Here is a 57,671-nt window from a genome sequence, read left to right on the forward strand (position 1 = left end):
TTCAATCAGTTTGATCGAAAATAATACAGGTTTAGGATTTTTAAACGATCTTATTATTTTTGCTCAATAAAAAATAAAGTGTTGTTTAAGATTGGTCGGATAATTTGCATTGCTTAATACAACCATGGCACAGCAAAATGCTTGCATAGATACTGTTTGAGCTATTTTTTGATCTACAATTCAACAGAAATAAAACATAAATGCACTAAAATGGTGCTATGTTTTGCAGTTTTAAATCAAATCAAATGAACAGTGTTTGAATATGGTGCAAATCGTATTTCTGACAGTATAATAGAGACAAAGTAATTTTTTTAAATGATGTATTCTCATACGGAATTCATGGTTTTAGCTTTGCTTTTAAAAGTTGGTACGCTAATTGCTTAATAACTGCCAACTACTAACACGCACTTTCGGGTGCAACAAAAAACATCGGAGCAAAATGAGCATGGCGAACAAGGTCCTTCAACTCATCCAAGAAAGTGGTGCAAAATGGGTCGATTTCCGCTTTACAGATACTAAGGGTAAAGAGCAGCACGTAACTTATCCTGCAGACAGTATCGATGAAGATACCTTTGAAGACGGTAAAATGTTTGATGGTTCTTCAATTGAAGGCTGGAAAGGAATCGAAGCATCAGACATGATCTTACGCCCAGATGCCAACACAGGTTTTATTGACCCGTTCTTTGCAGAACCAACAGTGGTTGTAACGTGTGATGTTATCGAACCATCGACAGGTCAAGGCTATGACCGCGATCCACGCTCTATTGCTCGCCGTGCTGAAGAATATTTAAAATCGACAGGTATTGGTGATACTGCTTTCTTTGGCCCAGAACCAGAATTCTTTGTATTTGACGAAGTAAAATGGGACATCGATATGTCTGGCGCGCGCCACACATTAATCGCTGAAGAAGCTGCATGGTCTACAGGTAAAGACTACGAAGCTGGTAACTCAGGTCACCGTCCACGTGTGAAAGGCGGTTATTTCCCAGTACCACCAGTAGATTCTTCTCAAGATATGCGTGCAGATATGTGTGCAAAAATTGAAGAAATCATGGGGCCTGGTCGTGTAGAAGTACATCACCATGAAGTTGCATCTTGCCAGTTAGAAATTGGTGTGAGCTTCAATACTATGGTGCGTAAGGCTGACGAAGTGCAACAGTTCAAATATGCAGTTTGGAACGTTGCGCATCAATATGCAAAAACTGCAACCTTTATGCCTAAACCAATGGTAGGCGATAACGGTTCAGGTATGCACGTACACATGTCTATCTCTAAAGATGGCAAAAACTTATTCGCAGGCGATGAATACGCAGGTTTGTCAGAAATGGCGTTGTACTTCATTGGCGGTATTATCAAACATGCCCGCTCTTTGAACGCGTTGACTAACCCATCGACCAACTCATATAAGCGTTTAGTACCGCACTTTGAAGCACCAATTATGTTGGCTTACTCAGCGCGTAACCGTTCTGCATCTATTCGTATTCCTTACGTGTCTAGCCCGAAAGGCAAACGTATTGAAGCGCGTTTCCCTGATCCAATGATGAACCCGTACTTAGGTTTTGCGGCATTGTTGATGGCGGGTCTTGACGGTATTCAAAACAAGATTCACCCAGGTGAAGCTGCAGATAAAAACTTGTATGACCTTCCGCCTGAAGAAGAAGCGAAAATCCCAACTGTGGCACACAACCTAGAAATGGCGCTTGATGCTTTGAAAGAAGATCACGACTATTTATTAAAAGGTGGTGTATTCACCAAAGACATGCTTGATGCTTATATCGAATTGAAAACTGAAGATGTACGTCGTTTGAACACGACGACTCACCCAGTTGAATTTGATATGTACTACAGCTTGTAAGACATCGAAAATCTCAAATTTGAAAAACCCGCTTCGGCGGGTTTTTTGTTTTAGATTGGGTAATCATGGTTTTAAGTTGGCATGGATTTTATCAAAATATAAGAATTCGCTTAATTTTTTTTGGATAATTGCAGGGAATTGCGCCATCGGTCACAAAACTTTGCCTAAATTTGGGCTACACTAGGCTATCTTGTTAAGGTGGCGGAACATGCGAACACAGCCTATTTTTCCCAAGCAGGAAAATCTGCCTTCTGAATTAAAAACATGGCTATATGCAGCAGGTTCTTTGACCCAACAACTGACTCAGCTCGCAGGCGGACAATTTAAAGTTGAACCACTGCAGCAATCTTTTCAGCGTTTAAATTTACAAGATGCCCAGTGGATGCAAATGCCACATTGGCACACTTCATGGGTGCGTGAAAGCTATTTATATGGGTGTGATGAACAGCCATGGGTCAAAGCCAAAAGTATTTTTCCGATTCTAAGTTTGCAAAGCAAAGCCCGTTTATTTCAGCATATTGGCAATAAACCCATTGGCTGGTTTTTATTTCAGCGTACCAATCCGTTGTGTCAAAGGCGTGTGGTTTTGCTCGATGAAGGCTGGACACGACAGAGTTGCTATACTTGGCATGGCTGTAAATTTATTGTGCAAGAAACTTTTTTACCGCGTTTTGAGCAATTTATTCAACAACATTAAGATACGAGATTGGTATGGCATTGGCACAGCAGATCACGTGGCGTGAGCGTTTAGAAGCATATTATTATTTGTGTCGTTTCGATAAACCGATTGGCACAGAACTGGTGTTTTGGCCAACCATGTGGGCCTTGTGGATTGCTAATCAGGGCATGCCGTCTATCGGGATATTAATCCCTATGATTCTGGGCACAATTTTTATGCGCGCTGCAGGCTGTGCCATTAATGACTTTGCTGACCGTAAGGTGGATGGTCATGTGGAGCGTACCAAAACACGTCCTTTAGCCACGGGTGTGATTAGTGCCAAAGAAGCCATTTATGTATTCTTGGGTTTGGTTGCACTTAGCGCAGCCATGTTGTTGTTCTTACCGATTGAAACTTTTTATTGGTCATTTGGGGCATTATTTTTAGCGTTTATTTATCCGTTTATGAAACGCTACACTCATTTGCCGCAAGTGTTCTTGGGAGCTGCATTTTCATGGTCTATCCCGATGGCTTATACCGCTGTAGGTGCAACGCCTGATCTTACTTGTTGGTTATTGTATTTTGGCAATTTGGCGTGGACTGTGGCTTATGACACCCAATATGCAATTACTGACCGTGAATATGATTTGAAAATTGGGGTGAAATCTACCGCAATTTTATTTGGTCGCTATGACATTCAGATTATTTCATTGTTGCAAGCGGGCAGTGTGCTTTTGATTGGTACGGCATTGTGGTTAGAAAATTTATTGATTCCGTTTGGTTTAGCGGCGTTATTGGTGGTGGTTGCAGACTTTATATATCAATGGAGTAAAACTAAAGATAAAGATCCGCAACGCTGTTTTTGGGCATTTCGTCATAACCGTTGGGTAGGGCTGATTATTTTTTCAGGAATCGTATTGGCTTTAATGTAAATATTTCTGTGCGATAAAAAACTGAGCAAAGCATCTGATGGTAGTTTGGTCAGGTGCTTTTTTATTCGATCGCTGATCAATTTTTGCTGTTAAAAATTAAACTGAGCATTAGAACGTGCGTACTTATGCACAAAGCACAATCAGCATTATTCTGATATATTGAGCCTCATTTTGAAGTTTGAATTAGGAATAGATGATGTCACAGTCTGAACAGCAAGCACCTGCAAAAAAGCCAAGCCTAAAAAAGATGATTTTCTTGGCAAGCTTAGGTTTGTTGATTCCTATTTTCTTGGTTAGCATGGCATTTTTAGCAGTTAATAGTGATGCTAAAAATCAGGAAAAATATAAACAACAACAGGCAGAAATTATTGCGCGTATTGAAGCGCGTGAAGCTGCAGAACAACAAGCGAAGCAGGCCAGTCAGATACAAGCCGCTTCAGAAGCTACACCTTAATATCGAGTTGATGATTTCAGCTCAAATCTGATTGCAATTGTCTGATACTCGGAATTTCGGTGTATCGGACAACGCGATAACCTGCCTCGTGAAACATTGCATCCCGTTCTGCATCTTCCTGTTCTTTGCCAATATGTGAGGGGTCATCTAACTCTATAATTGCAATGACCTGCATTTCTGCATTTAAGATCACAAAATCAGTCACTTTACGATTAAACAGCGCACGAATTTTATAGTGGTTGTTGGTGATTAATGCGCTAAACGCCACTTGTGCCAAGATGTGATGCTCAGGAAAAGCTTGTTTTAAACGCATAAACATTCTGCGTTCAAAAGCAGTCATCATCGGTTTAGGATAAAAGTTTTTCTTGGGGAAAAATAATTGCTTAAAAATTAAGATAAACAGGGCAAGGCTAGCCAAGCTGCCAATAAGCAAGAAAGTCGATTGACTGGATTCAAACATAGATGATGCGGTGTCGTTAGACCCTAAACAGCAGGAATAAAAAACCCACGTCATAATGCGTGGGTTTTTTAAGAATTTTGGCTCTCCCACCTGGGCTCGAACCAGGGACCTGCGGATTAACAGTCCGTCGCTCTACCGACTGAGCTATGGGAGAATCTGACACGCATTCTATGTGGGTATCTGTTTTTGGTCAAGCTGGAATTGAAAAAAAACCGTAATTATAGATTAACTGCTTTAAAAATAATCATCTAGCTTTGTTTCAACGCAGTTTTTAGAGTGCTTGAATGGCTTTTATATAATCTTCGCGTGTCTGTGGTGGGTTGGTTTTACGACATAAGTTAATTAATTGCAGCATCTCTTGCTGAGTCATTTCTGTTTTCACTTGGCTTTGAATTTGTTTTAAGGTGGCTTGTTGTTGTGCGTTCAGATCACGACTGCATTGATACAGACGTTCATACATGAGTGTCGCAGCAGTTTTATTGCTTTCAGATTTTTGCGTACATTGAAAAATTGCAAAAATCACCACAATCAGAATTGTCCAAAAAATCAGGGATTTTAACCAAGGCGCTTGCATGGGCTTTCAAGTTTTATTGTTGTTGATGAACCTAAGTTAGCGAAAAAATAGAGTCATCACAAGAGGGGATAGCCCGATCTTCACTGTATGGTTTTAATTTTGATTTAAGGGGAGAGTGAGGCCTGTTCCATTCGTTTAGAACATCATATCCACTATAAAAACAATAAAAATTGCAAAAAAAAATCCCACGTCATACTGCGTGGGATTTTTAGAATCTTGGCTCTCCCACCTGGGCTCGAACCAGGGACCTGCGGATTAACAGTCCGTCGCTCTACCGACTGAGCTATGGGAGAATAGATTGGCTCTCCAACCTGGGCTCGAACCAGGGACCTGCGGATTAACAGTCCGTCGCTCTACCGACTGAGCTATTGGAGAATCTGTGGGGCATTTTAGGGATGAAAGTTTAAGTCGTCAACACGTTCATCATCAGAAATGTATTGTTTGCTTTATAAATATTCATTTCATCTGTAAAAATAAAAAAACTGCCCATAAAGAGCAGTTTTTCTACAGAAAAATAGAAATTATTTTTCTACACCTGCATCTTGACCTGCGTATTTCGCATTTGCGTAATCCCAGTTTACCAGGCTTTCTAAGAAAGTTTTGATGTAAACAGGACGTGCGTTACGGAAGTCGATGTAGTAAGCGTGTTCCCAAACGTCAATCGTCAATACTGCAACTTTGCCGTGTGCCATTGGTGTGTCAGCATTTGAAGTTTTCATAATAGAAAGTTTGCCATTCACTTCGTCAGCTACTAACCAAGCCCAACCTGAACCGAATTGAGTTGTTGCAGCAGCAGCAAATTCTTCAGCAAATTTTTCGTAAGAACCGAAAGCTTCATCAATTTTAGCAGCCAAAGCACCAGTAGCTTTACCACCACCGTTTTTCGCCATACAGTTCCAATAGAACGTGTGGTTCCAAACTTGCGCTGCGTTGTTGAATACACCAGCTTTAGCTGCATCGCCTGCAGTTGCTTTGATGATTTCGTCTAAAGTTTTACCTTCAAGCTCCGTACCCGCGATCAAGTTGTTCAGGTTCACAACATAAGTGTTGTGGTGTTTGTCGTGGTGGAATTCTAAAGTTTCTTTGCTGATGTGTGGAGCAAGATCTTCGTAACCGTATGGTAAAGCCGGTAAAGTAATGGTTGTCATGTTTTCAATTCCTTGCATTTTGCTGGGTTTTAACATTAAGTGGCTCTATTGTAATAGATTTCGAGATCAAATTGCGCATTAGGTATAAATAACCATACAGAATAAGACTCGAATGTATACATCTAAAGACTATGTTAAACACAGATGTCATTTGAGTGAAATCGTTGGGTGAAACGGTGTATTAAATTGGGTTATTTAATTCAAAATAACTATACTCAATATTAAACTGTTCTGAAATAGCTTTTGCGAGTCGTTGTACACCATAGCGCTCAGTCGCGTGATGTCCGCAGGCATAATAATGCACGCCTAGTTCTTTGGCTTCATAATAGGTGCGTTCACTGACTTCGCCCGAAATAAAGGCATCACAACCTTGTTCTGCCGCTTTGCCAATAAAATCTTGTGCTGCACCCGTGCAGAACCCTACTTTTTGAATCTGACTTTTTTCGGCAGGAAGATGAATGGTTTTAAAGCCTAAACGCGCTGTGAGATAGTCACGAAATTCGGTTGCGCTCATGGCTTGCTTTAAAAAACCAATATTACCAATAGGATGACGTTCACTCGGGTCTAGGGCTTGCAAATTTTCTAATGCCAAACATTCAGCAATGGCAGCATTATTGCCTAGACTTGGGTGTGAATCGAGCGGTAAGTGATAACCCACCAAAGAAATATCATGCTGGATTAAACTTTTGATGCGTTTACCGCGCATGCCTGTAATTGGGTAAGGTTCGCCTTTCCAAAAATAGCCATGATGTACCAACAGTAAGTCTGCATTTTGGGCAACAGCAGCATCAATAGCCTCTTGAGAGGCAGTCACTGCACATAAAATTTTTTGAACTTCAGACTTACCTTCAATTTGTAAACCGTTGGGCGCGTAATCTTTAAATTCATGTGTATTTAAAGTTTGATCACACCATTGAATAATTTCTTTTAGCTGCGCCATAACTTTCTCAAATTGCTCATATTTAGCCAATATCAAAACATATTTTGTATTGTAACTAAAGCAAGACAAAACTCTTGGGCTTTTTTATGTTTCTATTTGTGTTTCGTTTTACAATAGCTCATTCAATGACTTAATCATCAAAAAAATTTACTTAGAGGTACAAAACGTGCGCCGGACCTTTACCTGGTTACCTTGGGTGTTACTCATTCTGGTTATTATTGGCTTTGTGACTTGGCAACAACTGCAAAAACCGAAAGCGCCTGTGGCTGCCGATGGGGTCAAAATGCCTGCCGAGAAAGTTGAACCATTAATTGATACAACACGGACAGGTGGGGTGGTGTCGTATAGCGCTGCGGTTAAAGTGGCAGCGCCTGCGGTGGTAAATATTTTTACCACACAAAAAGTGAAACAAATGGATCATCCATTGTTAAATGACCCTGCATTTCGTGAATTTTTTGGCAATCAGTTACCCGATCAATTTAAGCAAGGCCCAAATGAAAACAGTTTGGGGTCTGGGGTCATTGTTCGTCCAGATGGTTATATTTTAACGAATAATCATGTGATCGCGCAGGCTGAACAAATTGTCGTGGCTTTGCACGATGGACGCCGTGCGGTTGCAAAAGTTGTTGGAACTGACCCAGACACAGACTTAGCGGTCATTAAAATTGATCTAGAAAAACTGCCTGTATTGCCATTTAAACTGAGTGGCAATGAAGTGGGCGATGTCGTACTTGCGATTGGTAACCCATTTGGTGTGGGACAAACCGTGACTCAAGGGATTATTTCTGCGACAGGACGTTCTGACTTGGGTATTAATACCTATGAAGATTTCATTCAAACCGATGCAGCAATTAATCCAGGTAACTCAGGTGGTGCATTGATTGATGTGGCAGGGAATTTGATTGGGGTAAATACGGCAATTTTCTCGCAATCAGGTGGTTCATTGGGCATCGGCTTTGCAATTCCTGCACAAGTCTGTCAGCAGGTTTTAAACTCGATTTTAAAAGATGGACGTGTGGTTCGTGGTTGGTTAGGTATTAGTTTGTTGCCTGTGCAACAAGACAACATTTTAGAACCTGCACAAGGCGGTGTAGTGGTTGCTGATGTACTGCGCGGTGGCCCTGCAGCAGAAGCAGGTTTAAAACGTGGTGACAAAATTTTAAAAGTGAATGATGAAGCGATTACTTCAACCTCGCATTTAATTAATTATGTTGCTGCACAAGCACCGCATACGACGGTGACTGTTTCAGTTGAACGTGGTGAAGAAGCCTTAGATTTGGAAGTCGCAGTCGGTGAGCGCAAAGTTCAAAATACCGATAAGCAATTTATTCCATTGCCTGAATAATAGATTTAACAGTAACAATTTAGCCTTGCCCGTTTGCAGGGCTTTTTTGTTGGCTAAGTAAATGGAGATCGACTGGAAATAACCAAAGTGATACGGATAACGTGATTTGATTTATCTCTGGGTAGATACAAAGAGAAGGTGGGCTAAATAAACTGTATTGATGAATGATGATACTTTTTGATAGATCTAATCAATCGAGGGTTTGGTTTTGTGTGGCAAGTGTGGATGTATTCGGTGTTGATGTCTTAGAAGATTTAAACGTGCTGTTTAAACATGATGGGTCTCAACTTAGATAAAGAAAGGCATAAAAAACAGCAACCGAAGTCGCTGTTTTTCTAGATCCATTGAAATTATTGCTCTTGCTGAATACCTGCCACTAACCAGTCTTGATTAGAGCCTGCAGGTTTTACAAAGTGCCAAATTTCTGTAAATGGTTGCGGTAAGCTGTTCAGGTCTTCGCTGACTGTACCTGTAAAGCGTACACTTATGACATATTGACCATTTTCAGTTGCAGAATCGACCACCATGGCATTCAAGTTAGAAAACTCTGCTACATCTTGGTCTTGGTTTGCCATAATGTCCTGATACATCGACTGATATAAATCAGGAGTTAAATAACGCTGAATTTCTGCGATATTACTGGCTGTGTTCATAGACTGAATATGGTTAAAACGCTGACGCGCTACACGTAAAAAGGTTGCAGGCTCTGAACCATCAGGCAATTGATTGCCACTGTTGGTATAAGCTGCACCAAATGGCGCGTTATTATTGGCAGCTTGACCAAAAGGCGCTTGGGTAGAAGCGGCAGAACCCCCAACAGATTGACCAAAAATATTGGTATTGTCGTTACGTGGCGCTACAGCAGGTGGTGTTTGCGCAAACGGTGCCTGATTGGCACCGCTATTTGGCGCATACGGATTAGGCGTTAGTTTTTTTTTTGCGCCCATCTTACGGAAAATGAAGAAGGCAACAGCAGCAGCGAGTAAAATCCAAATCCAGCTTGGAATACCGCCTTTTTCCTCTTGCGCTTCGGCAGCACTTGCAGCTTGATCATCGGCCAAGGCATTGGCAGCAACCGCACCAATTGCCGCACCTGCAACACCTGCAGCAACCATACCACCTACGCCTGGACCAGATTTTTGCTGTGCTGGTGCAGTTGTTGGTTGTTGTGCTGGCGTTGTTTGACGAGGTTGTTGGTAAGACTGAGTTGGAGCAGCCGAACGACTCATGCCATGGCTTTTACCGCCACCTGCACGTTTTGCTTCTGCTGCTAACGGAGCTACCAATAAAGTCGCTGTGAGCATTGCTGCGATCAAACCACGCTGTCGAACTTCCATCAAATTTTCCTATATTAAAATAAAGTTAAGCTGTGTATTTATGCAGGCATTTGCTGCGAATTTCAATATAAATATGATATTTTTTCTTGAAACTGAAAAAATATCATCCAAGGATTTAACCTAAGTTTTCACTTAAATTCATGGCTTCAGTTAAGGCTTCATGCAAACGCGCCACCGCAATAATTTGCACACCTGCAATGGCTTTTTGTGGGGCATTGCCACGCGGCACAATAATATATTTAAATCCGTGTTTAATAGCTTCTTTTAAGCGTTCCTGACCATTTGGTACTGGGCGGATTTCACCCGATAAACCGACCTCACCAAATACTGCCAATTGTTGTGGCAGGGCTTTGCCACGCAAGCTAGAAGCACAGGCAAGTAGTACAGCAAGGTCTGAACCTGTTTCGGTAATTTTTAAGCCGCCGACCACATTCACATACACATCTTGCCCTGAAGTTTGTACGCCGCCATGCCGATGCATCACCGCCAATAGCATATTCAGACGGTTTTGTTCCAGACCTAAAGCCACACGTCTAGGCTGACCATGTGCATCATCCACCAAAGCTTGTACTTCAACTAAAAGTGGTCGCGTTCCTTCGCGGCTAATCATGACAATAGAACCTGGAATTGCCTCATCATAACGGCTCAAAAATATCGCAGATGGATTGGCAACCTCGCGTAAGCCTTTATCGGTCATGCCAAAAACGCCCAGTTCATTCACTGCACCGAAACGGTTTTTGACTGCTCGAATCATACGGTAGCGTGAGTCTGACTGTCCTTCAAAATACAAGACGCAATCGACCATGTGTTCAAGGACGCGCGGCCCCGCTAAAGCCCCTTCTTTGGTCACATGACCGACAATAAACAGCGCAGTGCCACTATTTTTAGCAAAACGAGTCAGCAAGGCAGCTGATTCACGAATTTGTGAAACACCACCTGGAGCAGACTGCAACGTTTCGGTATATAAAGTTTGAATCGAGTCCAGAATGGCTACCGCAGGGCGTTCATGCGCCAAAACTTCACAAATCCGTTCGACACAGGTTTCTGCCATGACTTTCAGTTGATCGGTGGGTAAGTCTAAGCGTTGAGCGCGTAACGCCACTTGCGAAAGAGATTCCTCACCTGTGATATATAAAGCGGTGTTACTGGCAGCCGCCATGTGAGTCGCAGTTTGTAGCAAAATGGTCGATTTCCCGATACCAGGATCTCCACCAATCAGTACCACAGAGCCCGTAACCAAACCGCCACCCAAAACACGGTCAAATTCCCCAATGCCTGTTGTTAAACGGGTTTCGTGCGATACAGACACTTTATTAAGCGTGGTAATGGCGGCCGCTTGTCCTGCATAGCCACCGCCCATTTTAGGTTGGGCACGATGCGTCACCGCAGGGGCAATACTGACCTCATGAAGTGAGTTCCATTCCCCACATTCTGAACATTGACCTGCCCATTTAGGATGATCTGCACCACATTGTTCACAGCGATAGACACTTTTTACTTTTGCCATAACCCAGTCATTGCATCAATTAAAAACTGACTACAGCATACAGAGGAATGTTCGCGAAATGAATGTTATCTGGATTTTTCATGGAAAATCATACAACCACGTGGGTGATTGTATGATTTGAACGGAATAATTCAATGAATTGGGCTTATTTAATACAACTCGCCAGATTTGCGCTTCGCAATAAAGTCTTTAGATTCTTTGGCAATCACACCAGACAGTAACAACAAGGCAATTAAGTTTGGTACAGCCATTAAACCATTAAAGGTATCGGCAAATAACCAGACTAAATCTAGGGTGGCGATGGTGCCAATGAACACTGAAGCAATATAAATTAAGCGGTAAATCAACACGTATTTTTCGCCGAATAAATAAGTACAGCATTTTTCACCATAATAGCTCCAACCGAGAATGGTGGAATAGGCGAAGAAGATGATCCCGAAAGTGACGACCCAACCACCAAAGCCTGGCAATAACTGGTCAAAAACCTGTGTGGTGAGTACAGCACCTGTTGCACCACCAAAGCTATTACCTGCCATAATGAAGCCCATTACCAAAACAATCCCCGTGATGCTACAGACAATAATGGTATCAATGAAGGTACCTGTCATAGACACTAAACCTTGACGCGCAGGGTGGTCGGTTTTTGCAGCCGCAGCAGCAATTGGGGCAGAACCCATCCCTGCTTCGTTGGAGAATACGCCACGTGCAACCCCGTAACGAATTACTGCACCAATTGCACCGCCCGCAACTGCTTCACCAGTAAAGGCATCACGGAAAATTAGCTCAAATGCAGGCACGACAAGGTGTAAATTATTCAGGATAATAATTAAACCGCCTGTAACATACAGAATGGCCATAATCGGAACAATCACCGAAGATGCTTTGGAAATCGAGCTAATTCCGCCCAAAATCACCAATGCAGAAAATACGGTAATTACCACGCCAGTAATCCAAGTTTCTACACCTAAGCTATTTTCAACTGCTAAAGCTACGGTGTTGGATTGTACTGAACTACCAATTCCAAACGAGGCGACTGTGCCAAAAAAGGCAAAGATAATCGCGAGCCATTTCCATTTTAGTCCGCGTTCAATGTAGTACATTGGGCCGCCTGACATTTGCCCTTTTTCATTTTTAATACGGTATTTAACCGCCAAAACACCTTCACCATATTTGGTCGCCATACCAAACAGGGCAGTCATCCACATCCAAAACACTGCACCCGGGCCACCGAGGACGCAAGCCGTTGCAACACCTGCAATATTTCCCGTACCAATGGTGGCAGAGAGTGCAGTCATCAGTGATGCGAAATGTGAAATATCGCCTGGTTCTTTTTGCGCTTTGTCGTGTTTGCAAAAGACTTGTTTAAAAGCCAGTGGCAGCATGCGGAATTGCCAGAACAATAAGCGGAAGGTGAGGAAGACGCCCGTTCCCACAATGAGAACCAGCATGTATGGACCCCAGACCCAACCGCTTAGGGTTTCCATCATCGATTGTAAATTTTGCATAAATTTCTTCTTATAAACGCAGTGTATAAATGCTTAGTTTGTGACTGTAGTTGAACAGTTGTAAAAATTAAGCAAGTGATATGCCAGTCTTTAAAACTTCCTGTTAAAAGAACTTGGTTTTAAGCACGTTATATTTTTTGCATAGTTTTTAGATTTTGACAATTGATGCCTTGAAATAAAATTGACTTTATCTGTGTCAGAAGTCGCAATTTTTCAGACCTGATAAGGTCAATCTATGCCAGCAGAATAGTAAGTAAGCTAGAATTTTTACTAAGCTCAATATAATCTCTCTGCATTAGCACTTTGGTCGCGGCAGTGATCGCGTTATACTTCATCGAAAATATTTTATAGGTGGTCAGATGCGTACCGTCATTTGCTGCATGAGTGTTTTGCTTACAACAGTGGTTTTGGTCGGTTGTGGTCAGTCAGGTACATTACAGTTACCCAATGACCCAAATTACGACAAACGCGCAAAATATTTGTTATATCCAGATGCTGCGCCTAAACGTGCAACGCAATCGGCAACATCGTCAGACACAGCCGTACCTGTGCAACAGCAGTTTGCTGCACCTGCTGCATCTACATCGACTACACCTTAACGCTTTCTAGATAAAGGATACATTCATGAGTTTTACCCGCATTCAAGGGGTTTTGCACGCCGAGCAATGTTCGCTACAACAACTCGCACAGCAATTTGGCACACCACTCTATGTTTATTCAAAAGCGACTTTTGAAAAGCATTATTTAGATATGGATCGTGCTTTCCACTTTATCGATCATCAAATTTGTTTTGCGGTAAAGTCAAACTCGAATCTTGCGGTATTGAATGTATTGGCTAAGTTGGGTGCAGGTTTTGATATTGTGACAGGCGGTGAATTGGCGCGTGTTCTCAAAGCAGGTGGTGATGCATCGAAAATTGTTTTTTCAGGTTTAGGTAAAACTGAAGCCGATATTCAAAAAGCGTTGGAAGTTGGGATTGCCTGCTTTAACGTAGAATCGCATGCAGAATTAGACCGTATTCAAAAAGTTGCGGCAAGCATGAATGTCAAAGCACCAATTTCATTACGGGTTAACCCAGATGTCGATGCCAAAACCCATCCTTATATTTCTACAGGCTTAAAAGAAAACAAGTTCGGGATTCCGTCTGATTCGGTATATAGCACTTATGAATATGCGGCTTCTTTAGCAAACTTAGATATCGTTGGAATTGACTGTCACATCGGTTCACAATTGACCGAAACACAACCGTTTGTCGATGCTTTAGATCGCGTGATTGTGATGATTGATACCTTAAAAGAAATGGGTATTCAGCTCAAACACATTGATATTGGCGGTGGTTTAGGGGTGACTTATAAAGATGAAACTCCACCAACGGTTGAAGAATATGCCAATGCTTTACGTCCCGCTTTAGAAAAGTTAGGTCTTAAAGTGTATATGGAACCGGGTCGTAGTATCTCTGCCAATGCGGGCGTGCTGCTAACAAAAGTTGATTTACTCAAACCGACCAATCATCGTAACTTTGCGATTATTGACGCTGCCATGAATGACTTAATCCGTCCTGCGTTATATGAAGCATGGATGGACATTCAGCCCGTAACCCCACGTACTGATGTTGAAACGCTAGAGTGGGATGTGGTTGGTGCAATTTGTGAAACAGGTGATTTCTTGGGTAAAGAACGTCAGCTTGCGATCAAAGAAAATGATGTTTTAGCTGTAATGGGTGCGGGCGCATACGGTTTTGTGATGAGTTCTAACTACAACAGCCGTGGTCGTGCAGCTGAAGTCATGGTCGATGCAGATCAAGCACATTTAATTCGTGAACGTGAAAGCATTGAATCGCTGTGGGAAAGAGAGCGTTTATTGCCATAAGGGGAATTCGAGATGTTATTAGAATTTACCAAAATGCATGGTCTGGGCAATGACTTCATGGTGGTTGATCTCATCAGCCAGCGTGCGTATTTGGATGCGCTGACTATTCAACGCCTTGCAGACCGCCACTTCGGGATTGGCTTTGACCAACTCCTGATTGTGGAACCGCCCGATTTACCAAATGTCGATTTTAAATATCGCATTTTCAATGCCGATGGTTCTGAAGTGGAGCAGTGCGGCAATGGTGTGCGTTGTTTTGCACGTTTTGTGCATGAACGTCAGCTTACGACCAAAACCAAAATCAAGGTGCAAACCAAGGCAGGCATTGTAGAGCCTGAATTGGGGCAAAACGGTTGGGTGCGGGTGAATATGGGCTATCCAAAATTCTTGCCGCATGAGATTCCATTCATTGCCGATGAGCCTGATAACTTATATGACATTGCGCTGAAAGATGGTGCTGCATTGACCATTGATGTGGTGAACATAGGCAATCCTCATGCTGTGACCATTGTGCCTGATGTATTGACTGCCGATGTTGCAGGTATTGGCCCACAAGTGGAATCACACGAGCGTTTTCCACAGCGCGTCAATGCAGGTTTTATGCAAATCATTGACGAAAAACATGCGCGTTTGCGTGTGTTTGAACGTGGCGTAGGTGAAACCTTGGCTTGTGGTACAGGTGCATGTGCTGCAGCCGTTTCGGGTATGCGCCGTGGCTTATTGTCTAATTCAGTTGAAATTGAACTGGCAGGTGGTAAGTTGCAAATCGAATGGCGTGAAGGCGATGTGGTGTGGATGACAGGGCCAACTGCTAATGTCTATCACGGTCGTTTGGATTTAAATTATTTTCAGGGCTGATGTTTCGTTCTAACATGAACAGCTCTTATCTTACTTAAAAGCACTTTTCAAAACGAATGGTGCTTTTTTGTATCTTGCAGCACGGATTAGGTATGCTGTACTGAATGTCACTCTAAAAACTTCTACTCATTATGCCGCAACTGATTTTTTTACCTGGCGCTTCAGGCAATACCGCATTTTTTCATCCGCTAATCGAAAAAATTGAAAAATTGCCGTGGCAGAATGCTGTAAAAATTGTGGCTTATCCTGAATTTAATCATCAACCTGCACATTCACAGGTACATGATTTTGCAAGTTTGCAGGCTTATGTGTTGGCGAATATCCCAGATGATTGCATTATCATTGCACAGTCGATGGGTGGTATTTTTGCAGTTGCTGCCGCGTTGCAATATCCAGAAAAAGTCAAAGGATTAGTATTGGTTGCAACATCTGGTGGCATGGATTTAAGCAGTTTTCAGGTGCAAGATTGGCGACAAGACTATCAAGCAAGTGATTTAAATTATCCTGACTGGTTTGTAGAGGCAAAGGCCGATTACACGGTAGACTTTGCTAAAATCAACATGCCTATTTTGTTGTTATGGGGTGATCAAGACCCGATAAGTCCACTGGCGGTAGGTGAGTTTTTACAACAACAATTTCCACAAGCCGTATTAAAAATTGTGCATGATGGTGATCATTTGTTTTTAGAAACACATGCAGATCAGGCGGCTGAACACATTGCTGCTTATTTATCTCAGTTTGCCGCAGTTCAGCAATCGGAGCGTGACTAATGTACGATCCGCAGCAACTATTAAAGATGTGGCTCAAAGAACGAGAAATACAACAGCAGTCACCGCATACGTTAAAAGCCTACGCACGCGATTTAAACGATTTTTTTAGCTTTTGTGAGCAACAACAACTTGCCTTATATGATGTAGAGGCTGCAGATTTGCGCCATTATTTAGCGCAAAAAGTAGAACAGCAACAGTTAAATAGCAGCAGTTTACAGCGCATGTTGTCAGCGATTCGTCAGTTTATGAAATGGGCCGAGCAAGGGCAGTATTTACAATTTAATCCAATTGATAATTTTCAGCTAAAACGTCAGCCACGACCTTTGCCGGGTTTGATTGATATTGAAACGATTCATCAAATTTTGGATCAGCCTGAACCTGAAACTGAAGTACAACAACAAATGTGGCGACGCGATAAAGCGATTTTAGAATTGCTCTATTCGAGTGGTTTGCGCCTAGCAGAGGTACAAAGTTTACGTATCCGCGATTTAGATTTTAACCGTCAATTGCTGCGCATTACGGGTAAAGGCAATAAAACCCGTATAGTGCCTTTTGGTCGCAAAGCCAAAGATGCGGTGATGCAATGGCTGCAGATTTACCATTTATGGCAGGGCGATTTTGTACCCGATGCAGCATTGTTTATTACTCAAAAAGGTGAACCTTTAAAAGCACGCCAAATTGAAAATCGGGTGAAGTTTCAGGCGCAGCGTGCGGGCGTTAATGTCGATTTGCATCCGCACTTATTGCGACATTGTTTTGCAAGTCACATGCTGTCGAATAGTGGGGATATACGTGCAGTCCAAGAAATGCTTGGGCATAGCAATTTAAGCACCACGCAAATTTATACCCATGTCGATTTTGATCAGTTAGCGCGAGTTTATGATCAGGCACATCCACGTGCGAGTAAAAAGTAAAGCTTTACCTAAAGTCGGCATTATTTTTGCAAGTTAAAATATAGCTATTTCATACTGCAAATATTTTTCTCACAGTCAGTTGTAAAGCCTTTGTGCTGTACTTAATACTTTAAGTAAAAGCGCTTTCACCAAGATGTCATTGCAACTATTGTAGAATAATAAAAAAGTGCGTTATGCAGTATAAAGAAGCAGAAAGAGTGGGTCACACGAATAATAGACATGGATGACATTATTTTTTGTTCCACTGCATAACACTTTGGATATCAAATGATAGGCAAAACCATGATTTCGAATCTTCAAGAAAAATATGAACAATTAAGCCCAAGCCAAAAAGAAATTTTTGCAGGTTATGGCTTGCGTCAAGTGAAACATTTTGTCGAAATAAGCTTGCCGATGATCGAGCAAGAACTACCTGCCGATTGTTTGGTGCAGGGTATTAATGCTGAAGGTAAAATGCAGGCGATTCATCCGCAAACGCAACAAAGCTATTTATGGATTTCAGATCAGCAGTGGCAAGCACGCCCAAATGCAAGCAGTAAAATAGATGTAAAAGAAGATTTTATTGCAGTTTGGGAAATTTTTAATTTACAGGCCTATGAATTGATAGATTTAAGTCATATCCACCGTGACTTTTTAGAAACTCAGCAAGTTTAAGCTGAGTTTTTTTATGTCCTTTATCTGGGAGGTGGCGTGGTGAAAGCGCATAAATATCCATCAAAATAAAACAGATTGTTTATTTCATACCCAATAAACTGCTGAATACAGTTTTGTGAACCAGCAGTCACATTTTAAAAGAGCATTTATATCTGAAAAAATACTGCAAAAAATAAAGTTTTCTATCTTTAATGACAGTCAGATTATGGGGTTTTATGTAAGGAACTTTGCTTAAATTGTAGGCGGAACTCAATTTGAATTGCATTTCAATCAATCTTGTTGATGAGGGAAATAAATAAAAAACATAATATAAATCAAAGCTTAAAATTGCTTATATAATCGTCGCTTGGTTTGTTAATTTTTAGAAATAAAAAAGTATGAACGCATCGTTCAGTTAATTTTCGGCATTTTTAGCCTTGTTTAGACAATTCTGACTTGACCGAAATGCCGATCACATAGCAAGATAGGACACCTAAAAAATTTAAAGCGAAGAGTTATTATTAACTTTTCTCAATATTTACTTTTGCTAAAACAGCCGAGGATTACATGAAGGCTCTTGTTGCTGTAAAACGTGTGGTAGATGCCAACGTTAAAGTTCGCGTTAAGCCGGATAATAGTGGAGTTGACCTAACTAACGTTAAGATGTCAATTAACCCATTCTGTGAAATCGCAGTGGAAGAAGCGGTTCGTTTAAAAGAAAAAGGAACTGTTTCAGAAATCGTAGTGGTATCCATTGGTCCTAAAGAAGCGCAGGAACAAATTCGTTCTGCAATGGCGCTTGGTGCAGACCGTGGTATTTTGGTTGAAACAGCCGATGAGATTGGTGCACTTGAAGTGGCTAAAATCTTAAAAGGTGTTGTTGAACAAGAACAACCACAACTTATTTTATTGGGTAAGCAAGCTATTGATGACGACTCTAACCAAGTTGGTCAAATGCTAGGCGCTTTACTTGGTGCAGGTCAGGGTACTTTTGCTTCAGAAGTAAAAGTAGATGGCGACAAAGTTCAGGTAACACGTGAAATTGACGGTGGTTTACAAACTGTTGAGCTTGCACTTCCTGCAATCATCACCACTGACTTACGTTTGAATGAGCCACGTTATGCGGCACTTCCAAACATCATGAAAGCACGTAAAAAACCGCTAGACACCAAATCTCCTGCAGATTATGGCGTTGCAACAGGTACTAAGCTGAAAACTGTAAAAGTTGAAGCACCTGCTGAGCGTAAAGCGGGCGTACAAGTGAAATCTGTAGATGAGCTTGTAGAAAAATTGAAAAACGAAGCGAAAGTGATCTAATACAGAAGGATAAAAATCATGAGTATTTTAGTTATCGCTGAGCACGACAATAAAGCACTAAATGGTGCAACATTAAACGTTGTTGCTGCAGCTCAAAAAATCGGTGGTGATATCACTGTATTGGTTGCGGGTTCTGGTGCACAAGCAGTTGCAGACCAAGCAGCTAAAGTTGCAGGCGTAAGCAAAGTATTACTTGCTGACGATGCGGCTTATGCAAACCAATTGGCTGAAAACGTAGCAAAACTTGTTGCAGAATTAGGCAAAGGTTATAGCCATATCCTTGCTGCTTCTACAACAACAGGTAAAAACATTTTGCCGCGTGCGGCTGCACTTCTTGATGTTAGCATGATCACAGACATCGTCGCTGTAGATTCTGCAAAGACATTCAAACGTCCAATTTATGCAGGTAACGCGATTGCAACTGTAGAATCTTCAGAAGCGATTGTGGTAGGTACTGTACGTGGTACAGCATTTGACCCAGTGGCTGCAGAAGGTGGTTCGGCTGCGGTTGAAGCTGCGAGTGTGACAGGTGATGCTGGTATTTCTAAGTTCGTGTCTGAAGAAATTGTGAAATCAGAGCGTCCAGAATTAACTGCAGCACGTATTGTAGTTTCTGGTGGTCGTGGTGTAGGTTCTGGTGAGAACTATCACAAAGTACTTGATCCATTAGCAGACAAACTTGGTGCAGCACAAGGTGCTTCACGTGCAGCGGTTGACGCGGGCTTCGTACCAAACGACATGCAAGTTGGTCAAACAGGTAAAATCGTTGCACCTGATTTGTATATCGCTGTAGGTATCTCTGGTGCGATTCAGCACTTGGCAGGTATGAAAGACTCTAAAGTGATCGTTGCGATCAACAAAGACGAAGAAGCGCCAATCAACGCAGTAGCTGACTACTGGTTAGTGGGCGACTTGAATACTGTTGTTCCAGAGTTAGTATCTAAAATCTAATTACTAAACACAGTCAAAAACGCCTCTATGTGAATAGCATAGGGGCGTTTTTTATTGTCTTTTTTTAATTAAGATGCAGTGATTGGTTTTAAGTACATTATGTGAACTTAGCGTATATGTGGGTACATATCGAGCAAGTATATGTTGAAGATATTTTGACGTGACTCTTAAAAATATGAAGCACTTTTGTTTCTTGGGTGTGAATATTTTTTGCCTAAAAAATCACCGTTAAATTTAAGTAAATTAACAAGATTAAGATCATCTCTAAAGCACAAAAACACAGGCGTATATGCTATAATTTTTCGCTAGTTTTTATTTTTAGCCTGCATTTCAGGCTAATCATTTGCAAGTTTTACGACATATAAAATGCAAGCAAAATTTGTTTGCAGAATAAGGAGTATGCATGAGCGTATCGGAAATTAGACCGATTGCCATTGAGGATGAACTCAAGCACTCGTATTTAGACTATGCGATGAGCGTGATTGTGTCACGTGCGCTGCCAGATGTACGAGATGGTCTAAAACCTGTGCATCGTCGTGTGCTATTCGCAATGCACGAATTGGGCAATGACTACAACAAAGCTTACAAAAAGTCTGCCCGTGTAGTCGGTGACGTCATCGGTAAATATCACCCTCACGGTGATTATGCAGTTTACGAAACAATTGTTCGTATGGCGCAAGATTTCAGTTTGCGTTATCAATTGGTCGATGGTCAGGGTAACTTCGGTTCGATTGATGGCGATAGTGCCGCAGCCATGCGTTATACCGAAGTCCGTATGCGCAAACTTACTCATGAACTGTTGGCCGATTTAGAAAAGGACACTGTCGATTGGGAAGATAACTACGACGGCTCTGAGCGTATTCCTCAAGTGATGCCTACTCGTATTCCAAACCTATTGGTCAATGGTGCTGCAGGTATTGCTGTAGGTATGGCGACCAATATGGCACCGCACAACATGACTGAAGTGGTGCATGCATGTTTGGCTTATGCAGACAACCCAAATATTTCAATTGAAGGGTTGATGGAACATATCACAGGTCCAGACTTCCCTACAGGCGGTATTATTTACGGTAAATCAGGCATTGTTGATGCTTACCGTACAGGTAAAGGCCGTTTGCATATTCGTGGTAAGTACCATTTTGAAGAAGATCAAAAATCTGGTCGTACCACCATCGTCTTTACTGAAATCCCTTATCAGGTCAACAAAGCCAAAACCATTGAGCGTATTGCTGAACTGGTGAAAGAGAAGAAACTCGAAGGTATTTCAGAATTACGTGATGAGTCTGATAAAGAAGGGATGCGTATTGCAATTGATCTGAAGCGTGGTGAAAACGCTGAAGTGATTGTGAATAACCTGTTCTTAAATACGCAGTTAGAAAACTCATTCAGCATCAACATGGTCTGCCTAGACAATGGTCAGCCAAAATTGATGAACCTGAAAGATATTATTGCGGCATTTATTCGTCACCGCCAAGAAGTAGTGACCCGCCGTACCATGTTCGAGTTGCGTAAAGCGCGTGAACGTGGACACATCTTAGAAGGCTTAACCGTTGCGTTGGCCAATATTGATGCCATCATCGAAACGATTAAATCTTCTGCCAACCCAGCCGAAGCGCGTGAGCGTTTACAGGCAGGCGAGTGGGCAGCAGGTGGTGTAGTTGCGTTATTGGAAAAAGCAGGTTCAGTTTCTGTACGTCCAGATGAAATTGAAGGCGAAGACCCTAACCGCCCGTTTGGTTTAGATGGTCAGGTCTATCGTTTATCACCTGCGCAAGTGACCGCAATTTTAGAATTACGTTTGCATCGTTTAACAGGTCTAGAACAAGACAAGTTACATGCAGAATATTCTGAAATTTTGGCACAAATTGCTGAATTAACTGCAATTTTGAATGACTTTAATTTGTTGATGGGCGTGATTCGTGAAGAGTTGGCGCAAGTTTTACAGCAATATGGCGATGCACGTCGTACTGAAATTGTAGAATCTCGCATTGATTTCTCGCGTGAAGATTTAATCCCAGAAGAACAAGTGGTACTGACAGTATCACAAACAGGTTATGCAAAAACTCAACCATTGTCAGATTACGCAGCGCAGCGTCGTGGTGGTCGTGGTAAATCTGCAACGTCGATGAAAGAAGATGATTATGTGCAGCATTTAATCGTGACATCTAACCATGCAACGGTGCTGTGCTTTACCGATGTGGGTAAAGTGTACCGTCTGAAAGTGTTTGAAGTGCCACAGGCATCGCGTGGTGCGAAAGGTCGTCCAATGGTGAACTTATTGCCATTAGATGCCAATGAAACCATCACCGCGATTTTACCTGTCATTGATGCACCGAAGAAATTTACCGAGCGTTTGGCAGACTTCCGTAGCTATGTAAAAGCCAATGCTACACATATACAAACCAACGCAATCATTGCTGCACATTATGCAGAATTAGAAGCTGCCTTTGCTGAATTAGCAGATGGTGATGATTTATCTGATGCATTGCGTGTGCAATTGAAACAATTGGGTGTAGAGCTTTCTGCAACCGATTTAGACGATGAGATCATTGCAGAATTTGCATCACAAGCAGAAGCCTTGCGTAAAAACTTTTATGTCTTTATGGCAACGGCATCAGGTACAGTGAAACGTGTTGAATTGGAACAATTCAGTAACGTACGTTCGAATGGTTTACGTGCCATTGAATTGAATGAAGAAGACACTTTAATTGGTGTTGCAATTACCGATGGCGAACAGCAAATTATGTTGTTCTCCAATGAAGGTAAAGCGATTCGTTTTGCTGAAACCGATGTACGTTCAATGGGTCGTGCGGCCAAAGGCGTACGTGGTATGCGTGTCAGCTTCGGTTCAGCACAAGTTGAAGATGTCGAAGATGTAGAAGTCGATGGCGATGATGAAGACAGTTCAGATTCAGCACTCATCAGCCGTATCGTATCGCTAGTCGTAGTACCAGAAACAGGCGAAGTTTTGTGTGCTTCGGCGAATGGTTATGGTAAGCGTACACCTGTAGACGACTTCCCAACCAAAAAACGTGGTGGTAAAGGTGTGATTGCCATTAAGACCTCTGAACGTAATGGTGAATTGGTCGGTGCAGTTGCTATTGATGAAAGCAAAGAACTGATGCTGATTTCTGATGGCGGTACATTAGTGCGTACTCGCGCTTCTGAAGTGGCGCAAACAGGTCGTAATGCACAAGGTGTACGTTTAATCCGCTTGGGTGAAAACGAAACACTGGTGGGTGTAGAAGCGATTGAAGCTGTTGAAGAAGACGAGTTTGTTGAAGCGATTGAAGGTGCAGAATCTTTAGTGGCTGAAACGGATGCAGTTGCTGAAACTGAGCAAGTGGAAAAAGACGGTGAAAATTCAGTAGAAGAATAAGTTTTTTACTGATAAAAAGGGCGCTTCGGCGTCCTTTTTTATAAACGTTGACTGCATAAGAGTAAGCGATGAAAACCAAATTAATGTTGTTGGCAGCAGCGGTTGCATTGAGTGGCTGTAATTCAATGGACAATATTCCAGATCCGAGTCCTGAACAGGAAAAGGCGGCACAGCTAGCCTATGAGGATTTGCGTGATGGGAAGTATGACGAGTTTTTGGATCAGTTAGAGCCGCAGTTGCAAACCCAGTTTAAGGACAATGAAAAGCTGATGAAACGCTTTTCACGTTCAATTCCTCAAGGTGAATACAAGTCTAAGACTTTAATGACCAAAGAGATTGAAGAAGCAACCAATCAGCTTGGGCAATATAAGGTCAGCTATGAAATTGCCTATCCGGAAAATCTGGTTCAGTATGATGTTAGTTTTGACAAGCCGAATGGTAGCAACAAGATTCGTAATTTCAATATTCAAGTCTTTGGCGAATCGGGTAAATAAGTGGAATAGGAGCATTGCTATAATGCTCTATCTGCTTTGATGACCAGAAATTAAACGTCGATAAGCCAAAAAAAAGCACAAGCTACCGATCATTCCAAGATAGAGCAATTTAGGCAAGATCAGTGTTGTAGGCACACCCATCTGATTGAGTTGAATAAACATCTGCACAATTTGGGTAGAGGGCAGGATTTCGCCAACGACTTGCATCCAGGTGGGCATGGCAGCATGCGGCCAGGCCGCACCAGATAAAAAGAACAGTGGAATAGAAGTGAATACAATGACATGCCCCGCACGTTCCGGCAGATCCAGAAAACTAGCAAATAAGCAGGTCATGCCAATTATCGTGTAGATAAAAACCGCAACAGCCAGCAGCATCCCGAGCAGGTTGCCACCGCGCGGATAATCAAATAGCCAGAAGCTAAAGCCGAATAAATAGAAACATCCCAGACAACCAATGGTGAAGACCGCTAAACACATCCCAATCAATGCATTTGTGTTTAATTCTATTTTTCTTTCCCGATATACCAAAATCAGCATACTCAAACCCAAAAGAATGGTTTGGTGGATAATTAAAGGTGCAACCGCAGGAAAGACATAGCTGCCATAGCCGGACAGCGGATTAAATAAAGGAATTTGATGCACAGAAAGGGCAGGTGAAAAATCCGAGACCTTGCCAAAGCGTTCAGTATAATCTGCCAAAGTTTGCTCAACTGATGTGGCTAAGCCCAGACCAATTTGTTTGGTTACTAAAAAGTTGGCTGTACTTAAATACAGGCCAATGCCACCTGTTTCACCATGCCTTAAGCTTTGCGATAAATTGTCCGGCAGAAGTAAAATACCATCGGCTTTTTGTGATTCCACCCATTGTTTGGCCTCGGAAAAATTGCTGGTAATCGCCTCAATCTCCACATTGGGGCTTTGTGCCACTTGACCAATAATACGGGTGCTTAAGTTACTTTGTTCTTCATCGACAATAATAATCGGTAAGGCTTCAGCCTGCTGTGCCTGATAAGCGGTTGGATAAAAAAAGCTGTAAAACAAGACGGATAGAATAAGCGTGGTAAAGATCGTGCCGTGACTGACAATATCCTTAAAGCTTTGCAGATAGTAAAACCAGAGGGATTTCATTGGACTGCTCCTTTAACTATTTTTTTAAGAAACAGATAAGCCAGCAGAGCGTAAACTAGGGCATAGATCAGCAGCATGAATCCAGCTTGAAGTGAAATATGCAATGGACTACCAATCACCCATTGTTCAGTTTGTAATTTGGCATAGGGCGTAAACGGAATAATATTGGACCAGAACTGGGTGAATAGGGGCGCATTATTTAAAGGTAAAGTCACACCGGCAAAACTTAAAGATGAACCACCATAGACCGCAATGATGCCAAAAGATTTACTTAAATCTTTGGTTGCCAGAACCACTGCACTGCTTAAAAATGCATAAGCGCTATATAGCAGAAATTGTGCCGATAGAATCAGAGCGAGCGAGCCGGCAACAAACCAGCCGCGAATTTCAATCAGCCAGAACATCCAGATCCAGGTCCATAGACTAAAAATAGCCACATAGATCAGGTTCTTAGACAGCAATGCCATCCAGATGGATGAGTTGCTAATCCAGCTTGTTAAGGTCTGCCGCTTCAGTTCCTGACCGACGGAAAATGCCACACAACAACACAGCAGTAAATGCAGAATTGCCGGAATGACATAGGGTTCCAGATAGAATTCATAATTCAGCTGCGGATTATACAGCGGAGATATTTTAATATGCGGTGACGGTGCTTCGAGAGAGGGGAGTCGGTTGCCCAGATATTGCTGTCCGCTAAATTCAGCGAGTGCTTGTAGGGTACTGACCAGCATGGCCGAGGAAATGGTATTTCCAATACTGAAATAACTCTGGTTAAAAGCAATACTGATGTCAGCATCCTGGGCACGAACCAGACGTTGCTCGGCACCGCTTGGAATATGGATATAACCCCAAATTTTATTTTGATTTAACAGGCGCTCAATTTCAGCTGTTTGTTCCGACACCGTAGCAATTTTAAGAGTATGATTCAGCGCCACATGTTGATAAATGCTTTGACTCAGCGCACTCTGGTCTTGATCAATAATCGCAATCGGTAAATGATCCGATTTCCCTTGAGCAAACATGCTGCTGAATAAAATAATCACCAGTGCAGGTGCCAGCGTGACCAGACACAGATCCCATTTTTCGCTGAGCAGATAGCGCAGTTCGCGCCATATACCCGTCCACATTATCGGGTCTCTTTCAGTTTAAATAACACGCTCATCCCGACTTTCAGTTCAGAAATTGCTGGTGTGGGTACAAGATGCAGCTTAAAACTGCGCACATCATAACCGCCAGTTTGACGTGTGGTCTTAATGGTGGCAAATTCACCTTCAGCACTGATCTGTCTAATTTGAAAAGTGGCGGTTTTATCTAGGGCGGGAATATAACCTTCAATACTGCTCATTTTCTGAAATGGGGCATATTGGTCTTCACGAATATTCAGGCTCACCCACATTTGATCTTCAATCAGGCTGACCACAGGGACTGCGGTGGCTACCAGCTCCGAGACTTTGCCATAGGTTTTAGACACCGTTCCGTTTACAGGTGCTACTAATTGGGTTTCTGCTTCTAAAGCATTGGCTTCATCCAGCGCAGCCTGGGCAATATCTACTTGTGCATCGGCAGAACTCTTTTGCTGCGAGGTGCTGCCACGTTTGGCACGTGCGTATTGCTGATACGCTGCTTCTGTCATTTGCGCCGCTGATTGACTGGCTGCATACAATTCATCACGGCGCTGGCGTGAAATCACACCTTCCTTCAATAAATTTGCACCACGCTCATAAGAAACTTTGGCTAAATTTTGCTGTGCTTTCAGCGATTGCCAGTTGGCATACAGACTGGCGATATTTTCTTCCTGCGAGCCACGTTCAGCAGTCGATTGTAAGGCCAGCGCAGATTGTAAAGCCGCTGCGGCTTGCTGTTTTTTGGCCTGAATTTCCGGGCTGTTTAAGCGCACCAGTACATCGCCTTTTTTGACCCGCTGACCTTCTTCTACATAGATTTCTTCAATACGGCTTGGCACTTTGGTCGCCACCTGAACTGTTTCAGCTTCTACACGACCCTGCAATTCAAGCGGAGCTGGTTGGTAGCTTTTCCACAATCCAAAAGCGATGACTGCCAGCAGAACTGGAATCAGGGCGAGCAATAAATATTTTTTCTTTTTAGCGATTTCAGGAGCTTGTTGTTGCTCGGTCGAAGTCGTCGCGTTGTTTTCTATTTCAGTTTTTGTTTCTACCTGTTGCGCAGGCGATTTTTCTGTATCGCTGGATGAAGCCACTTCATTCACAGGATCATTGGGTTTTTGATCTTCGTTCATGTTCGGCTCCATTAGCGAATATAGTGGGTGTTGGCATGTTGAATGTAGGTTGGAAATTCTGCAATCGAGCCATGGCTTTGTAATAGTGTGGCCAGTGACATCACATATTTGTAAGCATTCAAGGCAGTTTCAGCTCGTAGTCCGCTCAGCATATTTTGTGCATCGATGACCTGTGTGGCGGTACCCGTATCTTCTTTAAAAGACAATTCTTGGATGCGTAAATTTTCCTGTGCGGCTTTCAAGTTTTGTGCCAGAAGTACATCACTTTGCTGTGCACTAAGTGCTTCGCTATAAGATTTATAAATCAGATTTTCAATTTCCTGCTGGGTGCGTGCAGTAAGCAGTTCTGTTGCAGAGCGTTTGAGTTCGGCAGCCTGAATATTCTTGTTTTTATCGATCCCGGAAAACAGGTTATAGCGTGCGGCAACCCCGACAATCCAGTTTTCATTTTGATCCAGACTATATTCGCCAAAAGCAAATACATTTGGTTTTTTCGCTGCTTGCTGGGCTTTCACATTGGCTTGGGCCAATTGGGTATCCAGCTGCATTTTTTGAATCAGCGCAGAGTTCTGACTAAAAGTTTTTAGCAGATGATTTAAGGCCTGTGGCTCGGTTTTATTGACAAATAAAGGCGTCGAAAGCTCAGTGATGCTACTTTCCTGAAGCAGATTATTCAGCTGGAACAGCGCAGCATTCAAATTGGCCTGCGTATTTTGCTGGCTGCGCTCGGCATTATTACGTGCCACTTCAAATTGCATACGCTGGCCTTTACTGATAAAACCTTGCTGTTCCATTTTTAAGGCATTGCGATAATGCTGCTGCATGGCATTCAGATTAAACAGCGCAGCTGCATGCAATTGCTTTTGGAGCTGCACATTAAAATAACTTTGAATCAGTTCAAAACGCTGCGTATCTTGCTGCTGTTTGTTGCTGAGCTGACTACGACCGACCTGAATATTGGCAATTTCTTTGGCACTACGGGTGAGGCCTCCAGTATATATTGGCATAATCACGGAAACAGTGGGGCGAATCACCTGATCTTCAAGGATGACATTAGACGTATCCGGAATCAGACCAACTCCGCTATGAATAGTATTGTTAAGTCCATCACGCAGTGGATCGGTAATACCTGCAGGTAGATCCACGCCATTACTGGCCTCCCACTCATTAAGCCGGCCATTCACGCCTTGAGAGAGTGAATTCTCCAGATTATTTTTAAATTGCTTTAATGGAATATCGACTTCACTGTGAAAGGCATAGGCACGAACATTCAGGTCGACACGTGGCAGACCTACGCCTTTTACTGCTTCAGCTTCAAGTTTTGAAGCCTGTTCCAGACTTTGATAGGCTTGGCTGCTATAAGAATTTTGCAACAACTGACGTTCAGCATCCTGAAAGCTGATGCTCTGTGCATGAGCAAAGCTGCCATACATCATAGATGCAAGCAGATTTAAACCCCAGACAAGCTGTCTTTTATTTTTCTTTAAGTTCATAAAGTCGCTAAACTGATTTAAAGCCAGTAATGTTATCCCGCTAGTATAAATCAAAGGTTCGCAGATAGAACTAGTGTAAAGTTATAGTATTGTTTCTTGTACATTTGTCTATAAAAAGCACGCTTATGCGTCCTCTAATCTTCTTTTTTTACCTTTTCTTTTTAAATAGCGTTTTTTAGCTACTTTTTCTCTATATTCTTTTAAAAGTCTTGGATTTTTTGCGATTAATTCATCCATATTGCTTTTTCCCCCCTCGAAATTCAGGATGTTGCTCTCGCATTTTTTTACATTCACTCTTTTCTCGCCAGATTTTAAAGAATAAATAAAGCTTGCTGAAGCATCTCTACGTAAAACTTCTTCTTTAAATAAAGGGGTGGCAATAGATCTCTTACGAAAGTTAATTTAAGAGCATCCAATTCACCATTCCAGCAATTAAATTCATTCTTAGACCAAATCGTTTCCGTCTATTTCTATAGCGTTCTGTTAATATCCGAAAATGTTTAAGTTTGCCGTTGATATGTTCAATTGTGATCCTACGCCGACTGATTTCTTGGTTGATCTGTTTTGCTATTTGGGGTAATGATAAATTGTTAGGTTTCTTGATTGGAATGAGTAACTTACTCTTAATCTGATGAAATCCTTTATAGGCTAAATCTGCCATGATATAAGGATAAATAATCATCTCCTTCAAATGCTTACGCGCAATGTTCAGATCGTGTTTTCTGCCATCTTCAATCTGTATACTTACAATTTGCTTTAATTGGGGGTTAAAAATGACCTGTGTTTTTAGCGTATGTTTCTTCTTTTTACCACTATAGAATTTTCTTTGTTTTTTTGGGACGCTCAATCTGTGACTCAGTAACATCAACGATTACATAATCCCCCTCATTAAACTTTTGATTCCTTTTCGGCAATGCGAAAATCCGTGATTGAATCAGAGCATTTTCAACTTTCTGAATCGTACGATTCACATTACTTTCAGCTAGGTTATAGTCGGCGGATAACTCAATTTGAGTTCTATAACAGCGTAAGTAATTTAAAGTTAACAACAATTGATCCTCTAAACACAACGAATGAGGTCTTCCAGATTTTTTCTTGGCAAGTTCAGCATGTTGTAACACTGATACCATTTTTAAGAATAATGGACGAGGAACTCCAACAAGTCGTTTAAATTCTTCATCATTAAATCTTGTTAAATTTTCATATTTCATGAGATGAGTATAAACAATTTTTTACTTTCGCAAGAGGTCTAATATTAGTGAAAAAATAATTAGTTTTATAGCTAATCATAGATTCCAAGATATTTTGAGGTAACAAAATTACAGGTCCAACAACTTTATTAGGCCCCCAAGGAGCGTGAGGAAGTGAAAATTTTGATTTTTTCCATTCGTTATCGATTGCACAAAAGAAATGAATAGCCTCTTTTGTTTCAGTCGTTTCTATACCTAATTTTTCACATTGTTCTAATGTATATTCTGCAAAATGTTTAAAGCAAATATTAGGGTTTGTTGACAATTCGTCTATGTTTGCGGCAACGCATATTTTTTAGCTGCTATAAGGCATGGGACAGGAAATTTAGTCATTTTAAATGACTGGCACATAACGCAATAGCAGCAAAAAATATGCTCGCCCTGAAAGGCTGTGGCTAAAACTTTCTCAGATTGCGTTATGAAACTTAGCAATAATCTCGCTATTCCTTGCGTTTCATGCCTGATCTGCTCAGTTTTAGCCTACAGCGCAAGCCATTTATGAAATGTCAACAGACCCTAGTCGTTATATCTGAAATAGTGTCCAGACCTATACCATCTGCAACTAATATTAATTCTTCAAGATCTTCTAATAAGCCTGTCTGAGCTGCCTGAGAAGACTTTAAGCATGTGAGTATATATTCAACTTTAATATCGTGTGATCCTTTGCCATTTACTCCTTCTTTAGTTGCACCAATGCCAGTATATTTGGGCTCAGGAAAATGGGAGCATAATTTTCTTGCTTTAATTTCATCTTTTTCTTTAAGAGCTTCCATTAAACATTTCATAAAATTTTGCTGAGTAGTCAGAGCAGACCTGGAATGTATGTTCTCACAACGAGTTAAATAATAACTATCAATGTATAAGCGAGTATCTGTTTCCAGATTAGGGTCAAAGAAGTCAACTTCAAGTAAATTTTTATCTACCTTAAAGTGATTGAGGAATGTTGTCATTGTTTATTTCTCCTTTAATATTTATTTAAAATATCATTTAATTAGGAGTAGTGGGTGGTTTTTTTGATCAATTTGCGACAGATATTGTCGCACACATTTCAACCTCTTTTTTTGATTTAGTAAATTTATCCCTCGAATCTACATTGATTTTTTGACTCTATCTTGGCTCATAGATTGAAATAATTTTGTGCAAGACCCTGCCAGATATGGTTAAATGCCATCATTTTATTGTGTTTCACTCTGAAAGGAAAAATCATGCGCGCGTACAACTTCTGTGCTGGTCCTGCAGCATTACCGACTGCCGTACTTGAAAAAGCTCAAGCTGAAATGCTTGACTGGCATGGCAAAGGTCTTTCGATCATGGAAATGAGCCACCGTAGTGCCGACTATGTTGCCATGGCTGAAAAAGCGGAAGCAGACCTGCGCAAACTCATGAATATTCCTGAGAACTACAAAGTATTGTTCTTGCAGGGTGGTGCATCGCTACAATTTTCTGCGATTCCATTGAATTTGTTGGGTAAAAACAACAAGGCAGATTATATCCACACGGGTATTTGGTCTGAAAAAGCCTTAAAAGAAGCGCAGCGCTATGGCGATATTCATGTCGTTGAAGCGGGTATTCAGATTGAAGGTAAGCATGCCATTAGCGAACAAAGCCAATGGAACTTATCTGCCGATGCTGCCTATGTGCATTATGCAGATAACGAAACAATTGGTGGTTTGCAGTTTGCCAATATTCCAGAAACAGACAAACCGTTGGTATGTGATTTCTCATCAAGCATTTTATCTGCACCTTTAGATGTATCTAAATTTGGTCTGATTTATGCAGGTGCGCAAAAAAATATTGGCCCAGCAGGCTTAACCATTGTGATTGTACGTGAAGATTTGCTTGATCAAGCCAAGCCTGAAATTCCAAGCATTTTGAAATATTCAGCACAAGCAAAAAATGATTCCATGGTGAATACACCTGCAACTTATGCATGGTATTTGTCTGGTTTAGTGTTTGAGTGGTTATTGCAAAACGGTGGTGTAGATGCGATTCATCAAGCTAACCTAGAAAAAGCGAAATTATTATACGGTTATATCGATTCAAGCGATTTCTACGCGAATCCAATTTATAGCGCAAACCGTTCAATTATGAACGTTCCGTTTACTTTGGCTGATGCCGCACTGGAAAAACAATTCTTGCAAGAAGCTGAAGAAAACCGTTTGTTGAACTTGGCAGGTCACCGTTCTGTAGGTGGTATGCGCGCAAGTATTTATAATGCAGTGCCATTAGATGGCGTACAAGCTTTGGTTAACTTTATGGATGACTTTGCAAAACGTCACGGTTAATTGATAGTAGTAAAAAGCAAAAACCCAGCTGAATTAGCTGGGTTTTTTTTATAGAAATAGGTGAAAAGTCATAGAGGCTTGTTGATGAGTGAAACTCAGAACACAAAATAGTGTAAGCCGTAGGCGGAGAGCAGCATGCCTAATGCAAAAAATAGGCAAGACATCGGGTCGAGCTGATAGCGTTGCTCAAGTTGATGTTCTACATGCTGTAAGTTTTCTTCTTGCACGATTTTCATAGATATTATTTTCCGATGATCTATTTATCGTTAAATATTTAAATACGGCTATATTTTTAGCATAAAAAATTGATTAAATAAAGTACTAATTTTATTTTAAATATAATATCTGCCAATAATGAATTAATTCTGTGTTGATTTTTAAAATCCGCACCACTCAAGGCTTTCAGATTATCTACGGTGCTTGGTGCAGATGTTTGGGTTTTAAAATAACTTATCCACATATTCGATTTAAAATATGGCTGATTTTGAATTTATAATAAATTTAAAGCTGTGGATAACTGCGTTTTTTGAATTTAAAATGCTTAAATAAGCATCAATATATTCATACTATCAATAGCACGCTTTTAACAATCAAAAATTGATTATAAGCCATCAGTGAAATAAGTATTGAAAGTTCCTTCTCCCTGAGGAGAAGGCGAGGATGGGGGGATGATGAATATGAATTTATTATTTAGACAGCTACTTTGAGGTTTATTTTTAATAAACTACTGTTTTATATTGTGAATATTGGCTTGAATCCAAATATTGCCACGAATGTATTGTCCAATTTCAAAGTTTTGGTGCGCAGGATTTTTAGTTGCAAGACGAATTAAAATCGCAGGCTGATTTTCATCATGAATTAGAGTGACATCATAAACAGTATAGGCTTGATTCATGAATTCAAAACTGGTTTTACCAACAACATTGCCCTGAAACCAAGCTTCATCTTCCTGACCGATATTTTCGCCATATAAATATGCGACCATTTTAGAAAAATCCACCGTTACAGGTGCTTTGTCATCTTCGGACTTAGGTTGCCATGCGTCAATTTGTTCTTGCAGATTGGCAGGTGCAACACCATCATTGGCTGCTAAAATATCATTCAGCGCACGATGGTGTTTAATTGACGCAGGATCATCGACCACCAATTGTTCGCCTTCAGCAACAGCTTCAAGTTCATACGCCCATGCGTTTAAATGCACCCAGTAGGTTTGATCTTTTTGGTATTGTTGATGGTTGACGCTGTATAAACTGTCAAAAGCATAGACAATACTGTTGTTGCCTAAATTGAGTCGAAGCACCGCTTGAGTGTTAGATTTGCAGCTAATGATACGTTCAATTTTAGCTTCAACTTTGTAAGGACTTTCAAAGCAAGGGAAAGCCGTTTTTACAGCTTGTGGTTTGTTATTTTCAACCGCAATCACTTGTGTCAATTGAATTGCCTCTTTGCTTGGGCCTTGAATCAGCCATGTGCTTTGATCCATTTCTGCTTCTTGGCGGCATAAACCCATTGGCATAATTGGTGCATCTAGAGCCAGTCCTAACCATTTTGGAACTTCGGTGCAGGGTTCATCCGTGAGTAAATTCCAATGTTCAACATGGCTGCCGAAGTTCTGATCTTCAATGCGGATGATTTCTGGTCTATTTTGATTGTTCATAAGCACTTTGAGATGTTGGGTTCTTTTCTTTACTCTTAGATCGAGGGTTATTTCGATTTTTCAAGTCTTTGGCTGAAATTTCATGTAATGCCACTGCATTTGTACAGATTGTGGACAGCGATGCAGCAGAAACAAAATCACATCCATCTACACTTTAGCATGCAATTCTGAGCATTTTAAACATACTGCAATGTAATGAGTTTGATACACTAGTCGCATATTATTATCAGGGTTGCACAGTGCTGCCATTTAAACTTTGGGTTGATGCAGATGCATTACCTAAAATTCTAAGAGAAGTCATTTTACGTGCTTCAGATCGTTACCAACTTGAAGTCACTTTTGTTGCCAATCAATCGGTCGGGATTACGCCTTCGGTACGGATTAACTCTATTCAAGTGATGCATGGTGCCGATGCCGCCGATCAGGAAATTGTAGATCGCATGAAGGAACACGACATTGTGATCACGCAGGATATTCCACTAGCGGCACAAGTGATTGAAAAGGGCGGAATAGCGATTCATCCACGTGGTGAAATTTATACTGTTGCCAATGTGAAAGCGCGTCTGCATTTGCGTGATTTTATGGATACTTTGCGTGGTGCAGGCGTACAAACAGGTGGGCCAGCACCTATTTCAGAACGTGATAAACGTGAGTTTTCAAGTAGTCTAGATCAAACCATCCAAAAGCAAAAACGTAAAACTGCTTAATACGAGTCACGCATGCCTTCTAAAACCAATATTATGATGACCTATGCCTTATTGGTTTTCATTTGGGCAACAACGCCTTTGGCAATTGTCTGGAGTGTGTCAGATTTACACATGCTTTGGGCTTTGGTGCTACGTTTTTTCATTGCTTTGCCCTTAGCTATTATTTTATTGCTGCTGTTAAAAGTGAAATTTCCACATCATCTACAAGCGTGGCATAGTTATTTGGCAGGTTCGTTTAGTCTGATCGGTTCACAAATTTTCACCTACATTGCCACCGCTTATTTAAGCTCAGGCATTATCGCCCTGATGTTTGGTCTGACCCCCATCATAGCAGGTTTGATTGGTCGTTTTGTGTTTCAGTTGCATTTGGCACGTATTCAATGGATCGGAATGACAGTGTCCATTTTAGGGCTTGGCATCATCTGCTTTGGCGGCGAAACACAGCATGTGCATCCTCTGGGTATTGTTTTAATGCTGTTTAGTGTATTGACCTACACCATGTCTATTTTCTGGGTGAAAAAAGTTAATGCGCAAGTTGAACCTGTAGCACAGGCAACTGGCTCGATTTTGGTATCAACCATTGCGGCTTTATGTATTGTGCCGTTTATTTGGCAATATGTACCGACTAGTTTGCCGAGTCTTAAATCTATCGCAGCTTTACTTTATACCGTGATCATGGCTTCTTTGATTGCAATGTTCTGTTATTTTAAATTGGTGCAGAATATTCAGGCGACCACCTTATCTTTAACCACCGTCATGACGCCAATGATTGCTTTGTTGATTGGTGCTTTACTCAATCAAGAAGCTTTATCGGTCATGGTATTTGTGGGCGCTTTGGTTTTATTGTCAGGCTTAGTGCTGTATTTTTATCGTGATCTTAAAGCAAGTCGGGCATTGGCTCAGAAAATCAAAACACCATCCTAACGATATGCAAAGATGGCGTTATCCACGTGATTTTATATACGCGAACATGCAGAAATGATTTATTTTATTTCTTAGATTATGCTTGTTTTAAAGCAACGGCTTCTGCAAGTTTGACGCGATCTTGAGGGTGTAGAGTAATAAAATACGCCCCAGTACGATATTGTCCATTTTCTTCTTCACGGCTGTAAACCACTTGCGCGGTTGCGGCTATATGGAAAAAGTTTTCAGGATGGCTGAGCGTGACATGAATATAACTGCCCGTGTTTAATTCACGTTCACTATAAAAACTGAAACCACTTTCTGAAAAATTGACCTGTTCAGGGATAGGTAACATGCTTTGTACAATTGCATCGTATAAAGACCCTGTAATAAGGTTTAATTTTTGGTTGAATAAGGATAAGATTCGAGCAATTTGTTGATCTTTTTCAGTTAATTGTTCTAATTCGTAGTTTAATGCATGATCAAATTGATCTAATTCTGCGAGTAGTAGAAAATAACGCGGTAAAACAAAATTAGCATCGTAAGGGTCGTTCAGCGCAACATCGTCAGAAATGATCTGGTAATTGATTCTCAGGGCAGCATCAATTCGTGACATGACACGACGTTCAGACGCGACGCTTTGATGCTGTAAATTTTCCATAATGTATTACCTCGGACTTGATGGTATGTTTAAACCAATCTCGCTATATATAGGGTTGAGATATACGCGCGCTCGGCGCAGTAACCACTTTATTTCTTTTATTGCCTTAGTTTCGATGATCGGTCTAACTTTGGGTGTTGCCGTCCTCATTACCGTACTTTCGGTGATGAATGGTTTTGATCGTGAATTAAAAAATCGTGTCTTGGGCATGATACCTCAAGCCACTGTTTCATCAACACAAATTTTAACAAATTGGCCAGAACTTGCAACGAAAGTTGAGCAACATAAGCATGTTGTTGGTGCTGCACCATTTACGCAATTGCAAGGCATGTTGACTGCACAAGGGCAAGTGTCGGGCATTATGGTCACGGGAATTGAACCCGAATACGAAAAGAAAGTATCCATCATTCAAAACCACATGGTTGCAGGCAGTATCGACAATCTGAAAAAGGGTGAGTTCGGTATTGTTTTGGGCAAACAAATGACTGATGCCTTGGGTTTGGGTTTAAACGACAGCATCACCTTGGTTTTACCTGAAGCAACGCCATCCCCTGCAGGGGTTGTACCGCGTTTTAAACGCTTCAAAGTGGTTGGTATTTTTAGTATTGGTGCAGAAGTCGATTCGATGATGGGATATATCGCCCTGAATGATGCTTCGACTTTGCTGCGTTTACCCGATGGTGCGCAAGGTGTACGTTTAAAACTGGATGATATTTTTGCTGCACCACAAGTATCTCGAGATATTGTGCAAGAGCTACCTGCCAACTTTTACGCTTCGGACTGGACTTATACTCACGGTAACTTGTTTAGCGCCATTCAAATGGAAAAGGCGATGGTGAGCCTATTGTTATTCCTAATTGTTTTGGTGGCTGCATTTAATATCGTGTCTTCTTTGGTGATGGTTGTGACCGATAAAAAATCGGATATTGCGATTTTAAGAACTTTGGGTGCATCACCAAGCACGATTACCAAAATTTTTATGGTGCAAGGTACGGTCATTGGGGTTATTGGTACGGTTTCAGGTGCAATCTTGGGGATTATTTTCGCGTCTAGTATCAGTGGTTTTATTGCATGGTTGAATAATGTATTAGGGCTAAATTTATTTGATGCTTACTTTATCAACTACTTACCTTCATATTTAAGATGGCAAGATGTGGTGGTGATTGTGAGCTTGTCGTTAATTTTAAGTTTCTTGGCGACGATTTACCCTGCATTACGTGCCGCGAAAATTCAACCAGCAGAGGCATTGCGTTATGAGTAAGATTGTTCTGGAAGCCAAACAAGTTTCTAAACACTTTACCGATGGCAAAACCACTGTTGAAGTGATTCGTGGTCTAGATTTACAAGTTCAGCAGGGGCAATTTATGTCTATTGTTGGGGCGAGTGGTTCGGGTAAAAGTACCTTATTGCATGTTTTAGGTGGCTTAGACCGACCAAGTACAGGCGAAGTATTTTTAAATGGTCAGCGTTTTGACAATTTAGGCGAAGCTGAGCGCGGTTATTTGCGTAATCAATACCTCGGTTTTGTTTATCAATTTCATCACTTGCTGCCTGAGTTTAGTGCGCTTGAAAATGTGGCGATGCCGTTAATGTTACGCGCAGGCACGAACTATAAAGAGGTGAAGGCACAGGCAGAGTATCTGCTTGAGCGTGTCGGTTTGTCGCATCGTTTAACCCACAAACCTGGTGAGCTTTCTGGAGGGGAACGTCAGCGTGTTGCATTGGCACGTGCGTTGGTGGCGAAACCCGCACTCATGCTTGCCGATGAGCCTACTGGAAACTTAGACCGCAAAACTGCAGTTAAAATTTTTGAATTGCTGCGTGAATTACGCAGTGAATTTAACATGGCGATGCTAATTGTGACCCATGATGAAGAACTGGCAAAATCTGCCGATACCATTCTGCACATGCAAGATGGTGTTTGGGTAGATGCTTAGGGGCATAGCTCGTAAAGCCGCTCAAAAGCGATTGCGTTTAAAATAGCAATTGCTGGAATAAGATTGTTTTGTTGAAGCCCACTTCGGTGGGCTTTATGATGCATGCCAATAAAAATAATAAGTTTAATATTCATGCTGCAATTGATTGGTCTGGCTTGGGTGATTGGGATCGCCTGTGTCGGAATACGTTCTTCTTCTTTTCCAATACATTCATTGACTTCCATGCCTAGTGCAATGGTTTTACTGATTTTATGCAGTATCGTTGTGCAATACTTGTTGCAAGCTCGCTTATCTTCAATCTATTGGAAATGTTTGAATGTAGGAGTGGCAGGTGTTTTGAGTCTTGTTTTCGGTTTGATCTATGCGGATACGCAGATGCAGCAGCGTTTGCAATGGCGTGAACTACAACCTGAATTTGCTGAAGTCGTGGTTTATGTCAGACAGTTAAATCAGCTAAATGACAACAGCATTTCACAAAGGGTTGAGGTGTTAAACCGACATCCTCAAACAGTGACATGGTTAGCAACTTTAGCACAAACTCAGGTAGATCAAGAGCAAAATTTAGAACTTGGACACTATTACAAATTAAGTGGAAAAATTCGCCCTGCGCATAGTTATGCCACAGCAGGTGCATTTGATGTAGAGCGGTGGTATTTACAGCAAAATATTATGAGTGGTTTTCGGGTTGAGCAGATTCAGCCTATCTCGGCTGAACAAATTTATGCCATGGGGTTTACACAACATTGGCGTGCCCAACAGACGCTATGGGCAAAATTTCGATTATGGATTGAACAGCAGCGTTATCAAATTCGACTGTTTATTCAGCAGCAACCTTTGCATCATCAAGGTTTAATTCTTGCATTACTCACAGGAGATAAAAGCCTATTAGATGCAGAAACTGAAGCACAGTTTCAGCGTTTTGGAATTAGCCACTTATTGGCTATTTCAGGGCCACATGTGCTGATTTTTGCAGGCATGCTATGTTGGGCATTACGTCAGCTGATTAGGTATTACCGTCCGCATTGGTATTTGTGGATGCCTAAACAATACTTGCTCATGTTGCCATTTTTAAGTTGTGTATTGCTGTACACCGCCTTTGTCGGTTTTGAAATTCCTGCATTAAGAACCTTGCTGATGTGCAGTCTAGTGACAGTAATGTTAGTGCTGAAGCAGAAGCTTCAAGGCTTTGCCTTGCTGATTTATAGTGCTGCCTTATTATTATGGTTTGATCCTTTAAGTGTACTGTCTGCTGCTTTTTGGCTGTCTTACGGGGCCTGTTTTATTCTACTGCGTATTTATCAGAGCTTGAGTGCGCAACCACGTATAGAGCTGAATCGTTGGCAGCAACTGAAACATGCCAGCAAAATTCTAATCGAGTCGCAATGGAAAATTTTTATTGCCTTATTTCCTTTGGTGATTGTGTTTTTTAAACAAGTGGCGTGGATTGCACCGCTTATTAATATCATCGCAATTCCATTGATTGGTATGCTGATCGTGCCTTTAGATGTTTTGGCAGGAATTTGCTTTTTTATTTTTGAACCCTTGGCGTCAATACTGTTTCAATTGAATGATCTAGCTATGGCTTTGTTGCGCTTGATTTTTCGGGGGATGGAAACCGTTTTTGTACCACGGTTACATACTTTGTCGATGTCTGCAGCGGTGTATGTCTGTCTATGTTTAGGCTTATTTCTGCTATTTTTACCACAATCGGTATTGCCTAAAACTTGGGCAATCTTATGTTTTGTTCCACTGATTATAGTCGATAGCCAACGACAACCATTTGAATTAACAGTACTCGATGTGGGGCAGGGACAAGCTTTATTTTTACGTTCAGGTCATTACAACATGATGATTGATGTGGGCGGTTCTTATGATGAAAGTAAGTTTAGTATTGGACAGCAAATTTTACGTCCATTTTTAGCGGTGCATGGTATTAAACAACTGGACTTGGTGGTTTTAAGTCATTTAGACCAAGACCATAGTGGTGCATTTCCTCATTTGCAAAATGAAGTCAATATTCAGCATGTCTTTGCCAATCAGACCGTAGATGTGGCAGTAAATAGCAAGTTTAATTTGTGTCAGCAAGGGCAACAGTGGTCTTTACCACATCAGGTACAGATACAAGTTTTATCTCCTAAACCGAGTCAATTACCTTATGCCGCACAGCAACAAAATGAGTTGTCATGTGTGTTGTATATTTCAGTGCCATCCGCACAGCCATATCAGCATTTTTTAGTGATGGGCGATGCAGGTTGGGCAACTGAATATCAATTGTTGCAGGAATATCCTGATTTAAAAGTAGATGTGTTAATTTTGGGTCATCATGGGAGTAAGCACAGTTCTGCCTATGATTTTTTAGCACATTTTAAACCCAAATTGGCCGTGGCATCTGCAGGTTTTGATAATCGTTATGGACATCCTAGTTCTTTAGTTCAGCAACGCTTGGCTGCGCTCAATATTCCGTTCATGAACACCATACAACAGGGCAGCGTACGTTTTTCTGTAGATGCACAACAGCGTATGCTTATACAGCCGTATCGGCAGCAGAAATTGTGGTTGCAGCGTTAGTTTGGTTCTGTGTCTGGGCACGTACAGCCTGCACATCTGCCAAGGCTTCTTGCACAGGTTTATGATAGACCCCGCGTAAATCTGGATGGGCTTTATAGCGTTTATAACTCCAGTGATAATGTGTAGGATAACGACGGATCAAATCTTCAATTGCACGGTGAATAATAGCTGTCCCTGCATTGGCATCACACTGATAAATGTGCTCATCTATCGCTTCGATATACATATCAAAGCCTTGATCTGCATTTCTTAACGCATATAAGAACAAAGCTTTTGCTTTAGTTTTCTGAATCAATTTGGCGCTTAAATTACTCGATTCCAACGGAATACCAAAAAAAGGAATCATCTCACCACCTATATTTGGGGTATGGTCTGGCAAAATGACAGTGGTTCCGCCTTGTTTGAGTGCTTTAAAAATTTGACGTACCCCAGATTCATCTGTTGGGACTAAATGTGCCTGTTCACGGCTACGTGCTTGGCGCACAAAATCATCTGCCGCAGGGTTTTTGACAGGTTTATACATGATGGTCATTTGCGTATATTGAGCGATCCACGCATTCATAATTTCCCAAGTGCCAAAATGCGGCACAATTAAGACCAAACCCTTTTGTGCAGCCAGTGCATCTTGTAATAGTTCTAAACCATGTACCTGATGGATTCTTTGAATATTTTTTTGATTGCTTGATCCCCAAATATGAAAAAACTCAAAATAAGAGGTCAGTTCGTTACGAATTGCTTGCTGGGTAATCTGTTCGCGTTGTTGTGAGTTCAGCTCAGGAAGCGCAATTTGTAGATTGAGTTGAATGGTTTGAGAGGTTTTACTCAAACGCAGTGTATTGACCAAAAAAGCCAAAGATTTTGCAAAAAAACGCGCAACTGTTAAAGGTTGTCGACTGACAAAATCAAGCAGGCGCGATAAAGCCGTTGTCGGTGCAGGTTCGGTCATAACGACAGCATCAATTGATAGAAAGGATAAAGATGTAAAATATTATAGGAGAAAATACAGGCTTTAGACAGTTTTTGCCAATTCCGTGTATATAATGGAGCAAATTTACTATTTTTTGGATTGTTTCATGTCCGATTGGCCACCAAAACCACAAAATGAATCACAACAAATATCTCCACAAGCACAGCAGCCCACAGGCAATGAGTGGAAACTATTAGAAAAAGCTGTTTTAGCTTCAGTTGAAGAACAACGTCGTGCACGTCGTTGGGGGATTTTCTTTAAGTTTTTAACTTTTGCTTATATATTTTTACTGTTGGTGATAATGGGCAAAGGGTGCAGTACCACGACCACGAATCCATCGGCAGCGAGTCCACATATCGCGGTGGTGGATATTGTTGGCACAATTGCATCTGATAAGCAAAGTGTGAACAGCAATGACACCATCAAGTCACTGAAAAAAGCCTATGAAAACAGCAACAGTCAGGCGGTGGTGCTAAATATTAATTCTCCGGGTGGTTCACCTGTGCAGTCAGATGAAATCTGGCAAGAAATTCAATATCTGAAAAAACAGCATCAAGGGAAAAAACTCTATGCCGTGATTGGCGATACTGGCGCTTCAGGTGCGTATTACATTGCTTCCGCTGCAGATGAAATTATTGTCAATCCATCAAGTTTGGTGGGTTCAATTGGCGTGATTATGCCAAATTATGGGCTGAGCGGTTTAATGCAGAAGATGGGTGTGGAAGATCGTACTATGACCTCAGGTGAAAATAAAGCCTTATTGTCGATGACACAACCTGTTGATCCTGAACAGAAAAAACATGTGCAAGCCGTATTAGATAATGTGCATGGCCACTTTATTCAAGCAGTGAAAGATGGACGCGGCGCGAAACTGAAATCACAAGATCCTGCGATTTTCTCAGGTCTGTTCTGGACAGGTGAGCAAGCCGTGACTTTAGGCATTGCCGATAAGATTGGCAGTTTAAATAGCCTGAAGCGTGATTTAAACCTAGATAAAACAGTGAACTATACCATTGAACACAGTCCTTTAGACTCTGTGTTGGGTCGTATGGGGGCAGCAGTGGGAGAGGGCTTTGCCACTTCTTTATCTCAACATATTCAGACTGAGCAAAACGCGAAATTACAATGAAACCACTGATTCATTTTGCGCATGCCAATGGCGTGCCATCGAAGGTTTATCAAAAACTGTTTGATTTACTTAAAGATGATTACGATGTGATTTACGTCCCTTTGTTGGGGCCAGATAAGCGTTATCCGATTGATAATCATTGGCAAAGCTTAACCCAACAAGTGATTGACAGTGTTGTACGTCAAGCTCAGGGACGTAAAGTGATTGCGTTGGGGCATTCTTTAGGTGCAGTGTTGTCGTTTCAAGCCTCTTTACAACGCCCTGAATTATTTGAACAAGTGATCATGCTTGATCCACCTTTAATCATGGGTAAAGCATCGGTGTTTTTACATTTTGCCAAAATGTTTAAGCTTAAAGCAGTAGATCAACTGTCGCCTGCATCTTTGTCTTTGCGCCGTCGTGATCATTGGGAAAGTCGTGAGCAAGCAGCAGACTTATTGCGTCCGAAAGGTTTTTATCAAGATTTTGATGCCGACTGTTTTCAGGCTTATATCGAGCATGCTTTGACTGATGACCATGTACGAGGCGGGGTACAATTGACCATTCCAAAAATGGACGAGGTCAATATTTTTAGAACCAATCCATCACTGTGGTGGTTACCGCAAGCAAAACTGCAAGTGCCGACAGAATTGGTGATTGCAAAAAAAGGGCCGTTCTTAAAAGCAGGTTTCCCACAAATTACCGCCAAGAAATTCAACATTGCTTATCAGGTGGTTGAAGGTGGACATATGTTCCCTTTAGAAAAACCTGAAGCGACGGTGCAGTTGATTAAAGATTTGATTCAAGCACAGCAGAGTAAAGCTGCTTCTGTTTAATTCAGTCTGAACCAAATACGAACCATAAAAAACGCCTGATCAACAGGCGTTTTTTCGTATATATCAAAAGCTACATACTTAAAGAATATTTAAAAATTGCAAAACTGCACAGGTTGTTGTAACAGTTGTTGGCGATACATCACACCTTGCGCAGTGTGCTGAATGGTTCCGTTACAAATCCATTCAACCACTTGCGGATAAATCAAATGCTCCAACACATGCACACGGTTCGCCAAGCTTTCGGCATCATCGTGGATGTTTACTTGCAACACACCTTGTGCCAGTGCTTGACCTGCATCTAATTCAGCAGTGACATAATGCACGGTACAACCATGTAAAGTATCGCCTGTATTGAGTACACGTTGATGGGTGTGCATGCCTTTATAATGCGGCAAGAGTGAAGGATGAATGTTGAGCATTTTACCTTCCCAAGCGTGCACAAATTTGGCACTTAAAATACGCATAAAGCCCGCAAGCACCACCAAATCAACATCCCATGCAAGTAATTGTTGATGCATGACATCATCAAATAATTCACGACTCGGATATTGTTTGTGCTCAATCACTGCAGTTTGAATCCCTGCTTGTTGAGCGCGTTGTAAAGCATAAGCATCAGGCTTATTGGAAATAACCCCAACAATTTGCCCTGAAAGATTGGCATCTATCAGGGCTTGTAAGTTACTTCCGCTGCCTGAAACGAGGACAGCTATTTTGATCATCTGAGTCAAATCACGCAAAAATTACGCGAATTTTTTCATCTGCGCCTTCAACGGATTCGGCGTTGTCTTGAATACGACCCATCACCCAAGCTTTTTCGCCAAGGCTGTTGAGAAGCTCAACTGTTTTGTCTGCATCGTTGGCATCTACAACAACAACCATACCTACACCACAGTTAAAGGTGCGATACATTTCAAACTGTTCTACACCGCCTTCACGTTGTAACAATTTGAACAGTTCTGGCCATTCCCAAGATGATTCGTCAATCACTGCTTGCGCACCATTTGGCAATACACGTGGTAAGTTACCTGGTAAACCGCCACCCGTAATGTGCGCCATAGCATGCACATCAACTTGTTTGCACAGTTCAAGCATTGATTTGACATAAATGCGTGTTGGTTCCATGGCAACGTCAGCCAGTGGACGACCATCAACCAGTTGAGTTAAATCAACATTTTTTACGTCTAAAATTTTACGAAGTAAAGAGTAACCGTTTGAGTGTGCACCTGAAGAAGCGACACCAATCAGAACGTCACCAGCTTTTACTTTAGAGCCATCAATAATTTTGCTTTGCTCAACCACGCCCACACAGAAGCCTGCAAGATCGTAATCTTCACCTTCATACATGCCTGGCATTTCAGCAGTTTCACCACCTACAAGCGCACAGCCTGCAAGCTCACAGCCTTTACCAATTCCTGTAACAACATTGGCTGCAACGTCTACATTTAAGTGACCTGTTGCATAGTAGTCTAAGAAGAATAAAGGTTCAGCACCGCACACCAGCAAGTCATTTACACACATTGCCACCAAATCTTGACCAATTGTGTCATGGCGGTTTAGGTTCAACGCTAAACGTAATTTAGTTCCTACACCATCTGTGCCAGATACGAGCACAGGTTCTTCATAACCTTTCGGAATTTTACAAAGTGCGCCAAAGCCGCCTAATCCACCCATCACTTCAGGACGAGTCGTGCGCTTAGCGACAGATTTGATACGATCGACTAACGCGTCGCCCGCTTCAATATCGACACCAGCATCTTTATAGCTTAAACCAGTGGTTGGGTTAGAAGTTGAGTTGCTCATAATGAAGTCTCCGCATTCGCGGGGCGATTATACCTGAATATACGAAACTCTTATGTTATTTATGCGCTAAAATGCTATCTTTATTCAAATATTTTAACTTCTATAACGAATAAACTGAAAAAAGGCGAATTTCTATGGTCGATCGTACCTTGCGTCGCATTTTTATCCTGTCTGGGATAGTTCTGCTCCTTTGGGTGCTGTACTTATTAAAACCAGTTGTCATTCCTTTTGTTGTTGCATTTTTCATGGCTTATTTATTTAGCCCATTGGTTGAAAAATTTTGCAAAGTCGGTTTACCACGTTGGCTATCTATCAGTTTGGTTTTTATTGGGATTGGCATCGCGCTGACTTTGGCAGTTTGGTACATCATTCCTTTAGTTTGGAAGCAGTTGATGATTGCGCGTGACAGTATTCCTGTCGGTATTAACTGGATCAATTCGACCTTCTTGCCGTGGGTATCATCCACTTTCAATATTGAAGAAATGGAAATTGATACCTCGCACATGAGCAGCATCGTCATGGATTATGTGCAAACCAATTATAGCGCCGATAGTATTCAAGCCATGTTATTGCGTGTTGCACAGTCTGGTCTGAATTTTATTCAAATTGGCGGCACCGTGGTGCTGATTCCGATTATTGCTTTCTATTTCTTGCTCGACTGGCAGCGTATGCTCGACAGCCTGCGCCGCTTAATTCCGCGTCCTTATGAGCAAAGCACGTTGGCTGTGGTACAAGAATGTCACAGTGTGTTAGGCGCTTTCGTTAAAGGTCAGTTTTTGGTGATGATCTTGTTGGGCGTCGTTTATGCTACAGGGCTACAACTGATTGGTTTAGAAGTCGGCTTGATTATTGGGATGGTAGCGGGACTTGCCAGTATTATTCCGTATTTAGGTTTCGCTGTAGGCATTGTTGCAGCCATTATTGCCACTTTCCTGCAATTTGGCATTGACTGGATGCAATTGGTTTTAGTCCTTGTGGTCTTTATGATTGGACAGGCGGTGGAAGGCTATATTCTACAACCGTTTTTATTGGGTGATAAAATCGGGCTTTCGCCAGTCGCGGTGGTGTTTGCTGTTTTAGCAGGTGCACAACTGGCTGGATTCATGGGGATGTTGATTGCTTTACCAGTAGCAGCAGTGATTGTGGTTTTACTGCGTCATTTACGTGATTTTTACGAAAAAAGTTATTTGTATGGGCAACCTGTGGTGGTGTCGGAAGATGGTGCATCGGGTGACATCAGCATTGATACAGCACAAGTTCATATTGATATTGAGCTTGATCCTCAGTCAGCAAATTCACTGCAACAGACTGAAAAATCAAGTAAGATAAAGCCCTCAGATCAGCAAAACTCCTAGGTGATTACAATTCTATGCGTCAACTGCAGTTAGATATCGAGCCTCAATTAGATGCACGGATCAGTGATTTTTCTGGTCCAGGTTGGGGGCATGTGATTGATGCAGTTCGACAGCTTCATGCAGGATTGGTCAATCGCTTTTATGTCTATGGTGGAGCGGGTACAGGCAAAAGTCATTTATTGTCTGCAATTTGTGATTCCTATTTAGAAATTGGCAAATCAGCCATTAAAGTATCTTTACTTGAATTATTGGATGCCCCCACTGAAGCAATTACCTCTTTAGACCGTTATGATTTGGTTGCTTTAGACGATATTGAAGCGATTAGTGGTGTACCACATTGGCAACGTGCGGTGTTTCACTTAATCAATTACAGCAATGAGGTTGGTGGTCAGTTGGTGTTTTCATCACGTTTTGCACCGATTGAATTAAAGCTTGAATTGCCCGATTTGCAATCACGTTTGACGCAGGCAGTGAGTGTTAAAGTGCCTTCAGGCAGTTTGTATGCAGACCGACAAGCTTTAGTGAGTTCCGTGTTAGAGCGTCGCGGGATTATCATCGACCCACAAATTATTGATTACTTATTGTTACATGGCCCACAGCAGACCTCGATTTTGCTGCAAAGCCTTGAACAGTTGGTGCAATTACTTAAAGGAGAGAAAACGAAATTAAGTGGCGCAAACCTGCGTCAGATTTATGCTTTAATTGACGAATATCGGTAAAAATTAAAATTACTTGAGAATTTGCGCAAGCTATGCCAAATTATTCGGAAAATAATTCGAAGTTGCAGGGAATTTGCAACTAAAGAAGAAAAAAAACAAAGAAAATTACAAGGAGTACGCTTATGCTCAAGCAGAGCATCGGCATTGGTATGCTGTTTATCGCAGGTCATGCATATAGTAGTAATATCATTGTCACCACCACTGCTGACACCAAAGCAGATGATCAACAATGTTCTTTGCGTGAAGCCATTGAGTATATTAATTTAGGCATGCCCGAAGAAGGCTATTTGGGCTGTGGCGGCAAAAATGCCTCAAGTGTGATTTTATTAGAAAAGAAAGCCGTCTATCAAATTGATACTCAACTTAAAATTACAGAAAACCTTGAAATTAAAACCACCTATGACAGTAGTCTGAATGATAAAACTGCCCCAGGTTTGAATAATGCCACGATTCAGATGCGCGGCAATGAGCGAATTTTCCACATTGAAGATAGCAAGGATCGTTTCTTAAAAGTTTCTTTAAAAGAATTAACTTTACAGGGCTGCGGTGAGGAACGCTGTCGTCAGCAACAAGGTGGTCTGATTTATAATAATGAACATTTAATTTTAGACTATGTGAAACTGAGTCAGGGTGTAGCCAATCAAGGTGGGGCAATTTATAACCTCGCACAAATGACTGACGAGAAGATCCCTGCAGGTTTTATTGAGATCAAAAATAGCTTGCTTGAAGCTAACCAAGCGCAGGAAGGTGGCGTCATTTATACGCAATTCCCACGCTTTGTGATTACAACTTCAGTATTTAAAGGCAACAAAACCATATCAGTTGCTTCAGCCAATCTCTATTCTGCAGCAAGTTTGGCAGATGAAGAAATCAAAGCCTTTCCTAGTATGGGGAATATGATCGTGAGCAGTACTTTTACTGCAAATGAAGGCTATGTCATGAATGTGCTGGATGATATTGGTGTCAATAACATTAGCTTGATTGGTAACAGCCGTGGTGTGTATCTCAACGCACCTTTGGGTAAAGCCTATATTGCCAATAGTGTGATTTTGGGTAATCCACATCCTGTGAGTGTGAATACTGCAGCAAACTGTGTGCAAGCAGGTTCAGATGCAACAAGATTGCAAAATAATTTAGTCGGCGCAGGCTGTGGAGCAGGCGATAGCAACTATCCAAATACGCTATGGACTGCAAATTCGGTGCTTGCAGGTAATCTGCTTGAAGGTGCATGCCAAACCCTCAGTCAAGATAAAACGGCACTCTTTTGTCCATATCAAGTTCCTGAAAACTCATTCTTGGGCTTTATGCGCCCACGCGTATTGCTCAATTATAACAGCCTGAAAGATTCTGTGGTGTTGAATCAGGGGCAATTACAACTGGGGGATAATACGGTAGTCGGTTGTGCTGCTTCAGATCAGCGCGGTAAAAACCGTCAGTCAGATATTACCTTATGTGACCGTGGTGCAATAGAGGTGATGGTTCCTGAAACTATGGGGCTTATAGGTCAAGATATTTTGGCGGGTCAAATTGCTAAAATGTCGGTGAGTGATTTGTTGGGTGATAGTGATTTGGTGCCTAAAGAATTTTGTGATCAAGTCTATCCAAACAATCCGACAGGCCAAGCATGGCAAGCAGGTTGTGTGCAAATTGAGCAACTCGATACACGTTCTAAAGGAAAATTGACCGTAGATGAGTTGGGGAATTTGGTATATACCCCAGATTCTGCTTGGCATGGTGCAGATGTTTTTAAAATTAAATTAGTCACCAGTACCACACGTTTTAACAGCACAACACCTTATATGGAAGTGAAAGTCCAAGTTATTCAAGAACATGAAAATCGTATGGAAAGCGATAAAATAAAAGTTTCTGGCGGTGCATGGAGCGCTTACGGATTAATGGCTTTATTGGGCTTGTTGGGTTTACGCCGTAGAAAAGCATAAAGGATGAATATGAAAAATAATAAAAAAACACTATTAGGGATAATGGTGCTGTCTGCTATGTCGCTTATGGCAGCAGATAATCGTGTGATTCAGGTCACGACCTTTGAAGATCAAAATGGTGAAGACTTAAGCAAATGTTCATTACGTGAAGCGTTAGTTGCGGCCAAGCAGAATATTGCGTTCGGTGGATGTAGCGCAGGCAATACCAACCGTGGTGCAACCGATATGATTCAGTTGCAGGCTGGGGAATATATCTTAAACTCAGAATTACGCCCGCAATCTATGGTGCGTATTTATGGGGCGACAGCGGTCGACTATAACCAAGTAGATCCGATTACCCATCGTTATCCTTCAATTGCACCGTTAAAAACCAGTATTAATGCACAGGGCAATAGCCGTATTATCAATACTTCAGATACCCAAGCCAGCGTGGCGCTATACGATGTCATTCTAAAAAATGGGGATGCCAATGGTGGTGGTAATGCGAACCCTGTAGATGCAGGCAAAGGTGGTGCATTATTTGTGGCAGGCCCACTAGCTGCGAACAATGTCGAAATTCAAAATTCGCATGCAGAACAAGGTGGTGCAATTTACGTTGTTGCTCATCAAGCGGAGCGTCAAGTCAATTTAGAGAATGCTTATATCCATGCGAACCAAGCCAAAGTAGGTAGTGTGTTGGCAATGGATTGTAGTGCCAACTTGGTCAATACACGCTCTATGGTGAAAATTGACCGCAGCAGTATTGTGAAAAATGGTGCTGCAAATAGTCTTAGTACTTTTGATCTTTGCGGCCAACCAGATCTTGCGTTGACTGCCAGTACGATTGCACAAAACCAAGCTGATACCAGCAAAGGTCATATCTTTAACTTAAGTAATGCAGAAAATCATCCGCTTAGCACTTTGTCACAGGTGTATTTGCAAAGTAATACCATTGTTGAAAATAAAGCATTGAGTACTTTGTTTTATGACAATTATCCACGTATTGTCCTCTCTTTTAATATGTTGGCCTTTAACCAAGGTAAATCTTGTCGTTATGCATTCCCTGCGAGCTTAGAGCAGGCGCGCAACATCAACACAATTCGCAATGCCTTATTCGCAATGGGATCAGCGACAGAGCAAGGCGAGTGTGATTTGCCTGAAACAGCAAATAGTTCTTATGATGGTGCTAAAAATTTGGATTTGACAGGGCTTAGCTTTGATCAAGTATTGCAGCCCTTGCAAGAACCATCTGCTTATAATTTATTCCTGCCGTTGTATTATCCAAAACTTGGTTCAGACCCTGCGAAAGATTTGATTGATGTAAACAGCATGGGGTGTAGTGATTATGAACAACGTGGTTTAGCGCGGGTGAGTAATGCAACTTTAACTTTAAATCCTGATGCAAAAAATACCTGTGAAATTGGCTCTGTAGAAGTGATGCGCTTAAATGCAGCCGATATTCAAAGCTTGCGTAATGTCTCTTATGAAAGTTTATTTGCCAATTATCAGCAACAAATTGACCGTATTCAGTCTGCGATAGATCAAAGTAAAGATGCTGCATCTTCGGTCGTTTCTCAATCGCGTACTGATTTGAAAACGATGCAGGATTTGTTGGCGAATACCAAAGCTAAGCAGCAATATCGTGCCATTTATGTTGATCCATTTGCGATGGCATTAAAGCAAGATGAACCAACTGCAGATGGGAAATTTGTTCAGTTAAGACAGCTTAATTCTGACAACTTTAGCATTAGCACTGAAGTATTGGGGATTGGTGCAATTTCGGGTTCAGGTACCACATTTAGTACCGATAAATTGACCCAAGATCCACTATTCAAATGTGAATGGGATGCACAGTTGCAACGGATTGTGATGTATCGACTGAATGATAAAGTCACAGAAGCAACCGATTCAGCGTATTGTAAATACACCATTACCTCAAAATTGGACAGTAATTTGCATTCTTCGGGCTTACTTGAAGGTAAATTTAGCAATATTGCCCCAATTGCAAAAGATGATCGTGTACGACTTGAATATGGTACAGACCTCAAAGTGAGTTTTAATCCATTGCTGAATGATAGCGATGCAGGCGATGGTTCTATCAGCACTTTGAAAGAAAATACCAATAAGCCTGCATTCTATAAAGATAGTACAGGACAAGAACTGGCAATTCGTTTTACACAAGTACCTTCAGGTGTGGTACTTACGGCAGATCGTCAAGCACCTTGTCCTGGGGATTATGCACGTGAAATTTGTTATGGTGGCAATATTCAGGTTCAAGTACGAAATAGCTTTAGCCCATTTGATTATGAGCTGAAATACACGATTTTCGATCATGAACTGGAATTATCGCCTGAAGCGACCATTACTTTAGAAAATACAGCGAAAAATACCAATTATGAAGCCAGTGGTGGCGGTGGGGGAAGCTTAGGTTTCTGGGGTATGTTTGGTTTAATCGGATTGGCGTTCTATCGTCAACGTCCAAGAAAATCGTAATCTACCGACTCTTTATTGCAAAAGCCTCATCTGTTTTACACGATGAGGCTTTTGTTATTGGTGACTTCAAGTACTTTCTATTATCCATGAACAGATAAAATTAGTGACTCATTGCAGGCTGCTGATATTTAAGAATGTATTCCTGACGAATTAAAGGTCGTTGTTCAGGTGTTGCTTGTTGCAAGCGTTGTCCTAATTCACGACGTTCTTGCGTGCTCATTTTTTGCCAAGTTTCACGCATTTTTTGTTTTTCGCTATCAGGCAGTTGAGTAAACCAATCCATCCGCTGCTGTAAAGCTACGCTTTTTTCTGCAGGAATTTCTTTTAAGTTTTGATAGCGCTTAATTAAGGCCAATTGTTCTTCTTCAGAAAGAGTTTCCCAGGTTTCTGAAATTTGCGTATCTGCATCTTTGGAAAAAATCCAAAAACGCTCAAACCCTGCAAAACTGGTTTGTAAAAAACTGAGCGCACAACACGCAATCACAATTCGTTTAGCTGCCATGTGGAACTTTGTCCTCACCCAACACCATTAACATTTCTAAATCTTCCACCATTTGTGGAGAAAGTTTAGGAACAGATACAGCTTGATTCTGCGGCTGTGTGGTCATTTCCATTGAATTTGGCAAGACCACAAAACCTGCAATTGCCGCAGCCAATGCAAAACCTGACATTTTCCAAAGCCCATAGCGCGATGTTTTCTTGTCTTGAATATTGTCCAAGACATGATTCATGACCGCGGCTTTGTCTTGATGGTGGCGAGCCAATCCATCAAGTTTAGATGTCACTTGTTTTAAGAAATCATCTTGTTTCATTCTGATGATCCTCCCAGATACGGATTCATATGTGCCAAACTCTTGCGTAAAGCTTGAATAGCACGGTGATAATGCGTTTTTACACTGCCTTCAGTGCAGTTCATAATTTGTGCGGTGGTTTGCGTATCAAAACCTTCCCAAGCACGTAACATAAAAGCTTGTTGTTGCCGCACAGGAAGCCCCGCAATTGCTGCCTGAATTTCTTCTACAGTCACAGCTTGATCTAAAAACTCTGCAGGATTGAGTGCTTGCTCATCGACAATATCAAGTTGTTCAACATCGTCATCATCTAAACTGATTTTTTTGAACCATGAAAACGGTTGAGCGCGGCGAGCTTCTTTACGACGCCAATCTTGTAATTTGTTATTTAAAATGGTGTAAAACAGGGGATACCATTCCTCTGTGGCTTTGTCAGCATAAGATTTATGCAAGGAAATAAAGGCTTCTTGCACCAAATCCATAGCAATGCCGTGCTGTCCTTGCGTTGCACTTTCCATCATCACTAAGGCACGCCCCGTTACGTCTTGCATGAAATTCTTCAGACGTTGCTCAGCCGTACTCTTAAGAGCACTCAAATTTTCCGAGTGTGACGACTTCGGGTTTAAATCCATAGAGATGGAAAATCCTGTCATTGGATACCCACCATTATTTTTAACATCATATTTTTATAACGCTAAAAACAATGGTTTGGTTGACATTGCAAGTTATTATTTTCAGTCTAATCTATTTTTTTTGCAGGGCTAGTCTTTTTAAAATAAATTAACCATTTACAGACGTTGGCGTACCATTTCAAAGAAACAGATTGAGCCTGCAATTGCCACATTCAAAGATTCCTGTCCACCTGGTTGTGGAATACTTACCGCTTCTGCATGCTGTAAGGCATAATCGGACACACCTTGACCTTCATTGCCTAGAATCCAGACGCAAGCCTTACGCAGATTTTTGGAATAGAGACTTTCTGCATGGTGTGAACTGGTCACATATACAGGAATCTGAAATTGTGCTAAGACATCTTCGAGTTCAATATTTTCAAAGGTATGCAAGCTAAAGTGTGCGCCCATGCCTGCACGTAACACCCGTGGCGACCAAAGTGAGGCAGAACCTTTGGTACAAATAATTTGTTCAATACCTGCTGCTGCTGCAGAGCGCAATAAGGTGCCGACATTACCCGGATCTTGCACACTTTCTAAAATCAGTGTGTCTGCTTTAAAGTCTAAAGCTTGGCTTGAACTTGGCACGTCGACAATGGCTAAACAGGCAAGGGAAGTGCCTAAAGTGCTTAAATCTTTATATAAAGATTCGCCAATGACAAAGACCACGCCTGTGTATTTAGCCAAAATACGCTCATAGTCAGGATGGCTTAGTGCATGTTCGGTGGTAAAAATCGAATTGATTTTTTTATTTTCATGTAACCACGCCAGACACAAATGTGTACCTTCAAGTACCGTTTGTCCCTGTTTTTTGCGATAGTTATTTTGTTCAATTAAACCACGTAAGTGTTTAATTTTCGGGTTATCTTTTGATTCTAAAAAAATCGTAGGCATGCGATAAAATCCACAGCAGTCAGCGAATGGCCGACTGCTGTTGTTAAAAATTATTGATGGTAGCTGCTGACCAAATCGACTTCATTTTTTGAGCCAATGATGACAGGCACACGTTGATGTAGGTCTGTGGGCTGGATGTCTAAAATACGCACACGACCTGTGGTTGCCGCACCGCCTGCTTGTTCCATGAGCATACTCATTGGATTGGCTTCATACATTAAACGTAAACGACCTGCTTTTTTCGGGTCTTTTAAGTCGTATGGATACATGAAAACCCCGCTACGGCAAAGGATACGGTGAATATCGCCTACCATACATGCAACCCAACGCATGTTAAAGTCTTTTTCGCGTGGCCCAGTTTTACCAGCCAAAAGCTCATCAATATAGCGTTTTACAGGTGCTTCCCAATGGCGTTGGTTTGAAGCATTGATCGCGTATTCTTTTGTATCGGCAGCAACTTGAATGTTGTCGGCAGTCACCAAGAACTCTTGGCTTTCTGGGTCAAAGGTAAAGAATACCACGCCTGCACCAACAGTGAGCGCCATCATGGTAGATGGGCCATACAGGACATAACCTGCAGCAACTTGTTGTGTACCTGCTTGCATAAAGTCTGCAGCTTGGGTCACGGCATGTTTTGCAGGTAAAATTGAGAAAATAGTACCCACACACATATTGATGTCGATGTTGCTTGAACCATCCAGTGGGTCAAATAACACTAAATATTGACCATTTTCCTGAGCAGGAGTGAATTCGTCTAATTCTTCCGACGCCAAACCACCCACATTAGGATGTTTTTGTAACGCATCAATTAAATAATCATTTGAAATAACATCTAATTTCTTTTGTTCTTCGCCTTGTACGTTTTCATTTTGCGCACTGCCTAATACGCCCGCCAACGCACCTTTTTGTAATGTTTGGTCAATTGTTTTGCAAGTATTGGCTATAGTTTCAATTACTTGAGCAAGTTCGGGTGTTAAATTTCCAGTTTGTTTTTGTTGTTGTAGAAATTGGGAAAGGGTGCGGTATGACATGACTGGAAAACTCCGAATGACTGCAAAAATGAGGATAACAATATGCTGCAATAGTTTAGATGAGAACGCGTTAAAAGAAAAATTAAACTCGACTATTTGCTGTGATTTTACCCTTGCAAGTCCTGCAGAAAGTGCTATGTTGATGTGAAGGATTTAATTTGAGATAGGAGCACAGATATGACAACGTTAAAGTTTGATGCGACTCCAACGCCAAGCGAAGGGATTAGTTTAGACGATATTTCTGAGGACAAGATGAAAGCCGCTTGGAAAGATTACGAGTCTAAACCTGAATATAAAAAGTTTAACAAGCATGATTTGATTGAATCTATGCAAACTGCAAAAGCTGATGCCGAGTCGGAATAACTGAAGCAAAGCTGTATTTCTGCACTTATCTGTTAGTTTTTAAAATATTCGTTTGCCCAGTTTTTTATGTCATAAAAAAGCGCCCTTGTAATAAAGAGCGCTTTTTTCGTATTGGGGAAACACGTTCTAAACGAGTTTTTCCCAAACAGCAAATTATTATTTCAATAATGGTGGAACAGCTTCGTAGTTAATTTCTACGCGACGGTTTTCTTTCCATGCATTTTCATCATGTCCAGGGTTGACTGGCATTTCTTTACCATAGCTCACTGCTTCAAGCTGACCTGCGTTAACGCCGCTGGTGATTAAGAAGCTCTCAACCGCTTTGGCACGACGCTCGCCTAAAGCCATGTTGTATTCGCGTGTACCGCGTTCATCGGTATGACCTGTAAGCGCTACTTTAGAGTTGGCATTCGCCATTAGAAACTGTGCATGTGCTTGTAGGGTCTGGTAATCATCATTAGATAATTCGCTGCTGTCGTAGTCAAAATGCACCACGCGCTTTGCCAAGAAAGCTTTGTTGGCTTCGGTTACACCTTTGGCAGATGCACCTGCAAGGTTTTGTGCATTTAAAGCTGCATCTTCACTCAAACCTTGGGTGTTGACTGTAGTTGCACCACTTGGTGTTTGACCTGCTTGTGAGTCAGTCGTTGGTTTGCGGTTTGCACAACCTGTCATCACTAAAGCCGATGCCAAAACAGGGAGTACCAATAATTTAACTGCGTTCATCCTCATCTCCATGAAGCTTGATTTTTGGTTTTAAAACAGAACTGAAAAGTGTTTACCTTGCGGGTACTCATTATTTTGGTGCCCACGCAGGTTCACGCACTTCACCTTGTTCACTAGGTAAGTTCATGCGGAAGCGACCGTCTAAAGACATAATTGACAATAAGCCACGTGCGCCTTCGCGCGTTGCATACACCACCATTTGCCCATTTGGTGAGAAGCTTGGCGACTCATCCAAACTGGTTGGGGTTAAAATATTGGTGATATTGGTGTTGATGTCTTGAATTGCGACTTTGTAATTACTGCCACTTGGGCGATGCACCAATGCCAGTTTACGACCATCGGCACTGAGCGTACCACGTGCGTTAAATGCACCGCGGAAGGTTAGGCGTTTGCTGCTGCCTGTGGCAAAGTCATAACGATAAATTTGTGCGGAACCACCACGATCTGAAGTGTAAATAAATGATTTACCATCTGGTGCATAACGTGCTTCGGTATCAATCGCACTGTCATTGGTCATGCGTCGCAGTTCACGGGTGCTTAAATTCATTTGATAAATTTCTGGATTGCCATGCATGGATGCGGTAAACAACATACTTTGACCATCTGGTGAGAAGCTTGGAGCACCATTTAAACCACGGAAACTGGCTAATTTTTCACGCTGACCTGTCGCCAAATCTTGCACATAAATAGCAGGGCGTTTGGTTTCAAACGACACATAGGCAATTTTTTTGGCATCTGGTGTCCATGCAGGCGATAAAATAGGATCACGCGAAGTCAAAATGGTTTTAGGCTGTTCACCATCAGTATCGGCAATTTGCAGGGTATAGCGTTGTTCAGGTGTTGCAGGGTTGCGCAGTACATAAGCAATGCGTCCGCTAAAGTCACCTTTAATGCCCGTGAGTGCTTCATAAATGGCATCACTGATCATGTGTGCAGCAGAACGTACGCGTGACGCAGGCACGCTTAATAATTCATTCAATAAGTATTGCTGTTTTTGCACATCATAAAGTTGGTAATGAACTTCATAACCGCCTTCTGCAGTGGCTTTGACATTTCCCGTCACCACATAAGGTACACCTGCGGCTTGCCATGCAGCTGCATTTGGATTGTTCATGCTTGCAGTTGCAGCAAGGTTTTTAGATGAACTGGTGAATTTGCCTGAACGGTTTAAATCGTTTTCTACAATAGGATAAATACTTTGATCATTGCCAAACGGCACAATCGCAATTTTAGGTGCTTCTTCTGGTGCTTT

General features: G+C 41.6%; 56 protein-coding genes and 3 tRNA genes (1 of these 59 only partly in view). 28 read left to right on the forward strand and 31 right to left on the reverse strand.

Annotated elements, in window-relative coordinates; all coding sequences use genetic code 11:
• Positions 1-439 precede the first annotated feature (439 nt).
• From glnA to FTU92_RS07510, 4 genes are all read left to right on the forward strand, one after another.
• Positions 440-1,855 carry a type I glutamate--ammonia ligase gene (glnA, locus tag FTU92_RS07495; RefSeq protein WP_171287402.1) on the forward strand — a complete coding sequence of 472 codons (1,416 nt, stop codon included), beginning with the start codon at positions 440-442 and terminating at the stop codon, positions 1,853-1,855.
• A gap of 208 nt (positions 1,856-2,063) precedes the next feature.
• Entirely contained in the window at positions 2,064-2,552 is a 489-nt protein-coding gene (locus FTU92_RS07500) for a chorismate lyase (RefSeq protein ID WP_131261596.1), read from the forward strand.
• A 14-nt stretch (positions 2,553-2,566) separates the two neighbouring features.
• Positions 2,567-3,445, forward strand: a complete 879-nt coding sequence (gene ubiA, locus FTU92_RS07505; RefSeq protein WP_131261595.1) for a 4-hydroxybenzoate octaprenyltransferase — start codon at positions 2,567-2,569, stop codon at positions 3,443-3,445.
• 196 nt (positions 3,446-3,641) lie between these two features.
• Positions 3,642-3,899, forward strand: coding sequence for a hypothetical protein (locus tag FTU92_RS07510; protein ID WP_004971904.1), 258 nt, complete (start codon positions 3,642-3,644; stop codon positions 3,897-3,899).
• Between the two features lie 16 nt (positions 3,900-3,915).
• Here FTU92_RS07510 and FTU92_RS07515 read toward each other — a convergent pair whose 3' ends face one another.
• The 7 genes from FTU92_RS07515 to FTU92_RS07545 form a co-directional block, all read right to left on the reverse strand.
• Positions 3,916-4,359, reverse strand: a complete 444-nt coding sequence (locus tag FTU92_RS07515) for a DUF2726 domain-containing protein (protein ID WP_004971902.1) — start codon at positions 4,357-4,359, stop codon at positions 3,916-3,918.
• Positions 4,360-4,437: 78 nt separating this feature from the next.
• Positions 4,438-4,513 (reverse strand) — tRNA-Asn (locus FTU92_RS07520).
• 117 nt (positions 4,514-4,630) lie between these two features.
• Positions 4,631-4,933: a hypothetical protein gene (locus FTU92_RS07525; protein ID WP_004971899.1), complete on the reverse strand. Its 303-nt coding sequence runs from the start codon at positions 4,931-4,933 to the stop codon at positions 4,631-4,633.
• Between the two features lie 217 nt (positions 4,934-5,150).
• Positions 5,151-5,226: transfer RNA gene (locus FTU92_RS07530), tRNA-Asn, on the reverse strand.
• Between the two features lie 6 nt (positions 5,227-5,232).
• Positions 5,233-5,308, reverse strand: a tRNA-Asn gene (locus FTU92_RS07535).
• Between the two features lie 146 nt (positions 5,309-5,454).
• On the reverse strand, positions 5,455-6,081 hold the full coding sequence (locus FTU92_RS07540) for a superoxide dismutase (protein ID WP_026438302.1): 627 nt from the start codon (positions 6,079-6,081) through the stop codon (positions 5,455-5,457).
• Between the two features lie 181 nt (positions 6,082-6,262).
• Positions 6,263-7,021, reverse strand: coding sequence for a Nif3-like dinuclear metal center hexameric protein (locus tag FTU92_RS07545; protein ID WP_179988954.1), 759 nt, complete (start codon positions 7,019-7,021; stop codon positions 6,263-6,265).
• A gap of 166 nt (positions 7,022-7,187) precedes the next feature.
• Between FTU92_RS07545 and FTU92_RS07550 the strand changes: the two genes are divergently transcribed.
• Positions 7,188-8,366: a trypsin-like peptidase domain-containing protein gene (locus tag FTU92_RS07550; RefSeq protein ID WP_004971893.1), complete on the forward strand. Its 1,179-nt coding sequence runs from the start codon at positions 7,188-7,190 to the stop codon at positions 8,364-8,366.
• 350 nt (positions 8,367-8,716) lie between these two features.
• Here FTU92_RS07550 and FTU92_RS07555 read toward each other — a convergent pair whose 3' ends face one another.
• From FTU92_RS07555 to FTU92_RS07565, 3 genes are all read right to left on the reverse strand, one after another.
• Complete coding sequence (locus FTU92_RS07555; RefSeq protein WP_180096017.1) at positions 8,717-9,703, reverse strand: Tim44 domain-containing protein; 987 nt, start codon at positions 9,701-9,703, stop codon at positions 8,717-8,719.
• Between the two features lie 115 nt (positions 9,704-9,818).
• Entirely contained in the window at positions 9,819-11,210 is a 1,392-nt protein-coding gene (gene radA, locus FTU92_RS07560) for a DNA repair protein RadA (protein ID WP_180096019.1), read from the reverse strand.
• Positions 11,211-11,359: 149 nt separating this feature from the next.
• Positions 11,360-12,715 (reverse strand): sodium:alanine symporter family protein, encoded by a 1,356-nt coding sequence (locus FTU92_RS07565; protein ID WP_096900947.1) that lies wholly within the window; start codon positions 12,713-12,715, stop codon positions 11,360-11,362.
• 359 nt (positions 12,716-13,074) lie between these two features.
• On the opposite strand from FTU92_RS07565, the gene FTU92_RS07570 reads away from it, so the two are divergent.
• The 10 genes from FTU92_RS07570 (at position 13,075) to FTU92_RS07615 (ending at position 23,900) form a co-directional block, all read left to right on the forward strand.
• Positions 13,075-13,314, forward strand: a complete 240-nt coding sequence (locus tag FTU92_RS07570; RefSeq protein ID WP_004971884.1) for a lipoprotein — start codon at positions 13,075-13,077, stop codon at positions 13,312-13,314.
• Positions 13,315-13,339: 25 nt separating this feature from the next.
• Positions 13,340-14,584 carry a diaminopimelate decarboxylase gene (gene lysA, locus FTU92_RS07575; protein ID WP_004971882.1) on the forward strand — a complete coding sequence of 415 codons (1,245 nt, stop codon included), beginning with the start codon at positions 13,340-13,342 and terminating at the stop codon, positions 14,582-14,584.
• A 12-nt stretch (positions 14,585-14,596) separates the two neighbouring features.
• Positions 14,597-15,442 carry a diaminopimelate epimerase gene (gene dapF / locus FTU92_RS07580; RefSeq protein ID WP_004971880.1) on the forward strand — a complete coding sequence of 282 codons (846 nt, stop codon included), beginning with the start codon at positions 14,597-14,599 and terminating at the stop codon, positions 15,440-15,442.
• 131 nt (positions 15,443-15,573) lie between these two features.
• Positions 15,574-16,212, forward strand: a complete 639-nt coding sequence (locus FTU92_RS07585; RefSeq protein WP_096900946.1) for an alpha/beta fold hydrolase — start codon at positions 15,574-15,576, stop codon at positions 16,210-16,212.
• Positions 16,212-17,126 carry a site-specific tyrosine recombinase/integron integrase gene (gene xerA / locus FTU92_RS07590; RefSeq protein WP_180096021.1) on the forward strand — a complete coding sequence of 305 codons (915 nt, stop codon included), beginning with the start codon at positions 16,212-16,214 and terminating at the stop codon, positions 17,124-17,126. The genes FTU92_RS07585 and xerA overlap by 1 nt, the downstream gene beginning before the upstream one ends.
• 282 nt (positions 17,127-17,408) lie before the next feature.
• Positions 17,409-17,780, forward strand: a complete 372-nt coding sequence (locus FTU92_RS07595; protein WP_096901040.1) for a hypothetical protein — start codon at positions 17,409-17,411, stop codon at positions 17,778-17,780.
• Between the two features lie 546 nt (positions 17,781-18,326).
• Positions 18,327-19,076 carry an electron transfer flavoprotein subunit beta/FixA family protein gene (locus FTU92_RS07600; RefSeq protein ID WP_096901145.1) on the forward strand — a complete coding sequence of 250 codons (750 nt, stop codon included), beginning with the start codon at positions 18,327-18,329 and terminating at the stop codon, positions 19,074-19,076.
• Positions 19,077-19,094: 18 nt separating this feature from the next.
• Positions 19,095-20,027, forward strand: coding sequence for an electron transfer flavoprotein subunit alpha/FixB family protein (locus FTU92_RS07605; protein ID WP_179990119.1), 933 nt, complete (start codon positions 19,095-19,097; stop codon positions 20,025-20,027).
• A gap of 403 nt (positions 20,028-20,430) precedes the next feature.
• A complete protein-coding gene (gene gyrA, locus FTU92_RS07610) occupies positions 20,431-23,406 on the forward strand; it encodes a DNA gyrase subunit A (RefSeq protein ID WP_167845878.1) in 2,976 nt (991 codons plus the stop codon).
• 68 nt (positions 23,407-23,474) lie between these two features.
• Positions 23,475-23,900 carry a DUF3887 domain-containing protein gene (locus FTU92_RS07615; protein WP_096901142.1) on the forward strand — a complete coding sequence of 142 codons (426 nt, stop codon included), beginning with the start codon at positions 23,475-23,477 and terminating at the stop codon, positions 23,898-23,900.
• A gap of 27 nt (positions 23,901-23,927) precedes the next feature.
• Here the strand turns inward: FTU92_RS07615 and FTU92_RS07620 are convergent, their stop codons facing one another.
• The 7 genes from FTU92_RS07620 to FTU92_RS07650 all read right to left on the reverse strand — a co-directional run bounded on the left by FTU92_RS07620 (position 23,928) and on the right by FTU92_RS07650 (position 30,978).
• Positions 23,928-25,028: an ABC transporter permease gene (locus tag FTU92_RS07620; RefSeq protein ID WP_180096023.1), complete on the reverse strand. Its 1,101-nt coding sequence runs from the start codon at positions 25,026-25,028 to the stop codon at positions 23,928-23,930.
• Complete coding sequence (locus tag FTU92_RS07625) at positions 25,025-26,155, reverse strand: ABC transporter permease (protein ID WP_004971855.1); 1,131 nt, start codon at positions 26,153-26,155, stop codon at positions 25,025-25,027. The genes FTU92_RS07620 and FTU92_RS07625 overlap by 4 nt, the downstream gene beginning before the upstream one ends.
• Positions 26,155-27,285, reverse strand: a complete 1,131-nt coding sequence (locus tag FTU92_RS07630) for an HlyD family secretion protein (RefSeq protein ID WP_005252470.1) — start codon at positions 27,283-27,285, stop codon at positions 26,155-26,157. Before FTU92_RS07630 ends, FTU92_RS07625 begins: the two co-directional genes overlap by 1 nt.
• Before the next feature lie 11 nt (positions 27,286-27,296).
• The gene (locus FTU92_RS07635) at positions 27,297-28,778 is read right to left on the reverse strand and encodes a TolC family protein (RefSeq protein WP_004971852.1); all 1,482 of its coding nucleotides are present in this window, start codon (positions 28,776-28,778) and stop codon (positions 27,297-27,299) included.
• Positions 28,779-29,175: 397 nt separating this feature from the next.
• A protein-coding gene (locus FTU92_RS07640; RefSeq protein WP_180043346.1) for an IS5 family transposase occupies positions 29,176-29,989 on the reverse strand; the annotation gives its coding sequence in 2 pieces (ribosomal slippage) (positions 29,176-29,601 and positions 29,603-29,989; 813 coding nt in all).
• Positions 29,979-30,293, reverse strand: coding sequence for a hypothetical protein (locus FTU92_RS07645; RefSeq protein ID WP_035310653.1), 315 nt, complete (start codon positions 30,291-30,293; stop codon positions 29,979-29,981). Before FTU92_RS07645 ends, FTU92_RS07640 begins: the two co-directional genes overlap by 11 nt.
• A 241-nt stretch (positions 30,294-30,534) precedes the next feature.
• On the reverse strand, positions 30,535-30,978 hold the full coding sequence (locus FTU92_RS07650; protein ID WP_180096025.1) for a hypothetical protein: 444 nt from the start codon (positions 30,976-30,978) through the stop codon (positions 30,535-30,537).
• Positions 30,979-31,233: 255 nt separating this feature from the next.
• On the opposite strand from FTU92_RS07650, the gene serC reads away from it, so the two are divergent.
• Positions 31,234-32,313, forward strand: coding sequence for a 3-phosphoserine/phosphohydroxythreonine transaminase (gene serC, locus FTU92_RS07655; RefSeq protein ID WP_004971842.1), 1,080 nt, complete (start codon positions 31,234-31,236; stop codon positions 32,311-32,313).
• 95 nt (positions 32,314-32,408) lie between these two features.
• Here serC and FTU92_RS07660 read toward each other — a convergent pair whose 3' ends face one another.
• Together FTU92_RS07660 and FTU92_RS07665 are read right to left on the reverse strand one after the other, a co-directional pair.
• Positions 32,409-32,549, reverse strand: coding sequence for a hypothetical protein (locus tag FTU92_RS07660; RefSeq protein ID WP_004971840.1), 141 nt, complete (start codon positions 32,547-32,549; stop codon positions 32,409-32,411).
• 488 nt (positions 32,550-33,037) lie between these two features.
• Complete coding sequence (locus FTU92_RS07665; RefSeq protein ID WP_019837949.1) at positions 33,038-33,970, reverse strand: hypothetical protein; 933 nt, start codon at positions 33,968-33,970, stop codon at positions 33,038-33,040.
• A 239-nt stretch (positions 33,971-34,209) separates the two neighbouring features.
• On the opposite strand from FTU92_RS07665, the gene FTU92_RS07670 reads away from it, so the two are divergent.
• Entirely contained in the window at positions 34,210-34,677 is a 468-nt protein-coding gene (locus tag FTU92_RS07670) for a YaiI/YqxD family protein (protein ID WP_004971836.1), read from the forward strand.
• A 12-nt stretch (positions 34,678-34,689) separates the two neighbouring features.
• A complete protein-coding gene (locus FTU92_RS07675; RefSeq protein ID WP_104853213.1) occupies positions 34,690-35,601 on the forward strand; it encodes a DMT family transporter in 912 nt (303 codons plus the stop codon).
• 76 nt (positions 35,602-35,677) lie between these two features.
• Here FTU92_RS07675 and FTU92_RS07680 read toward each other — a convergent pair whose 3' ends face one another.
• Positions 35,678-36,241 carry a PilZ domain-containing protein gene (locus FTU92_RS07680; RefSeq protein ID WP_004971830.1) on the reverse strand — a complete coding sequence of 188 codons (564 nt, stop codon included), beginning with the start codon at positions 36,239-36,241 and terminating at the stop codon, positions 35,678-35,680.
• 25 nt (positions 36,242-36,266) lie between these two features.
• Here FTU92_RS07680 and FTU92_RS07685 point away from each other — a divergent pair, with 25 nt between their 5' ends.
• A complete protein-coding gene (locus FTU92_RS07685) occupies positions 36,267-37,502 on the forward strand; it encodes a lipoprotein-releasing ABC transporter permease subunit (protein ID WP_104853304.1) in 1,236 nt (411 codons plus the stop codon).
• Positions 37,495-38,178, forward strand: coding sequence for a lipoprotein-releasing ABC transporter ATP-binding protein LolD (gene lolD / locus FTU92_RS07690; protein WP_104853214.1), 684 nt, complete (start codon positions 37,495-37,497; stop codon positions 38,176-38,178). Before FTU92_RS07685 ends, lolD begins: the two co-directional genes overlap by 8 nt.
• Here lolD and FTU92_RS07695 read toward each other — a convergent pair.
• On the reverse strand, positions 38,175-38,402 hold the full coding sequence (locus FTU92_RS07695; protein ID WP_154648271.1) for a hypothetical protein: 228 nt from the start codon (positions 38,400-38,402) through the stop codon (positions 38,175-38,177). The two genes, lolD and FTU92_RS07695, sit on opposite strands and share 4 nt — an antisense overlap.
• Between FTU92_RS07695 and FTU92_RS07700 the strand changes: the two genes are divergently transcribed.
• Entirely contained in the window at positions 38,311-40,746 is a 2,436-nt protein-coding gene (locus FTU92_RS07700; RefSeq protein WP_104853215.1) for a DNA internalization-related competence protein ComEC/Rec2, read from the forward strand. The genes FTU92_RS07695 and FTU92_RS07700 overlap by 92 nt on opposite strands.
• On the opposite strand, the gene FTU92_RS07705 is transcribed toward FTU92_RS07700, so the two are convergent.
• Positions 40,703-41,692, reverse strand: coding sequence for a lysophospholipid acyltransferase family protein (locus FTU92_RS07705; protein ID WP_004971822.1), 990 nt, complete (start codon positions 41,690-41,692; stop codon positions 40,703-40,705). The genes FTU92_RS07700 and FTU92_RS07705 overlap by 44 nt on opposite strands.
• 127 nt (positions 41,693-41,819) lie before the next feature.
• Between FTU92_RS07705 and sppA the strand changes: the two genes are divergently transcribed.
• Together sppA and FTU92_RS07715 are read left to right on the forward strand one after the other, a co-directional pair.
• Complete coding sequence (gene sppA / locus FTU92_RS07710; RefSeq protein WP_004971820.1) at positions 41,820-42,842, forward strand: signal peptide peptidase SppA; 1,023 nt, start codon at positions 41,820-41,822, stop codon at positions 42,840-42,842.
• Entirely contained in the window at positions 42,839-43,657 is an 819-nt protein-coding gene (locus FTU92_RS07715) for an alpha/beta fold hydrolase (protein WP_004971819.1), read from the forward strand. The genes sppA and FTU92_RS07715 overlap by 4 nt, the downstream gene beginning before the upstream one ends.
• A gap of 89 nt (positions 43,658-43,746) precedes the next feature.
• On the opposite strand, the gene purN is transcribed toward FTU92_RS07715, so the two are convergent.
• Both purN and purM read right to left on the reverse strand, forming a co-directional pair.
• Positions 43,747-44,376, reverse strand: a complete 630-nt coding sequence (purN, locus tag FTU92_RS07720) for a phosphoribosylglycinamide formyltransferase (protein WP_179990107.1) — start codon at positions 44,374-44,376, stop codon at positions 43,747-43,749.
• Between the two features lie 10 nt (positions 44,377-44,386).
• Positions 44,387-45,457 (reverse strand): phosphoribosylformylglycinamidine cyclo-ligase, encoded by a 1,071-nt coding sequence (purM, locus tag FTU92_RS07725; RefSeq protein ID WP_004971815.1) that lies wholly within the window; start codon positions 45,455-45,457, stop codon positions 44,387-44,389.
• 134 nt (positions 45,458-45,591) lie between these two features.
• Here purM and cxpE point away from each other — a divergent pair, with 134 nt between their 5' ends.
• The 4 genes from cxpE to FTU92_RS07745 all read left to right on the forward strand — a co-directional run bounded on the left by cxpE (position 45,592) and on the right by FTU92_RS07745 (position 51,943).
• The gene (gene cxpE / locus FTU92_RS07730; RefSeq protein ID WP_178865699.1) at positions 45,592-46,812 is read left to right on the forward strand and encodes a chloramphenicol efflux transporter CxpE; all 1,221 of its coding nucleotides are present in this window, start codon (positions 45,592-45,594) and stop codon (positions 46,810-46,812) included.
• Positions 46,813-46,826: 14 nt separating this feature from the next.
• A complete protein-coding gene (gene hda / locus FTU92_RS07735) occupies positions 46,827-47,531 on the forward strand; it encodes a DnaA regulatory inactivator Hda (RefSeq protein WP_004971812.1) in 705 nt (234 codons plus the stop codon).
• Between the two features lie 122 nt (positions 47,532-47,653).
• On the forward strand, positions 47,654-49,471 hold the full coding sequence (gene rbtA, locus FTU92_RS07740) for a rhombotarget A (RefSeq protein ID WP_167845887.1): 1,818 nt from the start codon (positions 47,654-47,656) through the stop codon (positions 49,469-49,471).
• A 57-nt stretch (positions 49,472-49,528) separates the two neighbouring features.
• Positions 49,529-51,943, forward strand: a complete 2,415-nt coding sequence (locus FTU92_RS07745; RefSeq protein WP_225530188.1) for a CSLREA domain-containing protein — start codon at positions 49,529-49,531, stop codon at positions 51,941-51,943.
• Between the two features lie 100 nt (positions 51,944-52,043).
• On the opposite strand, the gene FTU92_RS07750 is transcribed toward FTU92_RS07745, so the two are convergent.
• From FTU92_RS07750 to FTU92_RS07770, 5 genes are all read right to left on the reverse strand, one after another.
• Positions 52,044-52,445 (reverse strand): DUF3106 domain-containing protein, encoded by a 402-nt coding sequence (locus FTU92_RS07750; RefSeq protein ID WP_004971806.1) that lies wholly within the window; start codon positions 52,443-52,445, stop codon positions 52,044-52,046.
• The gene (locus FTU92_RS07755) at positions 52,435-52,755 is read right to left on the reverse strand and encodes a hypothetical protein (RefSeq protein WP_004971804.1); all 321 of its coding nucleotides are present in this window, start codon (positions 52,753-52,755) and stop codon (positions 52,435-52,437) included. Before FTU92_RS07755 ends, FTU92_RS07750 begins: the two co-directional genes overlap by 11 nt.
• Positions 52,752-53,366, reverse strand: coding sequence for an RNA polymerase sigma factor (locus FTU92_RS07760; RefSeq protein WP_179989349.1), 615 nt, complete (start codon positions 53,364-53,366; stop codon positions 52,752-52,754). The genes FTU92_RS07755 and FTU92_RS07760 overlap by 4 nt, the downstream gene beginning before the upstream one ends.
• 156 nt (positions 53,367-53,522) lie before the next feature.
• Positions 53,523-54,299, reverse strand: coding sequence for an RNA methyltransferase (locus FTU92_RS07765; protein WP_180096027.1), 777 nt, complete (start codon positions 54,297-54,299; stop codon positions 53,523-53,525).
• Between the two features lie 50 nt (positions 54,300-54,349).
• On the reverse strand, positions 54,350-55,330 hold the full coding sequence (locus FTU92_RS07770) for a class 1 fructose-bisphosphatase (protein WP_180096029.1): 981 nt from the start codon (positions 55,328-55,330) through the stop codon (positions 54,350-54,352).
• Positions 55,331-55,507: 177 nt separating this feature from the next.
• Between FTU92_RS07770 and FTU92_RS07775 the strand changes: the two genes are divergently transcribed.
• A complete protein-coding gene (locus FTU92_RS07775) occupies positions 55,508-55,693 on the forward strand; it encodes an NF038105 family protein (RefSeq protein ID WP_004971800.1) in 186 nt (61 codons plus the stop codon).
• Positions 55,694-55,849: 156 nt separating this feature from the next.
• On the opposite strand, the gene pal is transcribed toward FTU92_RS07775, so the two are convergent.
• Positions 55,850-56,419: a peptidoglycan-associated lipoprotein Pal gene (gene pal, locus FTU92_RS07780; protein ID WP_004971799.1), complete on the reverse strand. Its 570-nt coding sequence runs from the start codon at positions 56,417-56,419 to the stop codon at positions 55,850-55,852.
• Between the two features lie 70 nt (positions 56,420-56,489).
• A protein-coding gene (tolB, locus tag FTU92_RS07785; protein WP_026438303.1) for a Tol-Pal system beta propeller repeat protein TolB crosses the window boundary here: on the reverse strand, positions 56,490-57,671 show its 3' portion. 102 nt of this gene lie beyond the right edge of the window; only the last 1,182 of its 1,284 coding nucleotides appear in the window; its start codon lies off the right edge, out of view — the gene reads right to left on this strand; it ends in the stop codon at positions 56,490-56,492.

The organism is Acinetobacter sp. YH12205, assembly GCF_013418125.1.
Classification (GTDB): domain Bacteria; phylum Pseudomonadota; class Gammaproteobacteria; order Pseudomonadales; family Moraxellaceae; genus Acinetobacter; species Acinetobacter towneri.

Excerpts from the sequence above, each read along its gene's own strand:
- purN (WP_179990107.1), bottom strand. The coding sequence starts at position 44,376 with ATGATCAAAATAGCTGTCCTCGTTTCAGGCAGCGGAAGTAACTTACAA.
- FTU92_RS07700 (WP_104853215.1), top strand. The coding sequence starts at position 38,311 with ATGCTGCAATTGATTGGTCTGGCTTGGGTGATTGGGATCGCCTGTGTC.
- FTU92_RS07705 (WP_004971822.1), bottom strand. The coding sequence starts at position 41,692 with ATGACCGAACCTGCACCGACAACGGCTTTATCGCGCCTGCTTGATTTT.
- cxpE (WP_178865699.1), top strand. The coding sequence starts at position 45,592 with ATGGTCGATCGTACCTTGCGTCGCATTTTTATCCTGTCTGGGATAGTT.
- dapF (WP_004971880.1), top strand. The coding sequence starts at position 14,597 with ATGTTATTAGAATTTACCAAAATGCATGGTCTGGGCAATGACTTCATG.
- FTU92_RS07695 (WP_154648271.1), bottom strand. The coding sequence starts at position 38,402 with ATGGAAGTCAATGAATGTATTGGAAAAGAAGAAGAACGTATTCCGACA.
- FTU92_RS07570 (WP_004971884.1), top strand. The coding sequence starts at position 13,075 with ATGCGTACCGTCATTTGCTGCATGAGTGTTTTGCTTACAACAGTGGTT.
- FTU92_RS07585 (WP_096900946.1), top strand. The coding sequence starts at position 15,574 with ATGCCGCAACTGATTTTTTTACCTGGCGCTTCAGGCAATACCGCATTT.
- FTU92_RS07515 (WP_004971902.1), bottom strand. The coding sequence starts at position 4,359 with ATGTTTGAATCCAGTCAATCGACTTTCTTGCTTATTGGCAGCTTGGCT.
- FTU92_RS07665 (WP_019837949.1), bottom strand. The coding sequence starts at position 33,970 with ATGAACAATCAAAATAGACCAGAAATCATCCGCATTGAAGATCAGAAC.
- FTU92_RS07620 (WP_180096023.1), bottom strand. The coding sequence starts at position 25,028 with ATGAAATCCCTCTGGTTTTACTATCTGCAAAGCTTTAAGGATATTGTC.
- FTU92_RS07765 (WP_180096027.1), bottom strand. The coding sequence starts at position 54,299 with ATGCCTACGATTTTTTTAGAATCAAAAGATAACCCGAAAATTAAACAC.
- FTU92_RS07540 (WP_026438302.1), bottom strand. The coding sequence starts at position 6,081 with ATGACAACCATTACTTTACCGGCTTTACCATACGGTTACGAAGATCTT.
- FTU92_RS07755 (WP_004971804.1), bottom strand. The coding sequence starts at position 52,755 with ATGAAACAAGATGATTTCTTAAAACAAGTGACATCTAAACTTGATGGA.
- FTU92_RS07760 (WP_179989349.1), bottom strand. The coding sequence starts at position 53,366 with ATGGATTTAAACCCGAAGTCGTCACACTCGGAAAATTTGAGTGCTCTT.
- FTU92_RS07600 (WP_096901145.1), top strand. The coding sequence starts at position 18,327 with ATGAAGGCTCTTGTTGCTGTAAAACGTGTGGTAGATGCCAACGTTAAA.
- FTU92_RS07775 (WP_004971800.1), top strand. The coding sequence starts at position 55,508 with ATGACAACGTTAAAGTTTGATGCGACTCCAACGCCAAGCGAAGGGATT.
- xerA (WP_180096021.1), top strand. The coding sequence starts at position 16,212 with ATGTACGATCCGCAGCAACTATTAAAGATGTGGCTCAAAGAACGAGAA.
- FTU92_RS07500 (WP_131261596.1), top strand. The coding sequence starts at position 2,064 with ATGCGAACACAGCCTATTTTTCCCAAGCAGGAAAATCTGCCTTCTGAA.
- FTU92_RS07510 (WP_004971904.1), top strand. The coding sequence starts at position 3,642 with ATGTCACAGTCTGAACAGCAAGCACCTGCAAAAAAGCCAAGCCTAAAA.
- FTU92_RS07675 (WP_104853213.1), top strand. The coding sequence starts at position 34,690 with ATGCCTTCTAAAACCAATATTATGATGACCTATGCCTTATTGGTTTTC.
- rbtA (WP_167845887.1), top strand. The coding sequence starts at position 47,654 with ATGCTCAAGCAGAGCATCGGCATTGGTATGCTGTTTATCGCAGGTCAT.
- FTU92_RS07715 (WP_004971819.1), top strand. The coding sequence starts at position 42,839 with ATGAAACCACTGATTCATTTTGCGCATGCCAATGGCGTGCCATCGAAG.
- gyrA (WP_167845878.1), top strand. The coding sequence starts at position 20,431 with ATGAGCGTATCGGAAATTAGACCGATTGCCATTGAGGATGAACTCAAG.
- FTU92_RS07565 (WP_096900947.1), bottom strand. The coding sequence starts at position 12,715 with ATGCAAAATTTACAATCGATGATGGAAACCCTAAGCGGTTGGGTCTGG.
- hda (WP_004971812.1), top strand. The coding sequence starts at position 46,827 with ATGCGTCAACTGCAGTTAGATATCGAGCCTCAATTAGATGCACGGATC.
- radA (WP_180096019.1), bottom strand. The coding sequence starts at position 11,210 with ATGGCAAAAGTAAAAAGTGTCTATCGCTGTGAACAATGTGGTGCAGAT.
- FTU92_RS07685 (WP_104853304.1), top strand. The coding sequence starts at position 36,267 with ATGTTTAAACCAATCTCGCTATATATAGGGTTGAGATATACGCGCGCT.
- glnA (WP_171287402.1), top strand. The coding sequence starts at position 440 with ATGAGCATGGCGAACAAGGTCCTTCAACTCATCCAAGAAAGTGGTGCA.
- FTU92_RS07635 (WP_004971852.1), bottom strand. The coding sequence starts at position 28,778 with ATGAACTTAAAGAAAAATAAAAGACAGCTTGTCTGGGGTTTAAATCTG.
- pal (WP_004971799.1), bottom strand. The coding sequence starts at position 56,419 with ATGAACGCAGTTAAATTATTGGTACTCCCTGTTTTGGCATCGGCTTTA.
- FTU92_RS07650 (WP_180096025.1), bottom strand. The coding sequence starts at position 30,978 with ATGACAACATTCCTCAATCACTTTAAGGTAGATAAAAATTTACTTGAA.
- FTU92_RS07525 (WP_004971899.1), bottom strand. The coding sequence starts at position 4,933 with ATGCAAGCGCCTTGGTTAAAATCCCTGATTTTTTGGACAATTCTGATT.
- FTU92_RS07630 (WP_005252470.1), bottom strand. The coding sequence starts at position 27,285 with ATGAACGAAGATCAAAAACCCAATGATCCTGTGAATGAAGTGGCTTCA.
- FTU92_RS07770 (WP_180096029.1), bottom strand. The coding sequence starts at position 55,330 with ATGTCATACCGCACCCTTTCCCAATTTCTACAACAACAAAAACAAACT.
- lysA (WP_004971882.1), top strand. The coding sequence starts at position 13,340 with ATGAGTTTTACCCGCATTCAAGGGGTTTTGCACGCCGAGCAATGTTCG.
- purM (WP_004971815.1), bottom strand. The coding sequence starts at position 45,457 with ATGAGCAACTCAACTTCTAACCCAACCACTGGTTTAAGCTATAAAGAT.
- sppA (WP_004971820.1), top strand. The coding sequence starts at position 41,820 with ATGTCCGATTGGCCACCAAAACCACAAAATGAATCACAACAAATATCT.
- FTU92_RS07660 (WP_004971840.1), bottom strand. The coding sequence starts at position 32,549 with ATGAAAATCGTGCAAGAAGAAAACTTACAGCATGTAGAACATCAACTT.
- FTU92_RS07680 (WP_004971830.1), bottom strand. The coding sequence starts at position 36,241 with ATGGAAAATTTACAGCATCAAAGCGTCGCGTCTGAACGTCGTGTCATG.
- lolD (WP_104853214.1), top strand. The coding sequence starts at position 37,495 with ATGAGTAAGATTGTTCTGGAAGCCAAACAAGTTTCTAAACACTTTACC.
- FTU92_RS07595 (WP_096901040.1), top strand. The coding sequence starts at position 17,409 with ATGATTTCGAATCTTCAAGAAAAATATGAACAATTAAGCCCAAGCCAA.
- FTU92_RS07625 (WP_004971855.1), bottom strand. The coding sequence starts at position 26,155 with ATGTGGACGGGTATATGGCGCGAACTGCGCTATCTGCTCAGCGAAAAA.
- FTU92_RS07745 (WP_225530188.1), top strand. The coding sequence starts at position 49,529 with ATGTCGCTTATGGCAGCAGATAATCGTGTGATTCAGGTCACGACCTTT.
- FTU92_RS07545 (WP_179988954.1), bottom strand. The coding sequence starts at position 7,021 with ATGGCGCAGCTAAAAGAAATTATTCAATGGTGTGATCAAACTTTAAAT.
- FTU92_RS07555 (WP_180096017.1), bottom strand. The coding sequence starts at position 9,703 with ATGGAAGTTCGACAGCGTGGTTTGATCGCAGCAATGCTCACAGCGACT.
- FTU92_RS07750 (WP_004971806.1), bottom strand. The coding sequence starts at position 52,445 with ATGGCAGCTAAACGAATTGTGATTGCGTGTTGTGCGCTCAGTTTTTTA.
- ubiA (WP_131261595.1), top strand. The coding sequence starts at position 2,567 with ATGGCATTGGCACAGCAGATCACGTGGCGTGAGCGTTTAGAAGCATAT.
- FTU92_RS07615 (WP_096901142.1), top strand. The coding sequence starts at position 23,475 with ATGAAAACCAAATTAATGTTGTTGGCAGCAGCGGTTGCATTGAGTGGC.
- serC (WP_004971842.1), top strand. The coding sequence starts at position 31,234 with ATGCGCGCGTACAACTTCTGTGCTGGTCCTGCAGCATTACCGACTGCC.
- FTU92_RS07605 (WP_179990119.1), top strand. The coding sequence starts at position 19,095 with ATGAGTATTTTAGTTATCGCTGAGCACGACAATAAAGCACTAAATGGT.